Consider the following 54767-nt stretch of genomic DNA (forward strand, 5'->3'; position numbering starts at 1 on the left):
ACCAAATGCAGAGTTTACAATCTACAACGAACAAGGGAAAGAAGTAGTAAAAGGGAAAACGGATGAAAAAGGTGTAGCGAAATTTAAACTACCGTACGGAAAGTACACGTATAAAGAAACAATAGCACCGAATGGATATGTAATAAGTGAAGAGACGTTTGCATTTGAAATAAAAGAGAATGGAGAAATTATTAAACATATCGTTCAAGATAAAAAAGTAGAAGGTGAACTAGAAATAACAAAAGTAGATGTAGCGGATGGGAATACGAAGTTACCAAATGCAGAGTTTACAATTTATAATGAACAGGGAAAAGAAGTAGTAAAAGGAAAAACAAATGAGCAAGGTATAGCGAAATTTAAACTACCATACGGAAAGTACACGTATAAAGAAACAATAGCACCGAATGGATATGTAATAAATGAAGAGACATTCGCATTTGAAATAAAAGAGAATGGCAAAATTATTAAACATATCGTTCAAGATAAGAAAGTAGAAGGTGATTTAGAAATAACGAAAGTAGATGTAGCGGATGGGAATACGAAACTGCCAAATGCAGAGTTTACAATCTACAACGAACAAGGGAAAGAAGTAGTAAAAGGGAAAACGGATGAAAAAGGTGTAGGGAAATTTAAACTACCATACGGTAAGTACACGTATAAAGAAACAATAGCACCAAATGGATATGTAATAAATGAAGAGACATTCGCATTTGAAATAAAAGAGGATGGACAAATTATTAAACATATTGTGAAAAATAAGAAAGAAGAAAAGGCATCACTTCCTTCTAAGCCAAATAAGCCAACACCGAGTGGAGAAGTGAAACCTTCCGCTGATGTGAAGCCGATGCAACAACATAATACTCATAATGAAGTGCGTTTACCAGCTACTGGCGGCGTCGGCAATGAATTTACCGCTTTATTCGTTTTAGGAATTGGTTTTATTATTGCGGGTGCTTATGTGTTAAGGATGAAAAATAGAAAAGAAATGTAGAAAAAAACGCCTTGTAATAGAGGCGTTTTTTAGTATCTCAACTTCATCAACAAACTCTTAATTTCCTCATCTTCCATAAAGAGATCATGGTGTTTCTGGGTAATCTTCGCAAGTGCAACGTCATGATAGAAAAATTCTGTAAAGAACTTTACGAAAGGTTGTGACATTGTTTTCATTGCTTGCCATGACTCTTGCTCTACACCAGCAAATAAAATTTCACGGTCGTCAACGATGAGTAGTAAGTAGCGCTCTAGCGCATTAGGCTCTTCAGCTGGGATTAGAAAATGCATGTTTTCTAAGTTTGTTTCTACGTTTCCAACTATAAGGGACTCGGTTTTGACCCCTTGTTTTGCCTTTTCTTCTAATAACGGAAGATATTCTAAAAGAGTATCATTCCAAGCTGAAATGCGAATTGATTCTTTTGCACTTTCGATGAGGTCTTTACTTTGAACTCGAATAGAAGATTGCATTTTTAAGCTCCACACACGGTCATCTGTAAATGATTTTTTCGATATAGTTGTCTCTAATTCTTTAATATTGGATTGAAATTCTGTCGTTAATTTTTCAATTGCCAGCTTGAGTGGTAATGCTGTATACATCTTTTTCTTCTCTGAAACGGAATCCATTACCATTCCTTTATCGATTAGGCGTGCAAGCACTTCATATATTTTTGCTTTTGGGACACCAGAATGCTTCACGATCGTTGTAGCATCTAATGGTTCGTTGCTTGATACGACAACTTCGTAAGCTTGGCTTTCATATTGTGAGAAACCGAATTTTTGTAACATAGTTCCCTCCGAACGAATGAGATTATATTTTAAGGATAATGAACTATTTGTTTTTGCACAAGTGGTAGTCAGTTGTCTAATCAGATTGAAATGAGAATTAGTTTCAATTTTTTAATTTTATCCATTATACTTAATATAGTGATTAATACGATTATAATACAACGAGAAGGGAATGCTTGGGGGAAGATGTTAAGAAGTTTACGTTTAAAAATTGCGGTAGTATTTTCGGTACTTATTTCTATGATGTTCGTAATATTAGGTACAGCTATGTATCAATTACAGAAAGAGAAGGAAGTGCGCTCCTTAGACCAGTATTCTCAAAATACGATGGATCTTGTGACAGAGCAACTTACGACATTTGTTCAAAGAACGGATGAAGATATGGGATATTATGCGAACAGTGAGATGGTTCGTAATATACTTCAAGACGGAGTTACTCCAGAAGAAGAAGCCTTTTTGACGAAAGAGTTTTCGGAGTACAAAAAGAATCATCCTGGCATTTTAGACTTATATATTGGTACGAAAGATAAAAAAACATTAAGTGCCAATCTTGCTGAAGGTGGACAAGTGCCAGAAGGATATGATCCAACGACAAGACAATGGTATAAAGACTCAGAAGCTGATGTGAAAAAGGTTCATTGGGGACAACCTATGTATGAAATTGCAACAGGTAAGTTAAGTGTGGGAGTTTCTAAAGCAATTACAGCTCAAGATGGATCTGTATTAGGTGTTGTTGCGATGGATGTATCGCTCGGAACAATTCAGAAGTTACTTCATAATATTCAATACAATAATGGCGGAGAAATGTTTATTATAAATGATAAAAATATGGCTCTCGTTTATCCAGAGAAAATAGGGAAAGATGTTTCGAAAGAGCCACTTGTGAAGAGTTTAAATAAAGAGGTAACAAAATATGCTGTCACTACATTAAAAGGTGAAGATGTAGTTGTTTATAGTCAGTCATTTGATTTGATGAAATGGAAAATAGGAATTTTTTATCCGAAAGAAACGATTGATGGGCTATTAAATAGTACGAGAAATACAGTCATTATAATGGCTTGTATTAGCTTATTAGTTGGAATCATAGCTTCATACTTGTTCTCAAGAAGATTAGCAAGACCGTTGCAACTATTAACGAATCACGTTCAAAAAGTAGCAGAAGGTGATTTAACGTTGCAAATGAAAGTGACAAGTAAGGATGAAGTTGGAGAGTTGACGAACCATTTTAATCATATGGTTGAGCAAATGAATGAAATGGTAAGTAAAATTAAAAATAGTGTATCAACAGTGCAACAATCAACGAATAATCTACATTATTTAACGAATGAAACTGTAGAAGCTAGTAGAGAAGTATCAGGTGCAATGGATGATGTGAGCGGAGGAGCGTCCACTCTTGCTAATAGTGTAGATGAAGTTTCAGAGCAACTCGAGAATATGGCGCAGTCAGTGGAACAAATGAATAATTCAGTCGGTGACATAAAAGACGTGGCTGGCAAAGCTGAAGAGGCATCTAAGCAAGGATTAAATACGATGCGTAATTTAGTTCGTACAAGGGGCCAATCATCTTCGATTGTTGTTCATACAGAAGAGGCATCCGGAAAGTTAGAGCAAAGAGTTGGATCGATTCAAAATGTTGTAGAGCTTATAAAAGGTATTTCGGATCAAACGAATTTACTTGCTTTAAATGCTTCGATTGAGGCGGCGCGTGCAGGGGAACAAGGTAAAGGCTTTGCTGTTGTTGCCGAAGAAGTTCGAAAGTTAGCGGAACAATCGAAAGAGGCGACAGGAGAAATCGCAACGATGATTGGCGATGTACAAGTAGAGGTAAAACGAGTTGTAGAGGTTGTAAGTAAATTAAAAGATATTGCAGATATACAAAATAAAGTTACGACAGAGGCAGAAACGGAATTCCGCACAATTATGTCAGTTGTAAATACAATTAGTACTTCAGTCGAACAAATTGTAGAAGAGGTACATAACATCGGTTACGAGCAAGGAGAAATTACAACGGTAATGCATACAATTGCTAGTACAAGTCAAGAAAGCGCAGCTGTTTCGGAAGAAGTAAATGCTGCAACTGAATCTCAAGTGAGTCATCTAGAAAAGGTAGCTCATACGATGGAAAATTTGACGGAGCATATGAGAGACTTAGAAAGATTGGTTGAGCAGTTTAAAATAGAGGAATAACAAATTAGTAAAATGATGAGTATTTCGGTAAAATAGACAATGGATATATAAGAAGCAATTATAGGAGGAAGACTACTATGGCAATTGTTGACGTATCGATTATTCCAGTAGGAACTGGTAATCCAAGTGTTAGTGAATATGTAGCAGAAGTACAAAAGGTGCTAGAGAAAAATGCAGATCGCGTGAAGTATCAATTAACACCAATGAATACAGTAATTGAAGGAGATCTTCCTGTCATTCTAGAAGTAATTCAACAAATGCATGAAGTTCCATATACGAAAGGTGCACAGCGCGTTGCAACAACAATTCGTATCGATGATCGTCGTGATAAAGTAAGCACGATGGAAAAGAAATTAAACTCTGTTCGATCAAAATTATAAGGAAAAGCAGCGATTTTCGCTGCTTTTTTCATATAGGAGGTAGATAAGATGAGTGAAAAGTTTAATGAACAATTTGACGGGTTACTAGAAAAATACACGGAACTATTACTTGGAGAGAGCAATGAAGAGAGAAAAGAACAGGTGCAGAAGTGGGCACTGTATTCTTACATAGCGAAGACGATGCCGGCTTTAGTGAAGCATTGGAATGAGACATATCCTGATGCGAAAGAAGAGATGGTACAGTTAATTACAGATATTAAAAAGTTGAATGAAGAGAAGAGAAATGAGCAATAAAAAACTTGAGGTAAATATAATCTCAAGTTTTCTGTATTAATATCCTTATATAATTTACATGGAATATAAAGGGTTTTATAAGCATGTCGAATATTTTCGACATGCTTATTTTGTGCCTAGTAAATTCGTTTTTTCTAAATGTCGAAAAATATTCCCTGCATATTTATAAGCGAGAATATAGGTTTTTAAATGTTTTTATAGTATTTTATAAATTATCTAAATAATTATTTGTATCCAATAATTTTAAACAATGATATAATTTTGAAGAGGGGTAAAAAACAGATAAATTACAGTCATAGGGGTGAATTACATGGAACAATTAATGCGAAATTCGTTTCTTTTCTTGTCAAAAAATAAAGCGCTAACAAAACTGGCTAAAAAGTACGGTTTACGCTTTGGTGCAGGTCGCTTTGTCGCAGGGGAGACAATTGAATTAGCGACAGCAGCTATTAAACAATTGAACAAGCAAGGACTTTGTGTAACAATCGATTATTTAGGGGAATTCGTTGATAATGAAGCGGAAGCAAATGAAATGGCTAACCAATCGATTGAAGCAATCCGTGCAATTGGAAGAGAAGGTCTTGATTCGCAGCTTTCTTTAAAAATGACTTCTATGGGATTAGATATCTCTGATGAAATCGTAATGAACAACATGCGCCGTATTTTAGAAGCTGCAAAAGAAAATGGTGTGTTTGTTACCATTGATATGGAAGACTATACACGCTGCGGAAAGACAATTGATATCTTTAAACAGTTAAAATCTGAGTACGATAATATTGGTACAGTTATTCAAGCTTACTTATATCGTACAGAAAAAGATATGGAAGAATTAAATGCTTATAGTCCTAATTTACGTCTTGTAAAAGGAGCTTATAAAGAACCTGAAGAGGTAGCGTTCCCGGAGAAGAAAGATGTAGATGATAACTATAAAAAAATTATTAAAATGCACTTATTAAATGGAAATTATACTGCGATTGCTTCACATGATGAAGCGATTATTGAATATACAAAAAAACTTGCTGAAGAACACAACATTCCAAGAGACCAATTTGAATTCCAGATGTTATATGGTATTCGTAATGAGCGTCAACTTGAGCTAGTAAAAGAAGGTTACAAAATGCGTGTTTATGTGCCTTATGGAAATGACTGGTATGGCTACTTCATGCGTCGTCTAGCAGAGCGTCCAGCAAACGTTGCGTTCGTGTTAAAAGGTATGGTTAAAAAATAACCAAGGAGAAAATACTCCTTGGTTATTTTAATTGCTGAAATGCGTAATGTGCCATTTTCTTTGTATCAGGATATAGCTGCGTGCGAGTAGAAGATAATACAACATTAATGACGCGTTTACCGTCTTTTTCATCCACTGTTACGACCGTATATTTTCCGAGTGCGGATAGACCGCTTTTACTTCCAATTGCATATGGATCGTCATATAGTTCTTCTCGTCCATAGTTTGCGATGTTTGGAGATCGTTCTGAAGTATGTAGAGTTGTACGTGTTGAATTCATATATTCTAAAACAACTGGGTACTTTAATGCTTCTTTCGTAATCATAGCAATGTCATATGGCGATACTTTATTTCCAAGTGCATCAGCACCACTTGCGTTTTTGAAAGTCGCATGCTTTGTACCAAGTTCTTTCGCTCTAGCATTCATCATTTTTACAAATTCATTTTTTGATCCTGCGATATGTTCTGCAATGGATTCAGCTATCGGGTCTGCACTAATGATAAGCATAAGCTTTAATGCCTCATCCCGCTTTAACTTTTCCCCGGCACGAAGTTTAATTTTCTTACTTTGACTTTCTGTTTTAATTGCGTTCTCTGTAACTGTAATTTCTTCATTTTCTTTTACATTCTCTAGTAAGAGTAAGGTAGTCATCATTTTCCCTATACTAGCCGGATAAGAGCGTTCGTCTTCCCGTTTCCCATACAAAATTTCACCTGTGTCTGCATCGATTGTAATGCCATATTGCCCAGTAATGTTAGGTTGATCCGCTCTTACAGCTTGTTGCCTTTGTGCATAAGAGAAGAAAATCATCCCTGTAAATAGTGTAGCAATCATTACAATCATAACTATTGTTCGTTTCATCATCGTTCCCTCTTTTGTTTTCCATATGTACAAATAAATTGGGCAGAAAAAGCAGCCATTACCCATTATGCCACGTTTTCTGCCCAAAAATATACCGTTATTTTTCGCCCATATTATGCTTCTTATATTGTTGGTTATTACCTTGACGGCCCTTTTCCACACCGTGATTATGAGGACCTGCATTTCCGGTTACGCTTGCTGCGCTAATTCCAGCCTTTGAAGGGTTCTTCTTAAGTTTTGCCATATATATTCCTCCAGTTTCGTCAGATTATAAAAAGGAAAAGTGCATTTTAATGAAGAAAATACACATGTATAGCATAGCCAAATGAAAGAAAAATATTTATTTCAGAAAATTTTATCAATAAATATATTGCGAAAATTCAAACTGTATCATATATTTATTAGTAGAGGCTCACTCATTGATTGCGACTTATGTCGAAAAATTGAATGAGCATTCATTCAAGAATAGGGGGAGAAATGGATGTTCCAAATTAAAAAGGCTGCTGTTCTAGGTTCAGGCGTAATGGGTTCAGGAATTGCGGCACACTTAGCTAATATTGGTATTCCGACATTATTGCTTGATATTGTACCACCTGCGCTAACAAAAGAAGAGGAAGCGAAGGGACTTACATTAGAACATAAAAGTGTAAGAAATCGTTTTAGTAATACGGCTGTGCAAAAACTATTAAAGCAAAAACCAGCTCCTCTGACAGTGAAAGGAAATTTAGCACTGATTGAAGCAGGTAACTTAGAAGATGATCTTGAGCGTCTAGCTGATGTAGATTGGATTATTGAAGTAGTAGTTGAAAACTTAGATATTAAAAAGAAACTATTTGAAAAAGTAGATGCTGTTCGTAAACCGGGTTCTATTGTAAGCTCGAATACGTCAGGCATTTCAGTAGAAAAAATGGCAGAAGGTCGTTCAGACGACTTCCAGAAGCACTTCTTAGGCACACACTTTTTTAACCCACCACGATATTTAAAACTTCTAGAGGTAATACCGACGAAAGAAACAGATCCACAAGTATTAAGCTTCATGAAACTATTTGGCGAAGACGTTCTTGGAAAAGGCGTTGTTATCGCAAAAGACACACCAAACTTTATTGGAAACCGCATCGGTACGTACGGTTTATTAGTAACTCTTCAAGAGATGATAAAACGCGGCTATAGCATTGGGGAAGTTGATTCTGTAACAGGCCCACTTATTGGTCGTCCGAAGAGCGCAACGTTCCGTACATTAGATGTTGTTGGGTTAGATACATTCGTACACGTTGCAAATAACGTATATGAAAACGTACAAGAAGAAGAGCGTGATGTATTTAAAGTACCAGCATTTATGCATGACATGCTTGATAAAAAATGGCTTGGAAGCAAAACAGGTCAAGGATTCTTCTTAAAACAAGGAAAAGAAATTTTAGAATTAAATCCTGAAACGATGGAGTACGAAGCTCGCAAAAAATTAAAAGCTACATCTATCGAGTTAAGTAAACAAGAAAAAGGTTTATCGAATAAATTGAAAGCGCTTGTATACGCGAAAGACCGCGCAGGAGAGTTGTTATGGAACATCATCACACCAACTCTTTTATACTCTGCAAAACTTCATAAAGAAATTGCTGACGATATCGTTGCAATTGACCAAGCGATGAAGTGGGGCTTCGGCTGGGAGCAAGGGCCATTTGAAGTTTGGGATGCAATCGGCGTTGAAAAGTCCGTTCAAAAGATGGAAGAAGACGGCGTAGTTGTTCCGACTTGGGTGAAAGAAATGATAGAGAAAGGTTTCACTACTTTCTACAAACATGATAACGGAGATAGCTACTATTACGATAATGGCGAATATAAGCTAATCGAACGTAATAAAAAGGCAATTTCTCTTAAACAATTAAAAGCGAAAAATGGCGTATTAAAGAAAAATAGCGGAGCGAGCTTAATCGATTTAGGCGACGGTATCCTTTGCTTAGAATTCCATTCGAAGAGCAATGCAATCGGTATGGATATTACGCAAATGATTAACTACGCTGTTGATGAAGTAGAAAAGAATTATAAAGGTCTTGTTATCGGTAACCAATCGAAGAACTTCTGCGTTGGTGCGAACTTAGCAATGATCTTAATGGAAGCACAAGATGACAACTACTTTGAAATTGAGTTGGTTGTGAAAAACTTCCAAGATGCAATGACGAAAATTAAATATTCTTCTAAGCCAGTTGTAGCAGCACCATATGGTATGACGCTTGGCGGAGGTACAGAAGTTTGTTTACCAGCAGCTAGCATTCAAGCTTCTAGCGAAACGTATATGGGCTTAGTAGAAGTTGGTGTTGGCTTAATCCCTGGCGGAGGCGGTAATAAAGAGCTATACATTAAACACTTAAATAAAATGCCAAATGGTGTAGAGTTTGATCTGCAAAAAGTTGCGAATAAAGTATTCGAATCTGTAGCGATGGCGAAAGTTTCTACATCGGCACAAGAAGCTGTATCGAACAACTTCTTAGGCGATAAAGACGGTATTAGTGTGAATGGTGATCACTTACTATATGATGCGAAACAAAAAGCACTTGCTTTATATGAAGCTGGCTATAAAGCACCAATCCGTAAAAAGATACCAGTTGTTGGTGAAACAGGATATGCAACTCTTGTACTTGGTGCAGAAGCAATGCATTTATCAGGTTACATTTCTGAACATGATCTTCACATTGCGAAGAAACTTGCATATGTCATTGCGGGCGGAAAAGTACCGTACGGAACAGAAGTTGATGAGCAGTATTTATTAGATGTAGAACGTGAAGCATTTATTAGCTTAGTAAGTGAGATGAAATCACAAGCAAGAATGCAGCACATGCTTGTAAAAGGAAAGCCATTACGTAACTAATAACGAGGGGAGATATCGTTCATGAGAGAAGCTGTCATTGTTGCGGGAGCAAGAACACCAATTGGAAAAGCAAAGAGGGGTTCATTAAAAACAGTTCGTCCTGACGATCTAGGGGCGTTAGTAGTAAAGGAAACGTTAAAGCGTGCGAATTATGAAGGACCAATCGACGATTTAATTTTCGGTTGTGCAATGCCAGAAGCAGAGCAAGGGTTAAATATGGCTCGTAATATCGGCGGACTAGCAGGACTTTCTTACGATGTTCCAGCTATTACAATTAACCGTTACTGTTCTTCAGGTTTACAAAGTATCGCTTACGGAGCAGAGCGCATTATGCTTGGTCACTCGGAAGCTGTATTATCAGGCGGAGCGGAATCAATGAGTTTAGTTCCGATGATGGGACACGTTGTTCGTCCGAATAGTCGCCTTGTAGAAGCAGCTCCAGAATATTATATGGGTATGGGACATACAGCAGAGCAAGTTGCTGTGAAATATGGAATTTCTCGTGAAGAACAAGATGCATTTGCAGTAAGAAGTCATCAACGTGCTGCGAAAGCATTAGCTGTAGGGAACTTTGCTGATGAAACAGTATCTGTAGATGTAACGTTACGTACTGTTGGATCAAACAATAAACTGCAAGAAGAAACAATCATTTTCGCGCAAGACGAAGGTGTAAGAGCAGAAACGTCGCTAGACATTTTAGGTAAATTACGTCCAGCATTTAACGTTCGTGGTTCTGTAACAGCTGGTAACTCTTCACAAATGAGTGACGGTGCAGCAGCTGTACTATTAATGGATCGTGAAAAAGCAGTGAGTGATGGCATGAAACCACTTGCGAAATTCCGTTCATTTGCAGTAGCTGGCGTACCACCAGAAGTAATGGGAATTGGTCCAATCGCTGCAATTCCAAAGGCGTTAAAATTAGCTGGTTTAGAGCTATCTGATATCGGCCTATTCGAACTAAATGAAGCATTCGCTTCTCAATCAATCCAAGTTATTCGTGAGCTTGGTTTAGATGAAGAAAAAGTAAACGTAAACGGCGGTGCAATCGCACTTGGACATCCACTTGGCTGTACAGGAGCAAAACTAACACTATCTCTTATTCACGAAATGAAACGCCGCAACCAACAATTCGGTATCGTAACAATGTGTATCGGCGGCGGAATGGGAGCAGCAGGAGTGTTTGAATTACTATAAAAAGTGGAAGTGGCTTGCTCAGAACGAGAGGACACTAAAGCAAAGAATGGAAGCAACAAAGGTTTATAAAAAATAAAATTGAGAGCCAGCTTCTTTCAAAAAGGAAGAAGCGGCTTATGAAAATATGAAGGAGGAAATTTTCATGGAAAAAACAGTAGGAAATGCGGTTAAAGGCGGTAGCTTTTTAGTTGATGAGATTACGATTGATCAAGTGTTTACGCCAGAGGATTTTTCATCTGAGCATAAAATGATTGCAAAAACGACAGAGGACTTTATTGTGAATGAAGTTCTTCCAGAGCTTGAATATTTAGAGCAACACGAGTTTGATCGTTCTGTTCGTCTTTTAAAAGAAGCTGGGGAACTTGGTTTATTAGGCGCTGACGTACCAGAAGAGTACGGTGGAATTGGTCTTGATAAAGTAAGCTCAGCGTTAATCGCAGAGAAATTCTCTCGCGCTGGTGGCTTTGCAATTACTCACGGTGCTCACGTAGGTATCGGGTCATTACCAATCGTATTATTTGGTAACGAAGAGCAAAAGAAAAAGTATTTACCACTACTTGCAACTGGTGAAAAATTAGCGGCATACGCATTAACTGAGCCAGGTTCAGGATCTGACGCATTAGGCGCAAAAACAACTGCACGTTTAAATGCAGAAGGTACACATTACGTATTAAACGGTGAAAAACAATGGATTACAAACTCTGCATTTGCTGATGTATTTATCGTATACGCAAAAATTGATGGAGAGCACTTCTCAGCATTTATCGTAGAGAAAGAGTATGCTGGCGTATCTACAAGCCCAGAAGAAAAGAAAATGGGTATTAAATGTTCATCAACTCGTACTTTAATTTTAGAAGATGCATTAGTACCGAAAGAAAACTTACTTGGTGAAATCGGTAAAGGTCATATTATCGCGTTCAACATTTTAAATATCGGCCGTTATAAATTAGGTGTTGGTACAGTTGGATCTGCGAAACGTGCAGTAGAAATTTCAGCACAATATGCAAACCAACGTCAACAGTTCAAACAACCAATCGCTCGCTTCCCATTAATTCAAGAGAAACTTGCGAACATGGCAGCGAAAACATATGCAGCTGAAAGCTCTGTATACCGTACAGTAGGTTTATTCGAAAGCCGCATGAGCACATTATCTGAAGAGGAAGTAAAGGACGGTAAAGCAGTAGCAGCTTCTATCGCTGAATATGCAATCGAGTGCTCTTTAAACAAAGTATTCGGTTCTGAAGTACTAGATTATACAGTAGATGAAGGTGTTCAAATTCACGGTGGTTACGGATTTATGGCAGAGTACGAGATTGAAAGAATGTACCGCGATTCTCGTATTAACCGTATTTTCGAAGGAACGAACGAAATTAACCGCCTAATCGTACCAGGTACGTTCTTACGTAAAGCGATGAAAGGTGAATTACCACTTCTTCAAAAAGCACAAAAATTACAAGAAGAGTTAATGATGATGATGCCAGAAGAAGTAGGCGATGAGCCATTAGCACTTCAAAAATATTTAGTAACTAACGCGAAGAAAATCGGCTTAATGGTAGCTGGATTAGCTGCTCAAAAATACGGTAAAGCATTAGATAAAGAGCAAGAAATTCTTGTGAATATCGCTGACATCGTAAGCAACCTATACGCAATGGAGTCAGCTGTTCTTCGTACAGAAAAAGCAATTAAAACAACTGGTCTTGAAAAGAATAAACAAAAAGTGTTATACACTGAAGTATTCTGTCAAGAAGCATTCAACGAAATCGAAGCAGATGCGAAAGAAACACTTATCGCAGTTGAAAACGGCGACATGCTGCGCATGATGTTATCATCATTACGTAAATTAACTCGCCACACACCACTTAATGTAATTCCGAAGAAACGTGAAATCGCTGCGAAAATTTTAGAAGATGAGCGTTACACAGTTTAATATCTTTAAAGAACAGTAGTCGTTTATACGGCTACTGTTCTTTTTTTTTTTGAAAAAAAGAAATTTTTAGTGACATAAAACTAATGCCATTAGTATAATAAAACTAACGGTATTAGTTTTAGTGAAAAGGGAGCTGGAAATATGAGAGTGATACATGAAAAAACGGTATATCAATTGTCATTTTTGCCAAGAGTGTTTCCTGTGAATTGTTACTTTGTCGAGGAAGAAGATGGTTTAACTTTAATTGATGCGGCTTTGCCATATAGCGCAAAAGGGATTTTACAGGCGGCTGAGAAAATAGGAAAACCAATTACTAAGATTGTATTAACACATGCGCATGATGATCACATCGGTGCATTAGACGCATTAAAGGAAGTACTTCCGCATGTTCCAGTCTATATTTCTAAACGGGACGCAAAGCTTTTAGAAGGAGATACGACGTTACAAAAGGATGAACCGAATATACCGATAAAAGGCGGTGTACCTAAAAAGGTAAAAACGGTACCTGATGTTTTATTGGAAGATGGCGACCGAGTTGGATCGCTTCTTGCGATTATGACGCCGGGACATACGCCAGGCTCCATGTCGCTTCTTGATGTACGAAATAAAGCTCTTATTGTCGGGGATGCCTTCCAAACAAGAGGAGGTATGGCTGTTTCGGGACAAATGAAATTTTGGTTTCCGTTTCCTGCGATGGCAACGTGGAGCAAAGAAATATCATTACAAAGTGCAGAGAAGCTAAGCGAATATGAACCTTCCTTGCTTGCGGCAGGACATGGAAAAATGATAAAGGATCCAGGGGCTGTCATAGAGCTTGCTATTAAGGAAGCGAAGCGGAATATAGAAAGTAGGAAAGAGGGTTAATTTATGTCACCGAGAATCGGACTTACATTACCGAAAATTGTAGAAACAGCGGCAGAAATTGCAGATACAAATGGAATACAAGAAGTAACGTTAGCTTCATTAGCGCAAAGGTTAGGGATACGTTCACCTTCGCTATACAATCATGTAAAAGGGTTACAAGATGTACGGAAAAATCTCGGTATTTACGGAATAAAACAGCTGCATAACAAACTGGAAGAAGCGGCTGAGGATAAACATATGGATGAAGCAATTCATGCATTAGGAGAAGCATATGTAGCATTTGTCCGAAAACATCCTGGGCTGTATGAAGCAACCTTTTTACGAGATGAAGAAGTAAGAAAAGCAGGTGACGAAATTGTAAAGCTTTGTCTTCAGGTTTTACAACAGTACGGATTAGAAGGAGAGAATGCACTTCATGCGACACGCGGATTCAGAAGTATTTGTCATGGATTTGCGTCGATTGAACAGCAGGGTGGATTTGGTTTGCCAATAGATTTAGATACAAGTTTACATGTATTATTGGAAACGTTTATTAAAGGATTACATGTAATGAGAAATTAAATAAGAAGCGAGGCAACTAAAAACCTTAGAAGCGATTCTAAGGTTTTTTAGTGCATATGATTCCAAAAGAATGGTAGTTTTTTTCTCATTAAATGATATTATTTTGCAGGTTTGAAAAATGTGTATATGGCTACGGAAAGGAAAACGAAAATAAATGCAATAGGATCTTGATATGGACTAGGCTCAGAGCCCTTCTGGATTTCTGTAAGGAAGTCATGTGTTTTCATGTTTATTGCTCCTTTAACTAATAAATTTTATATGATGCGAGGGTTATGGTGGATAGGAAGTGTTTTTTGAAATTTCATATAATAATTATTGCATAGCAATCCTATTCCTAAAACTATAAAATATAAAGTTTTCATAATATGTAAAATTGCATATTATTCTTTTTGGAAATTTTGTTATATTATCTTTATATTTCAATTAAAGGGTTTTATTAAGATAAATGAGAATAACTGGAGGGATACTGTGAGTAAAACAGTGTTAGAAGCGTATAGTGTGGAAAGAAAAATAGAGAATATAACATATAAAAATCTATTTGTAACGATAGCAATGATTATAGGGATTTCACTCCTAGGAGGATTATTCCTTGGTTTAGCCTTTGAGATTTATGGAGAAGAAGTATTAAGTACTAATTTAGAAGGATATTATTTACTCTTATTTGATGCAGCTGTTGTTGCCATCGTTTTATTAGCTTATAAACCAGTTCTTCATTTTATTAAATATATTTGGGATTTATCCGTTTTGAAGAATGGGAAGACATATTTATATCTATTAATTGGTTTTATTGTCATTGCGTTATCACAATATTTAATGTTACATGTGTTTAGTTTTGAAAGTGCAGCAGAACAAAAGAAACAATTAGGGAGTTTAGGGCTTCAAAATAGCATACAAAGTATTATATATGTGTTAAGTGTTGCTATCATTACACCGATTAAAGAAGAAATTCTATTTCGAGGTATTTTATATCGATTTTTAGAAAAGAAATATAATTTTTTAGTTGGTATCATTATTTCTTCCTTCATTTTTGGAATTCTTCATGGAGGTCTTCTAATTACGGCAACGATTATGGGAATGGTATTTGCAATGTTATACAAAAAGACGCAATCTATTATACCTAGTATTATTTTACACATTGTATGGAACTTACTTGTGAGTATAAGTATGATCGTATCTCTATAAAAATGAATACATAACTAGTATAAAAGATGAATGGCTTAGCTATTCATCTTTTATTTTGTATGCACGTGAAAAAGTTAATTTATGTATACAATCAAAAAATAGCTAAATACTAACAGTGAACGAATAAAGAAAGGTAGGAGTATTCTATGCAAAATTTAACAGAGCTTGAAGTAGAAAACTTACGTCATTTAATTGGTGGACACGCAACAATTATTAACAAGTTGGAGCAGTATGCACAGACGTGTACGGATCCACAACTGAAACAAATGCTACAAAAAGATGCACAAGATGCACGAAATACGAAACAGCAATTAATGACTTTCCTAGGATAGGAGGAAGAGAAAGATGAATGAAAAAGATATGGTAAATGATTATTTAGCAGGATTAAATGCAAGTTTAACAAGCTATGCAAATTATATTGCTCAGTCTGATAATGAACAGTTACACCAAACGTTAATTCAAATTCGTAATCAAGATGAAATGCGCCAACGTAATATGTATGAGTACGCAAAGCAAAAGAGTTATTACAAACCGGCAGCACCTGCTAACCCAATGATTGTACAGCAATTAAAAGGTCAATTAAGTGCGGAATAATGGGATGAAAAAACGAGCGAATGAAGTCGCTCGTTTTTTGTTTTGTCCCGCTATTTACTGGGCGGTAAAACCCCACTGATTAATGCTTCACTTTATATATGTCAATAAATACATAATAAATATTTTTCCAGTTGTAACAAATATGACGAAAATGGAATATAACAATTCACAAAAAGGACAAAAACTTTGTTCAATATTTCACAAAGTATCCATGGTTTCTATCGTGGGAATCTCTATAATTAGGGGTGTAAAGAACAAAAGAAATAGATTATATGATCAATTAGGAGAGATTGCTATGAAAAGACATACAAGAAAAATTGCAATTATCGGTACTGGATTAGTTGGATCAAGTTGTGCATATTCCATTGTCAATCAAGGCATTTGCGAAGAGCTATTATTAATTGATATAAATCATGAACGTGCAGTTGGGGAAGCAATGGATTTATCACATTGTATTAACTTTACAAATACAAGAACAAAAGTATATGCAGGAAGCTATGAAGACTGCAAAGATATGGACATTGTTATTATTACAGCAGGGCCAGCACCAAAACCAGGGCAAAGTCGCTTAGATACTTTAGGAGCGAGTGCGAAGATTATGGAAAGTGTTGTTAGTGGTGTAATGGAAAGTGGATTTGATGGTATTTTCTTACTTGCATCGAACCCAGTTGATATTATTACATATGAGGTGTGGAAATTATCTGGATTACCTAGAAATCGCGTAATCGGTACTGGTACATCACTAGATTCTTCTCGCTTAAGAACAATTTTATCTGAAATGTTACATGTAGATCCTCGTAGTATTCATGGGTATTCATTAGGAGAACATGGTGATTCTCAAATGGTTGCTTGGTCTCACGTAACTGTTGGTGGAAAGCCAATTCTGCAAATTTTAGAAGAGAAAAAAGACAAATTTGGTGAAATAGATTTAGATGAGATTGTTGAGAAGACTGCAAAAGCTGGCTGGGAAATTTATAAACGTAAAGGAACTACTTATTACGGAATCGGAAATTCTCTAGCATATATTGCAAGCTCAATCTTTAATGATGATCACCGTGTCATTGCTGTATCAGCCATTTTAGATGGTGAGTACGGTGAATATGATATTTGTACAGGAGTACCAGCTATTATTACTAGAGACGGTATAAGAGAAATTGTAGAACTCAATTTAACAGAGGATGAAGAATCTCGATTCGCAAAATCAAACGATATTTTACGTGATTATATGAAAACAATTGGTTACTAACTTATAGGAGAAGGTGAAACAAATGAAGGAATATATAATGTCTCGTGTATTTAAAGCATCTGCTGGAATCGCACAAGGTATTTTCGTATCCCTTGGAATTGGTTTACTAATCGAAAATATAGGAAGAATTGTTGATATTCCATTGCTGATTACAATCGGAGTTGTTGCAAAATCACTTATGGCACCAGCCATTGGTGCCGGAATTGCCTTTATGCTCGGTGCAAATGGTCTTGTAATCTTCTCGGCTATGGTAGCTGGAGCGATTGGTGCCGGATCCATTTCAATTACTGAAGCAGGTCTAATTATTAAAACAGGTGAGCCAATCGGTGCATTATTAACAGCGACTTTAGCTGTATATATTGGTAAACGTTTAAGTGGAAAAACTGCGTTAGATATGATGCTCGTTCCATTTGCGGCAATATTAGGTTCTGGTTTAGTTGGTATTTGGTTGTCTCATAATATTACTCCTGTGTTAAATACAGTTGGAGCATTCATTAAAGATAGCTCAGCTGGTAGCCCGTTCATCGCTTCTATCGTCATTGCAGTCGTTTGGGGACTATTACTTATCTCTCCCGCTTCATCAGCTGCGTTAGCGATCGCACTTAGCTTAGACGGTGTTGCAGGTGGTGCTGCTCTTGCAGGCTGCGTTGCTCAGTTTATCGGATTCTCTGTAATCTCAGCGAAAGAAAATAATTTAGGCGGCATATTAGCTCAAGCGCTTTGTACTCCGAAAGTGCAGTTGCCAAATATCACTAAAAATCCAATGATTCTCGTCCCAACTGTCGTCGCCAGTGCTATAGTTGGTCCAGTATCCGCATTAATTTTTCAACTAGAAGCAGGAAAAGAAATTGCAGGTCTTGGATTAAGTTCTCTTATCGCACCAATTAATTTAATTTCTAGCGAAGGATGGGAAGTTGTCCCGGCGATGGTCATCACTTATATCATCATTCCAGTAGCTGTTTCTTATATACTTTACATTGCTCTTAAAAAAGCAGGTCGTATTCACTCTGGTGATATGACTGTACCGCAATCTTAAATTGAAAATCTCCTTTTATATAGAGAAAAGCAGACTGGAAGCCACAGTCTGCTTTTTACATTTTGTAATTTTGTTTTACTGGAACACGTACAGTTTCTTTTGCTAATAAAAGCTGAACGCCGAAGTAAAGTATGCTTGCAAGCGTCATTCCAGAAATGGCGTCTACAAATGCGTGTTGCTTCGTAAATAGCGTTGATAAAATAATAAGCGTACCGAAGAAGGTAAGAATATAATATTCAAAAGCATGTTGTTCTCTACGTTTAAAGGCAGCTAGCATAATCACAAAGGTAGTAAGAACGTGAATGCTAGGGAAACAGTTTACCGGTTGGTCGATACTATAAATATAGCGGACTAGTTCGGAAAATACGTCGGATCCAACGACTGTTGGACGTGGTACAGTTGTTTGCCAAAAATAATAAATAGAAAAACAAGCAAGTTTTCCAAGAATTATACTACTTAAAGTGACATAATATTGTTTTCGATCCGCAAAGCAATAATAAATAAGTGCGCCGTATAAGTAAGGAAACCAAAGTAAATAAGGAATAATAAATGCTTTCACAAATGGAATCCAATCATCTACTACAGTTGTGACATCTACTGCGTGAACAGCCGATTTATTTAATACATCGTAAAGGGGACTTACGAGTACGAGTAGAAGTATATAACTTAACGGAAGAAAAGATGAAAGTTTAAATTTCTTCATGATAATCTCCTATGTTTAGTAATGTAAGTAAATTCAATTGATTATAATATAGAAACGTCATTTGAGCTATCGATTTTACTTACATTTTCTTGAATTCACCTTACGTTTTTGTCACTTGACTGAAAAGAAGGGGAGGGTGCTATATGAAGCGTTTATCGTATTTCTTATTTTTTATATTGATATGCCTAGTGAGTGCTGGGTGTGCAAAGGATAAAGAAGGAGAGAAATTAGAATATAACGGAAGAGCACTCGTAATTGGAGTTATTGGAGAAAAGCCGAAAGATACGTTTAGGAATATAAAGTTTGAGGAAATAAAGTTAGAGGAACTGGAAAAGAAGTCTAAGGAAGTGGATGGTTTTTTAATAATGAAAGATCACTTTCAAGAAGCCTCAACAGAGCAGTATAAAAATGTATTTTCATCGCTAAAGAAACCAGTATTTTTTATCGGTTTGCAAGATAAATCATATTCAACGTTTATTACAAAGGGGATAGAGTATAACAGTGCACGAAAAGATGTAAATGCTATGTATACGCAAGGCTTTGCAAATATCGGAAGTGGTGAGGGACAACAATGGGCAGTCGGTTTGTCTAATGGCGGAAATACAGAAGAAAGTATTCATAATATGTATATTGTCGTATTTCAAACCATCGCAGATTATTTGAATAGATGATGAAGGAGCCTGTATAAGAGGCTTCTTATTTTTTATGCAGAAGCACAGATAAAAATATGATTGAGAAGTTCAAGCAAGCTTTACAACGTATGCGAGATGTAATGATACCGATTTATAATTTTATATCAGCTATTGCGGATTTTATTATAAAGTTTTAATGAAGTGCATCCAGTATTAGTTCGTTTTATCAAGGGGTGATAATGTTAGTTCCACATCTCCCTTTGCGATTGGTATTGGTTTGTGGGCAGGTATGCAAGCAGTTTTAGCTTTATTATGGCCAATAATCGTTCCTGTTGAGATTGAACTTGCGGTTATGAGTGGCTACGGTATGGTTAGTGGCGTCTGCTTGAGCAGGAATTGCAGTAGGATATTCATATGCATATAAACATGTTTATTTATATACTCGTTTACTCTTTCTATATCTCACTACATCATAACGACTATGCCATAGTTATGTAATAGGTTTCTGTTAAAAATTAGTATTAAATATCTTAATTGAAGTGCACTGCATTTCTACCCATTCATTTGCTATATCTTGCTCGATTCCTTCTACATTAATTAGTATTATACTATCGTAGATATTTAGTGTTGCTAAGCTATCCTCACTGTTATAATCTAGCTTAGCAATTACTTTGAAGCCTTTACTATTCTGAATTATTGCATTTGCATTTTTATCTGAAAAGGTTATATTTGTATTCCATATAAATTCATTATCTATATGTATTTCTACATTATAGTTTTCGTGTTTTTCTGGCTTATCGCCATCCCACTCAGCGATAAATTGATTGCTATCTACTTGAACTAAAACTTTATATCCATCTAATAATTTGTCTGATATATCCACTATTTTAATATTCATTGCTTATTACTCCTTTTTATTTTTTATATGATACTCTAACAAGGGGATTGTCAACATTCATCATGTTATTTACTGGGTCATAGGTCCATTTTTCTTTATGAAAGAAAAAATGTAAATAAGAGGATATTTATTGTGAGGATAAGGGGGAATGATGTTGAAAACTATTAAAAACACATTATTATTTGTTCTATGTTTGGTGGTTCTTAGTGGTTGTTTTACAAGAGAGGGAACGATTGTTGGTGGTAAGGTTCATGGTTCTTCAGATAGCGTATCTGGTAGTATATCTGGGGACTATAGGAAATTTACTGGATATGCAACTCAAGATAGGAAAGTTAAAAAAGGGGAGAATTGGATCTTTTCTTTTACTGATAAAACTAAACAAGGAACCATAAAGGCTTATGTTTTAGATTCAAATGATAATACAATATTGGAAGTTACTAGTGGAAACAATAAAAATAATATTAAAGTGTCTAAAGATGATACATATAAAGTTAAAATTATAACAGAAGAACATGGTGGAGAATTTGAAATATCATGGAAAAAAGAAAAGTAGTTAAGTTAATGAGTATCGGGCTATTATTATGTTCTTAGGATTCGGATATCTTCCAAAGAGATGGGGAAAAAGGAAAGTTTCAGAAAAGTTTCTGCAAGCAAAATTTGCTGATGAAGGAAAAAGGATTTTGATTATTACTTATGCTATAGATTTATATGTAATATCTATTCCTTTAAAAGTAAAGAAATTTAATTCACTTTAATTTCTATTGAATATAGAAGTGATTATGCTATGAAAGTCATGTGTATACATGGCTTTTTCTTTGCAGTAATTTCTTACCTGTTGGTTCTATCACGTCCGCTGTAGCGTTATGCGGCGGGCTATTCATTATGGTAGGTAGCCAGGAACAGGGATTTCCCCTTATTTCAAGGGCTGGGATTGTCTATATAGTGGTTCAAATGATTTCGTTGTTTATGCGATTACTTGTTGGGATTGCTAAAGCTATTTTCTCCTACACTAGTAGGGGGTTTTTATTAACAGTAATTCCTAAATATTCATGAAATATGCAAATGTGCATATTGTATTTATTTGGATATTTTGCATGTTAAAATTAAATATAGGGATTTTTGTATATAAAGAACTGAAAACAGAAATATCCAATGAATTTTGAGAGGTGTTACATGTTTAAAAACAAGAAATTAATTCGGTTTGGTCTAACATTACTTGTATGTTTATGGGGAATTGATTTTACAATTGGTTATTTTCAAGTATATCTTGAATCAGCAGCAGGTATTAAATGGGTAATATCAGAAACTTGGAGAACTGTTTTATTGGATGCTCCTGAAGGTATATTGGTTATTTTAGGCGCGATTGCTTTATATGATTTCACAAAAGAAACATCGCCAAAAGACGCATCAATTTAAATGCGTCTTTTTTATTTCATGCAATTAGCAATTTCGTGGAAGGTAGTCTTGCTATTAATAATAGGACATTATGTCATACAATGAAGATAATATTAGAAAATTATGAGGATGATTACGTTGGGGAAATTTTTAATTAGTTATGCTGCAAGCCTGCTTACTTTTATTATCATATGGTTCTTGATACCGTATATTTCTGATCCTAGTTATTCTTACGAGAATGATTTACCTAACATATTAGGATTCATGGTAATTCTCATTATATTTGGTAGCATATTAGATCTTATAGCTTGCCTAATTGGAGAAATGTTATACAGGAACATAAAACAATGTAGGAAGTTTCGATTTGGAATTCCTGTATTTATTGGACTAGCTCTTATCTATATATTTATACTCTCTCTTTTTACTATTACTAGTGCATATTCTTCTAGTTTAGTTGCACCTATTATTATGGGTTCCTTAGCTTTTTATTTAGTGCGTAGAAAAATATAATTAACTTCACCTAACGATAATTATGTAAATGAGCTAGTGGCGGTTCCGCAAAGATTTTGAATAAACTACGAAAAAGTAGAAAAGTATACATTTCTACTTTAATAAAGGATACGTTTACCTTTAGATTCATGATAAAAAAAGAATTACCTCTGTCTCTAATCAAGGGTACTTCTTTTTATATTTCAGTCAGTAATTTGAATTTCATATTCTCAGGAGCAGTTACTTTGGCTTTATTGATGATAGGTTTAATAACTTTCTTGCGGGCTCACTACTACGGTCAAAATCGTTAGTTCCTTTTATCTGTAAGCTTTTGTCATTTAGATTGTTTCCAGGTTTTGTGACTATAGGCTGAAATGGTTAAATAAACGTTTGTTTAAGATGTATGTTCGGTAGGAAGAAATCGATGCAGCTCAAGGGTGAACAAAGGGAAATAGGAAATTAATCAAACGTTTGTTTAAGATGTATGTTCGGTAAGAAAGGATCAATGCAGTTCAAAGGTTAACAACGAAAAATAAGAAATTAATCAAACGCTTGTTTAATATATACGTTCGGTACAGAATGAGAGAAAAATCTAAAAAAATTATATATTTATTTTTTTCTTAACAAATGGCGGGAAAATAAGGAAAATTCGCAGGATTATTAAAATTTATCACGAAATAAGTAAAAGTTTAGCGAATAATCGTTTGAAATAATAAAACGTTTTCTATATGATAAAGGTAAAGGTTAGTAAAAAAGTAGGTGAATTTATGACAGTAACATTTTATTCATATCCAAAGTGTGGCACATGTCAAAAAGCAAAGAAATGGTTTGAGGCAAACGATGTAGCATATGAGATGATTCATATTGTTGAAAATCCACCGTCAAAAGAAGATTTACGTAATTTACATGAAAAAAGTGAATTACCATTAAAAAAATTCTTTAATACAAGTGGAATGCGTTACCGCGAACTTGGTCTGAAAGATAAGTTAAAGGATGCAAGTGAAGACGAAATGTACGAACTTTTAGCATCTGATGGCATGTTGATTAAACGTCCAATCGTAACAAATGGAACGAATGTAACACTTGGTTTTAACGAAGAGCAGTTTGAAAGTGTGTGGAAAAAGTACCAATAAGGTATTTTTACATAATTAATACATTCACTGGAGGTACAGTCATGAGCATTCCAAATAATTTACGTTACTCTGAAGAACACGAATGGGTAAAAACTGAAGGTAATGAAGTTGTTATCGGTATTACTCACTTTGCACAAGGTGAGCTAGGCGATATCGTATTCGTTGAACTTCCTGAAGTAGGTGCAACAATCGAAGCTGACGAGCCATTCGGAAGCGTAGAATCTGTTAAAACAGTTTCTGAGTTATACGCACCTGTAAGTGGTAAAGTTGTAGCAGTAAACGAAGAATTAAGTGACCAACCAGAACTTGTTAACGAATCTCCATACGAGGGTGCATGGATGGTTAAAGTTGAACTTTCTGATGCAAGCCAAGTTGAGAAGTTATTAACTGCAGAAAAATATGCAGAAATGACAAACCAAGACTAATTATAGTCGACTAAAGGACAGCCTTTGTGCTGTCCTTTTTTATTTTGTGTAAAATAATGAACGTAGAATCATATACTAATTATCGTGTAGGAGAGTGTTTTTTGAAAAAACGATTTCGTTTAATTTTTTATTGTTCAGCTCCAGCGGCTAGATTGTTCGGTGGCTTCGCTTCTTCCTACAAGGCAAAAAGCGCCTTTACGTCAGAAGCTCCATCCCCCTCACAATCTGAACGAGCCGCTTGCGCTTTTCTTTGTGATCCAGCTCCAGCGGCTAGATTGCTCGGTGGCTTCGCTGCTTCCTGCAAGGCAAAAAGCGCCTTTACGTCAGAAGCTCCAATGCCCTCTTGTTCTAAGCAAGCCGCTTCTGCTTTTCTTTTGCAAAAATAAACAGGAAACAACATGAAAATAACGAATATACTATATACTAAGTTAAAGGTTGTATAGTATATGGTGATCGGGTGATGACATATGATTTATGTAGAAAAAGTCATTATTGTAGAAGGTAAATCAGATAGAAGAAAGATTGAATCTATTATTCGTGAACCGGTGGAAATTGTTTGTACAAATGGTACAATTGGTTTATCGAAAATGGATGAGCTCATTGATCAGTTTTTTGATAAGGAAGTGTATGTACTAGTGGATGCTGATGATGCTGGAGAAAAGTTAAGGAAGCAATTTCGAAAAGAATTTCCGCAAGCAGAGCATATTTACATTGATCGCTCGTACCGAGAAGTGGCAACTGCGCCATCTTCACACTTAGCAAATGTATTATGGGGAGCTGACATTGACGTTTATACAGAATATTTACGGTAAGGAATGATAGAAGTGATTGATTGGACAGGAGCCGAAGCTACAGCCCTAATAGAGAACGAAGAAAAAACAGTGTTATATGTATATACTCCAATGTGTGGAACATGCCAATTAGCAAAAAAGATGTTAACAGTTGTTGAGATGACAATTGAAGACTTGAAAATTGGAATGTTAGATTTAAATTATGCTCCGCATTTAGCGAAAGAGTATGGAATCGAAAGTGTACCGTGTTTACTTGTTTTTGAAAATGGGACACTCATGAAGAAGATATATGCATTTCATTCGGTTGAATATTTATATACGGAATTAAAGTAGGCGGCAAAGTTTTTGCCGCCTCGACATATTTCTCGGGAAATATGTCGAGATGCAGGGTGGTTACAGTATTTGTCGAGCGAAAGTAACAGGATTGCTCTTTAGTGAGAGGGAATGGTATGTGTAATAGAAAGTGATATGAAGGATGTGATTTAGGGTGAAATTATATTCTTTGCTGCAATCATTTGTAAATTACGCTAATGGTCAATATCATTTAGAGCCGCTTTTAAGACAAGGAGAAAAAACTGTTAATTTCCGCTTTGGAGATGAAAGTTGTTCGTTACAAATTTCAAGAGATTATATAGAGCTGCTACATGAGGAAAGAGGAACGGAGCAAATCGTTTGTGTAGATGAGGAAGATGTAAAACAATTGGTGAACGGAAATGTACGATTGCAAACATTAATGAACGATGGACGTGTACAATATTCAGGAACGTATCGAACGATGCTATTAGTCGAATCGATGTTTCATATATGTAAACCGATGTCAGTGGGTGCTTAAAAGTCTGAAGTTTCTTTTTTTACGAAAATTTCTGTTGACATGGCGTATGGATATTGATACAATTCAATTCATAAAATATAGACAATTTCATAAATTACAAATCAGACGAAAATGTAATCTGATTTCTCTTATCAAGAGAGGTGGAGGGACTGTGCCCTGTGAAGCCCGGCAACCGTCAACTTATGTTGAAATGGTGCCAATTCCTGCAAAGCAAATGCTTTGAGAGATGAGAGAGAGGGATAATGTTGTTATATACGCATATAAACCTTTCTGCTTCTCTAAAGCGGAAAGGTTTTTTTATTGTTTGAATGTGGAGGACATTCAAATAATAAAAGTAGTGATAACGGTGGACTACACGCATTAAACATAAAAAATTGCGGAGTCGACCAAAAATCTAGCTTCAGCGGCTAGAACAGTCGGTCGTTTCATCCCTTCCTATGAGGCAAAAAGCGCCTCTACGTCAGGGATTCGGGCGTCCTCTTGTTCTAAACGAGCCGCTTACGCTTTTTAAACAAAAAAAGGGGTGAACATCATGATCTTGTTAGAAAATGTAAAGAAAATATATAAAGCAAAAAGCGGTGATGTCACTGCTGTAGATAATGCCAATTTAAAAATAGACAAAGGTGAAATATTTGGTGTTATCGGATATAGTGGCGCTGGGAAAAGTTCTTTAATCAGATTATTCAATCAGTTAGAGAAACCAACTTCTGGCCAAATTACAATTGCAAATCGTGTGATTTCAGCAATTACAGGGAGTGAACTTCGTAAGGCAAGGCAAGAAATTGGAATGATTTTTCAGCACTTCAATTTACTTTGGTCACGAACTGTACGCGAAAATATCGAGTTCCCACTTGAAATTGCAGGTGTCGATAAGGCGAAGAGAAGAAAACGCGTCGACGAGTTAATTCATCTTGTTGGATTAGAAGGAAGAGGGGACGCGTATCCATCTCAGTTAAGCGGAGGACAAAAGCAACGTGTTGGGATTGCAAGAGCGTTAGCTAACAACCCGCAAGTGCTTTTATGTGATGAAGCAACGTCAGCTCTTGATCCAGAAACGACAGATCAAATTTTAGATTTATTATTAGATATTAATAAGCGTCTCGGTTTAACAATTGTACTCATTACACACGAGATGCACGTGATTCGAAAGATTTGTAATCGAGTGGCGGTAATGGAGAAAGGGAAGATTGTAGAAACGGGTCCAGTACTTGATGTATTCCGCAATCCGCAGAAAGACATTACAAAGCGATTTGTACAGCAGTTAACGGATTCTGAAGATACAAATGAAACGATTGAAAGTTTAATTGAAAAGTATCCAGATGGTAAAGTAGTTCGTTTGCAGTTTATCGGTGAAGCTGTAGAAAGACCAGTACTTCAAAGATTAATGCAACGCAGTGATATAGAAGTTAGCATTTTGCAAGGAAACATCGCCCAAACAAATAACGGCTCTTACGGTAGTTTAGTTGTTCATTTAAATGGTGAGGAAACAGCGATTCAGCAAGCAATAGAGGGAATACATCAAGATCAAGTAGAGCTGGAGGTGATTGCACATGGATAAGTTAATCGCAAATGTTGATTGGAATCAAATGTTAGAAGCAACTGGTGAAACGTTATATATGACGGCAATCGCAGCTCTTGCCACATTTGTATTAGGACTAATTTTAGGATTGTTACTCTTTATGACAGCGAAAGATAATTTATGGGAAAACAAAGCGGTTAACACGGGGATTGGAGCGTTCGTAAACATTTTCCGCTCGATACCGTTCATCATTTTAATCATTTTATTAATCCCATTCACAAAGATTCTGCTTGGAACAATTCTTGGAGCGAGTGCAGCACTTCCAGCTTTAATTATTGGAGCGGCACCATTTTACGCGAGAATGGTTGAAATTGCGCTTCGTGAAATTGATAAAGGTGTAATTGAAGCTTCGAAAGCAATGGGAGCAAAAACAAGCACAATTATTTTGAAAGTGTTAATTCCAGAATCGTTACCAGCATTAGTATCTGGTATTACTGTTACGACAATTGCTTTAGTAGGCTATACAGCGATGGCGGGAGTTGTTGGTGCTGGTGGCCTTGGAACACTTGCTTATTTAGAAGGATTCCAGCGAGGAAATAACGATGTAACAATCGTTGCGACAATTTGTGTATTACTAGTTGTATTTTTCATTCAGTGGATTGGTGATAGTTTAACGACTCGAATAGATAAACGATAATAAAAAACGGGAGGATGTTTCAAATGAAAAAATTATTACTTACAGCACTTATTTCAACTTCAATTTTTGGGTTAGCTGCTTGTGGCGGGAAAGATAAAGATGAAACAAAACTAGTTGTGGGGGCTTCTAACGTACCGCACGCTGAAATTTTAGAAAAGGCTAAACCTTTATTAGAGAAAAAAGGAATTGAATTAGAAATTAAAAAATTCCAAGACTACGTATTACCAAATAAATCGTTAGCGGATAAGGATTTAGATGCAAACTACTTCCAGCACATTCCATATTTAGAAAAAGAAATTAAAGATAAAAAATATGATTTTGAAATAGCAGGGAAAATTCATTTAGAGCCAATTGGTGTATACTCTCAAAAATATAAGAGCTTAAAAGAACTTCCGGACGGGGCGACAATTATTATGAGTAATTCCGTTACTGACCATGGACGTGGTTTAGCAATTTTACAAAAAGAAGGCATTTTAAAAATTAAAGACGGAGTAGATCCAGTTAGTGCAACTCCAAAAGATATTGCAGATAATCCGAAAAACTTAAAGTTTAAAACGGATATTGAGCCTGGTTTATTACCACAAGTGTATAACAATAAAGAAGGCGACGCTGTTTTAATTAACTCGAACTATGCAATTGATGCGAAATTAAATCCAGAAAAAGATGCAATTGCAATTGAAGGCGATGATTCTCCGTACGCAAACGTATTAGTGGTTCGCAAAGGTGATAAAGATAAAAAAGCGATTAAAGAGCTTGTAGAAGTATTGCATTCTAAAGAAATTGAAGACTTTATTAATAAAGAATATAAAGGAGCGGTTGTTCCTGTAAAAGAATAATTGCTGAAAAGGGCTGGTGTATGCCGGCCCTTTTTTATAACTACATAACTATAGGGGAGAAGGGGACATCATATGAAAAAGATTCTACTGTCAGTTGTTACAGCACTGTCTGTATTTACATTAGCTGCTTGCGGAGGGAAAGAAGAGAATAAGCTTGTTGTGGGAGCTTCTAACGTGCCGCACGCTGTTATTTTAGAAAAGGCACAGCCGATACTAGAGAAAAAGGGCATTAAATTAGAGATTAAAAAGTTCCAGGATTATGTTTTGCCGAATAAAGCGTTAGCGGATAAGGAAATTGATGCGAACTACTTCCAACACATTCCTTACTTAGATAAAGAAATTCAAGAAAAGGGATATAAAATTGTAAACGCAGGAAAAATCCATTTAGAGCCAATGGGCATTTATTCTAAGAAATATAAAAGTTTAAAAGAATTGCCAGATGGCGGAACAGTTATTATGAGTAATAACGTAGCGGAGCGTGGCCGTATGCTCGCATTGTTACAAAAAGGCGGCGTTATTAAATTAAAAGACGGTGTAGATGTTGTTAAAGCGACAGTAAAAGATGTTGTAGAAAATCCGAAAAACTTAAAGTTTAAAACAGATGTAGAGCCTGGATTGTCACCAAAGCTGTATGAAAATAATGAAGGTGATGCTTTATTCATTAATTCAAACTATGCAATTGATGCGAAATTAAATCCAGCAAAGGATGCAATTGCGATTGAAGGATCAGACTCTCCGTATGCAAATATTATTGCAGTTCGTAAAGGTAACGAGAAGAAAAAAGAAATTAAAGAATTAGTAGAAGTATTGCATTCAAAAGAAATTCAAGACTTTATTAATAAAGAATATAAAGGTGCTGTACTTCCGGTAAGTGAATAAACACAAGGAAAGGACTGGGAAATTTACAGTCCTTTTTTCTTTATATAAATAAGAAGAAAGGTGTATTATATAAGGATGCAAGGGAAATACTTATATACATTTGTGAAAAAATTGTTACTTTTTTTCGTCGTTTGCGATATCATTTTATTTGATATAAGATTAGAATGAGAATAAAATGAGAATATGAACGTTTTAGGAATTTTTAAAATGTATATATAGGATTAATGGAGGTATTGAGATGGCTGGTTCTACATTAACGGTTAAAGACTTACACGTATCAATTGATGGCAAAGAAATTTTAAAAGGTGTAAACCTTGAAGTAAAAGGTGGAGAAATCCACGCAATTATGGGACCTAACGGAACAGGTAAATCAACTTTATCTTCTGCGATTATGGGTCACCCAAAGTATGAAGTAACAGAAGGTAGCATCATCATCGACGGTGAAGATGTATTAGAAATGGAAGTAGACGAGCGCGCACAAGCAGGTCTATTTCTAGCAATGCAATATCCAAGTGAAATTAGCGGAGTAACAAACGCTGACTTCTTACGTTCTGCAATTAATGCACGTCGTGAAGAGGGCGATGAAATTTCTCTTATGAAATTTATCCGTACATTAGATAAAAACATGGAATTCCTAGAAATGGATCCAGAAATGGCACAACGTTACTTAAACGAAGGTTTCTCTGGTGGAGAGAAAAAGCGTAACGAAATCCTTCAATTAATGATGATTGAGCCAAAAATCGCAATCTTAGATGAAATCGACTCAGGTCTTGATATCGATGCATTAAAAGTTGTATCTAAAGGTATTAACCAAATGCGCGGCGAAGAGTTCGGTTGCCTAATGATTACGCATTACCAACGTTTATTAAACTACATCACTCCAGACTTCGTTCACGTTATGATGAACGGTCGTATCGTTAAATCTGGTGGTCCTGAGCTTGCACAACGTCTAGAAGCTGAAGGTTATGACTGGATTAAAAAAGAATTAGGTATTGAAGACGAAACAACAGAGCAAGAAGCGTAAGAGAGGAGCATAAACATGACAATCGGTACATTACCTTTCGATCAAGAAACAATCCGTCAACGCGCAAGCGAAGTAAACGAAGCTGCTTGGTTGACTGAGTTCCGCTTACAAGCTCTTGCACAAGCAACTGAACTTCCAATGCCAACGCCTGATAAAACGAAAATTGAAAAATGGGACTTTATCGGAAAAGGCGACGCTGCTAAGCAAGAGCCTGTAAGTTCTTTAACAGAGCTTCCAGAAGCAGTGAAAAACTTAATCGATGAAAATAACAGCGTATTAGTACAACGTACTGGTACAACTGCATTCGTTTCTTTAGCAGACGAAGCAAAAGAAAAAGGTGTTATTTTTACAGACATCGTAACAGCTGCAACAGAGCATGCTGAACTATTACAAAAGTATTTAATGAAAGACGGCGTGAAGGTAGACGAGCATCGTTTAACTGCACTTCATGCTGCATTAATCAACGGCGGTGCATTTGTATATGTTCCGAAAAACGTTGTTCTTGAAACTCCACTTCAAGCTGTATTCTTAGTAGACGGCGAAGAAGCTAACGTATATAACCACGTATTATTCGTAGCTGATGCGAACAGTACTGCAACTTATGTAGAAAACTACGTTGCAAATGAAAATGCTAAAGGTATTGCAAATATCGTAGCAGAAGTAATCGTGGAACAAGGCGCACAAGTTAAATTTGGTGCGGTTGATCTATTAGCAAAAGACGTAACAACTTACGTTAACCGCCGCGGAATTGTTGGACGCGACGGCCGCATTGATTGGGCTCTAGGCCTTATGAATGACGGAAACACAATTTCAGAGAACGTTACGAATTTAATGGGCGACGGATCATATGCTGATACGAAAACAGTAACAATTGGTCGTGGTAACCAAACACAAAACTTTACAACTAAAGTTGTTCACTTCGGTAAACACTCTGAAGGTTGGATTTTAAAACACGGTGTACAAAAAGATAGTGCAACATCTATCTTTAACGGAATTGGTAAGATTGAACACGGTGCATCTAAATCAAATGCACAACAATCTTCTCGCGTTCTTATGTTAGATGAAAAAGCTCGCGGTGATGCAAACCCAATTCTTTTAATCGACGAAGATGATGTAATGGCAGGTCACGCAGCTTCAGTAGGCCGCGTAGATCCGTACCAATTATACTACTTGATGAGCCGTGGTATTCCAAAACGCGAAGCAGAACGTTTAGTCATCCATGGATTCTTAGCACCTGTAGTAAATGAGCTTCCAATTGAAGGAGTAAAAGCACAGCTTGTTGAGGTAATTGAAAGGAAAGTTCGCTAATGAATATTCATGAAATACGCAAACAGTTTCCAATTCTTGATCAAAAAGTGAACGGCAAACAACTTGTATATTTCGATAGTGCAGCAACTTCTCAAAAACCAATTCAAGTCATTGAAACGTTAGAACGTTACTATAAAGAGTATAATTCTAACGTGCATCGTGGTGTTCATACGCTCGGTACGAAAGCTACCGACGCGTATGAAGGTGCACGCGAGAAAGTTCGCAAGTTTATTAACGCGAAATCAATGGAAGAGATTATTTTCACGCGCGGAACGACAACTGCATTAAATACAGTAGCGGCTAGCTATGGTCTTGAAAATGTAAAAGAAGGCGATGAAATCGTTATTTCTTACATGGAGCACCATAGTAACATCATTCCGTGGCAGCAAGTTGCGAAGAAAACTGGTGCAACTTTAAAATACCTTCCGCTTCAACCAGACGGTACAATTTCTTTAGAAGATGTTCGTCAAACAGTTACACCGAATACAAAAATCGTTTCTATTATGCAAGTATCAAACGTACTTGGAACGATTAACCCGGTAAAAGAAATCGGAGCAATCGCACACGAAAACGGTGCAATCATGATCGTTGATGGAGCACAAAGTGCACCTCATATGAAAGTGGATGTACAAGATTTAAACTGTGATTTCTACGCATTATCTGCTCATAAGATGTGCGGACCTACAGGTATCGGCGTATTATATGGTAAAAAAGAATTGCTGAACAATATGGAGCCAATTGAATTTGGCGGTGAAATGATTGATTTCGTAGATTTACAAGAATCTACTTGGAAAGAGCTTCCGTGGAAGTTTGAAGCAGGTACACCGATTATCGGTAATGCAATCGGACTTGGTGCGGCAATTGATTTCCTAGAAGAAATCGGTCTTCATAATATTGAAAAGCATGAACATGAATTAGCGCAATATGCTTTAGAAAGACTATCAGAAGTAGATGGCGTTACAATTTACGGTCCAAAGCATCGCGCTGGTCTTGTTACATTTAATATTGAAGACGTACATCCTCATGATGTAGCAACTGTATTAGATGTAGAAGGCATTGCGGTTCGCGCAGGACACCACTGTGCACAACCGCTTATGAAGTGGCTGAAAGCTTCTTCTACAGCACGTGCGAGCTTCTATTTATATAATACAAAAGAAGAAATTGATACATTTGTTGAATCACTAATCAAGACAAAGGAGTATTTCACAAATGTCATTTAATAATTTAGATACGTTATACCGTCAAGTTATTATGGATCATTATAAGAATCCTCGTAACAATGGCGTGTTAGAAGATAGTGTTACTGTTAACTTGAACAATCCAACTTGCGGCGATCGTATTCAACTTACGATGAAAGTAGAAGAAGGTATTGTACAAGAGGCGAAGTTTGAAGGAGAAGGGTGTTCTATCTCAATGTCTTCAGCTTCGATGATGACACAAGCAGTAAAAGGTAAGAAAATTGAAGAGGCACTTCAGCTTTCTAAAATTTTCTCTGACATGATGCTAGGAAAAGAGTACGATGACAGCATTGATTTAGGAGATATTGAAGCATTACAAGGCGTATGCAAGTTCCCTGCACGTATTAAATGTGCAACATTAGCGTGGAAAGCGTTAGAAAAGGGCTTAAACGAAGATAAGTAATGTTAAAGGTTCCTAAAAACGAGGTTATCTAAGGAGGGACACACCAACATGGCGAAGCAACTGCCAGATATCGGCGATTATAAATATGGTTTCAAAGACAAAGACGTTTCGATTTTCCGTGCTGGACGCGGTTTAACAAAAGAAATCGTTGAAGAGATTTCACGTATGAAAGAAGAACCACAGTGGATGTTAGACTTCCGTTTAAAATCACTGGATAAGTTCTATGAAATGCCAATGCCACAATGGGGCGGCGACTTAAACGACTTAGATTTCGATGAAATTACGTACTACGTAAAACCATCTGAGAAATCTGAGAAGTCTTGGGATGAAGTACCTGAGGAAATTAAAGCGACATTTGATAAATTAGGTATTCCTGAAGCGGAGCAAAAATATTTAGCTGGTGTATCTGCACAGTACGAATCTGAAGTTGTATATCACAACATGAAAGAAGACCTAGAAGCTCTAGGAATCGTCTTCAAAGATACAGATAGCGCATTAAAAGAGAACGAAGATATTTTCCGTGAGCATTTCGGAAAAGTAATCCCACCAACAGACAACAAATTCTCTGCATTAAACTCTGCAGTTTGGTCTGGTGGATCATTCATCTACGTTCCAAAAGGTATTAAAGTGGATACACCACTTCAAGCGTACTTCCGTATTAACTCTGAAAATATGGGACAATTCGAGCGTACGCTTATCATCGTAGACGAAGGCGCACACGTACACTACGTAGAAGGTTGTACAGCACCTGTTTACACGACTAACTCACTTCACAGTGCGGTAGTAGAAATCATCATTAAGAAAGATGCATATTGCCGTTATACAACAATCCAAAACTGGGCGAACAACGTATACAACCTAGTTACAAAACGTGCGGTTTGTGAAGAAAACGCAACGATGGAATGGATTGACGGTAATATCGGATCTAAATTAACGATGAAATACCCAGCAGTTATCTTAAAAGGCGAAGGCGCTCGTGGTTTAACATTATCTATCGCGATTGCTGGTAAAGGCCAACATCAAGATGCTGGTGCGAAAATGATTCACTTAGCACCAAACACGTCTTCAACAATCGTTTCTAAATCGATTGCGAAGCATGGTGGTAAAGTAACTTACCGTGGTATCGTACAATTCGGACCAAAAGCGAAAAACTCTCGCTCTAACATCGAGTGTGACACGTTAATCATGGATAACCAATCTACATCTGATACAATTCCTTACAACGAAATCAAAAACGATTACGTTTCACTTGAACACGAAGCGAAAGTATCGAAAGTATCAGAAGAACAATTATTCTACCTAATGAGCCGCGGTATTTCTGAGCAAGAAGCTACAGAAATGATCGTAATGGGCTTCATCGAGCCATTCACTCGCGAACTTCCAATGGAATACGCAGTTGAAATGAACCGCCTAATCAAGTTTGAGATGGAAGGTTCTATCGGTTAATATTTAAAGTGGAAGCGGCTCGTTCAGAATGTGAGGGGGATGGAGCTTCTGACGTAGAGGCGCTTTTTGCCTCATAGGAAGAAGTGAAGCCACCGAACATTCTAGCCGCTGGAACTGGATAATATATGTATGAAGAAAGCGCCCTGCTATGCAGGGCGCTTTTTTATGTTGTGCTTGATTGGGTTCAGTTTAGGTCAGTTCAGGGCAGGCTGGGCTATCCAGTCGGTGTTTAATTAAATATATCGACTTATCAACAAATTACGACAGGAAGAACAGGCTGTATACCCCGAACCTATATCGTATCCACCTTATCCACAGATTTAATACGCTCCCAAATATGTTTCATCCCAATGAAAGAACCATACCCAATTAAAGCACCTAACATATTCAATATGATGTCATCAATATCGAAAACACCAGTAAAAGTAAGGAGTTGTAATGATTCAATTAATAAAATAAACTTAATGAAAATTTTTGATGCCATTTTTACATTGTTTATTTGTTTAAATAATAACGGCAGAAGGAATCCAAATGGGATAAATATGATGACGTTCCCTAATGTATTCATAAGTATGATTTCTATATTATAAGGATCTAGTAAATGAGTAGGATCGAATCCACTTAAATAGCGGATTGTACTTTTGAGTGGAATTAAGTTTATTAACCCACCGTGTATAGAATGCCAGTCACCTGTTTCAAAGAAGTACTTCAGATTACCAAAGTAAAAAGCTGGCCTCCCGAGCAACAGTTTAAATAATAAAACAAATGAATACGGTAAAAATAATCCCCAACCAATCCACTGTACATATTTTTGCGTAGAAGATTGCATCGCTTTTTCAATTTCAGTTCCTAAAGTAGAGGCTTCTCCGAAGTTTTGAATGGCTAATGTAGTAGCTTCTTCTTCAGATTTTCCTTGATCGAGAAATTCTTGTTTTAAACTTGTAAGATGATCATAAATTTCGAAGTATAGTTCGTCTCTATCAGATTGCGCTAGGTTTGTTTTTTGAACAATACTCGTTATGTATTCTTCAATCGTCATTAATTTAAAGCTCCTTTCTGACAAGTTTTAATAAGAGCTGTAACTGAATCCCACGCTGTTAGTTTTTCTTCTAAAATTTTCTTTCCGCTCGTAGTAATGCGATAAAACTTTCGTTTCATACCAGTTTCAGATTCACCCCAGTAGGAATTGATTAAATCCTTTTGTTCCATACGTTTGAGTGCTGGATAGAGTGTACCTTGGCTCATCGTGTATAGATCGTTGCTGTTTTCTTTTAGCTTTTGAATAATTTCATATCCGTACGTATCGTGTTGTTTAATGATGGAGAGAAGTAAAATATCAATACTTCCTTTTAATATCTCTTTATCCATTTTATGGTTCACCACCTTATGAGGAAATTGTAACACGACATATGTCGTATTACAAGGTATATATGTAGAATAATCCTCCATATAGGAGTTGGTAAAACACTCTTCGCCAAGCCGCCCAACAAACTTACTGACAAATGTCGCCCCTCTGACTAATCCACAGATTTGAAAAAATAAAATTTCTCATATTAAAAGGGCAACCTTTGGCTTTTTCTTATAATGCGAGTACAATGTAAAATAGCAAGAAAAGACGAAAAGTATTTACAGGATTATTGCGTACGTGTAGCGTAAATGGCAGTAAGGAACTGAGAGGAGGTTTTTTCTCTGAATATAAATAAAGAAACAATCATCCACCTTTATCATACAAACGATATACATAGTCATTTTGAAAATTGGCCGCAAATTTCTCGGTTTGTACAAGGGGAGAAAAAGCGAAGACAGGAAGCGGGAGAGACCGTTTTGACGGTTGATATCGGCGATCATGTGGATCGTTTTCATAGTATTTCGGAAGCGACGAATGGACTTGGCAATACGAAGCTTTTGAATGAGGCGTTATATGATTATGTAACAATCGGAAATAATGAAGGAATTACGTTAGCGAAGGAGCATTTGAATCGTCTATATGATGATGCTGGATTTGAGGTGCTCGTTGCGAATTTATTTGAAAAAGAAGGTGTACGTCCGGAGTGGGCAAAGCCTTATAAATTACATACAACGACAGATGGAATTACGATTGCCTTTATCGGACTAACAGTAGCGTACCCAGAGTTTTATCATATGCTCGATTGGCATATTGAAGATCCGCTTATCCATTTAGAGTCTATTTTAGAAGAAGTGCGAGATGAGGCTCATATTACCGTTGTCCTTTCTCATCTTGGAAAAAGCATGGATGAGTATATGGCAGAGCATTATGATATAGATGTTATTTTAGGTGCACATACGCACCATTTATTTGAGCGTGGCATTCTTATGAATAATACTTTACTTTGTTGTTGTGAAAAGTGGGGACGTTACGTTGGGCACGTTCAGCTTACTGTGGATAAAGAGACGAAGAAGCTGTTGAAAAAGGACGGTAGAGCGATTAAGACAGAACGTTTAGGTGCTTATAGCAAACCGTTATCCACAATTGAATTGCTACAGGAAGAAAGTAAACATATTATGGCAGAGCCTGTCGTTCATTTAAAGGAATCATTACCGGTCAATTGGTTTCATGAGACGGTATTTTCGCACATGTTAGCAAGTGCGCTGAAAACGTGGTGCGATGCAGAAATTGGAATGGTGAACGCTGGTGTGCTATTAGAGGGATTAAATGAAGGTGTTGTGACGCGCGGAGATATTCACAGAATTTGTCCACATCCAATTAATCCATGTTTATTAAAAGTGCCGGGGAAAACGTTAAGAGAAGTTATTTTGAAAGCACGTCGCCCGAATATGGAGAACCTTGAGGTAAAAGGATTCGGATTTCGTGGAAAAGTGATGGGGAAAATGATTTACGCTGGTGTCGAAGTCATTCCAGATATGATTCCTGGGAATAAAATTTTACTGGAAGACGTATTGATTAACGGGGAATCGCTGGAATTAGATCGTATATATACGGTAGGAACGATTGATATGTTTACATTCGGATACTTATACCCAGAGCTATCCACACTTTCTGACAAACAATATTATATGCCAGAGTTACTCAGAGATGTGTTAACAGACGTGTTGATAACTCATACATCTTCCGTCAAACTATAGGCTAGTTAACTTGTAACACTCATTTTTCTCTTGTCATACAGATAAGAAAGAGAGGAGTGTGAACTATGGTTAATGTAGAGCCAATTATAATCGATAATTATACGTTTATTGCGGTTAGCGTCAAACTTCCAAAGACAAATTTGCTAGCTGTAATGAGCGATAAAGGATATATTATGTGCGGTGCATTAGATGTAGGTCTTTTAAATGAGAAGTTAGGTGATCGAGGAATTATTGCTGGCCGTGCGGTTGGTGTAAGAACGATTGAACAACTTCTTGAAGCGCCGCTAGAATCAGTAACGATTGAGGCCGAAGCATTAGGTATTACGGCAGGCACAATCGGAAAAGAAGCATTATTAAAAATGAGATAAGCATATATCGTCCCTCCTTCTTGCATAGAAATGATATAAGAAGGAGGTTTTTTTATGAGTATATTTCGTTCGAAAAATTCGCGGTTTCGAAGGGGACCAATTTCCTTTCGGCACATACTGCTTATGTCGTTTATTCTTTTTGTCATATTACTCGTGCAAGGATTATGGATTGTGAATAAAAGCATTCAGCCGACATTACTTAAATATGGGGAAGTAGAGACACATAAAATGGCGACAGCGGTTATGACGAAGGCGGTAAAAGATAGAATTAATGAAGGGTTTGATGTCGATTCATTAATGAAAGTACAAAATGATAAAAACGGAAAAGTATCCACAATTAATTTAAATACGAAGCAAGTAAATGAAATCGTAACGTCAACGACCACATACATAGAAAAATATTTACAGCAAGTAGAACAAGGTGATTTGAAGGGGCTAGGTATTTCTGAAAAAAATGGAGCAACGATGGCAGTTCCTTTTGGTCGTGTAACGGATAATGCGCTTCTTGGAAATATAGGTCCCGATATTCCAATTGATTTCACGACGATTGGTCATGTGAATACGGATATTAAACAAAAAATTGAACCGCACGGGATCAATACGACAGCGATTCAAATTATTATGGAGATGGAAGTTACGTTGCAAGTAATTATTCCATTTCATACGAAAGAAATAAAGGTAAAACAAGACGTTCCGATTGCAACGCGCATTGTTCAAGGGGAAGTACCTACTTATTATGGAAGCGGGAGTGTTGTTGTACCTGATAAAAAGAAAACGGATAGTTAGCCGAATTAAAAAAATAACCGTAGCATATTGCTACGGTTATCGCTTTGTATTCGTGCGTTCTTTTCGCTCCCAAAGACTTAAATGCATGTATGGATCGAAAGCCCATTCTGTATAACCATTGTCTTTATACATGCCGAAATGTAGGTGGGGCGGGAATTTTCCAGCTGTGCCGGGAGGGCCGTAACCGGTGCTACCGACAAATCCGATTACTTTTCCAGGCTCGACAATTTGTCCAAGCTGTATTTCTTTTGAGAATCCACCTAAATGAGCGTAATAATGGTAATTATTATGAAGGTCACGAATGCCGATGCGCCATCCGCCAAGACGATTCCAACCTTTTGTTTCAATAATGCCATAGCAAGTGGATCTTACTGGTACGCCATAGCCAGCAAAAATATCGGTTCCTTCATGAACTCTTCTTCCCCCGAAACTTCTTCCAGCACCGAAAGTACTACGGTAGCTATGGTCACTACGAATCGGAAGAGGAAAAGCATTTCCTTCTAAATTAATACGCCCATAATGTTTATAAATTCCGGCGTATTCGGTAATTAAATCAACTGTTTTCGCACGTCTATAATATTCCCAAAGCATAATGTGAATACGGTCTTCGGACGTTCCTTGTTTCTTTAAAATCGTTGCTGCTGTATGCAGAAGATCACGATCGTTATTTGCGTTTGCAAATCCATCTTTGTCACCATCTAAACCCAATCCGCCAAATAAAGAAATTGTATGAGGGAGAGTGTCGTTACCATTAACGGGTCCAGCCCATATTTCTGGTTTGAAATAAAGGGAAATGATGGCATCTGGTTTTTTCGGAATGTCTTTTCTTACGCTCCGTATATTTCTTTCGTATTGATCCATTGCAGCTAAGTAATACCACGGAATGCCTGAAGATTGCTCTGTTTCTTTATATAGTGCCATGCGCTTTTCGTATATGCTTTGCTGATTATCTTCACCGTAAGCGATGTTTTGGTGGAGAAGAAAGCAAATCGAAAGCAAAAGAGAAATTTTTCGAAGCATGAAATAGACTCCTTTCACAACATCACTCTTTTTAGTGTGGGATATACGGAGTATTTCATTATAGGGAACGATTGGAAAAAATCTTAGAATCTTCATTTGAGCAAATCGCTTTCATACGTTAGAATAGATATGTTACATTGAAAGAAGCGAACACGGTAAACTATTTCATATTGTGCGGAGTTGATAACCATGACAAAACAAACAGAATATAAGCGCAAGCCCGAATGGTTGAAAATTAAGTTAAACACGAATGAAAACTATACAGGCTTGAAGAAAATGATGCGTTCTAAGAATCTTCATACAGTTTGTGAAGAAGCAAAATGTCCGAATATTCATGAATGCTGGGCTGTAAGGAAAACAGCAACATTTATGATTTTAGGTGCGGTTTGTACACGTGCTTGTCGTTTTTGTGCGGTTAAAACAGGCTTACCAACTGAGCTTGATTTACAAGAGCCAGAACGCGTAGCAGATTCTGTAGTACAAATGGGCTTAAAGCACGTTGTTATAACAGCGGTTGCACGTGATGATTTAAAAGACGGGGGAGCAGCTGTTTTTGCTGAAACAGTACGCGCTGTTCGTCGCAAAAATCCATTTACGTCAATCGAAGTATTACCATCTGACATGGGTGGAGTAGAAGAAAACTTAAAAATGTTAATGGATGCAAAACCAGATATTTTAAACCATAACATTGAAACAGTACGTCGATTATCTAACCGAGTTCGCGCTAGAGCAAAATATGACCGTTCATTAGAGTTTTTACGTCGAGCGAAAGAAATGCAGCCTGATATTCCAACTAAATCGAGCATTATGGTGGGCTTAGGTGAAACGAGAGAAGATTTAATTGAAGCAATGGATGACTTACGTGCAAACAATGTGGATATTTTAACTCTTGGACAATACCTACAACCATCTAAGAAGCATTTACCAGTTCTTAAATATTACCCACCAGCAGAATTTGCAGAGCTTAAAGAAATTGCACTTAGCAAAGGCTTTAGCCACTGTGAAGCTGGCCCACTTGTGCGTTCTTCTTACCATGCGGACGAGCAAGTACGTTCTGCAAAAGAAAAAGTAGCAGAAGCAAAATAATGAAAAAAGAGAGCTAATCATTGGCTCTCTTTTTGTTTATATTCTAAAACAGTATTTGGGCATGTTAATAAGATTTTCTTTAATTCCTCTGTGGATAATTCAATTGTAAATTCAGGTACACCAGGTGTAATTAAAATTTTATCGTAAGCATAAATAGCGCTATCCACAATAATCGTTACATGTTGTGAATAACCGAAAGGAGCTACACATCCTGGAGTACAGCCTGTTTCTTCTCTTAGCTCATCAGGAGAACAGAGAGATAAGCTTTCTCCTGTTATTTCTTTCATCTCTCCTCGGTTGAGCCTTGTGCCCTCTAACGTGAAAAATACGTAATAATCTCCAGACTTTGATTTTAAAAATAAGCTTTTACTTGGAGTGCCGTGTAAGCCAAGCCTTTCACGTACGATACGATCTGTTTCATAATCGAGTACTGGTTCGTGTTCAAACTTTTCGTAAGAAGCATTTGTTTTATGTAGTAAAGCAAGTACATCTTCGTACATATGGAGTGATACCCCTTTCTATTGTTAGTACAGTTTCTTCTCGTGGCGTCAACTGAATGTGTTGGAAAGAGATATTACTTGGACGGTGCTCCCCATAATCGTTTTAGGATGCATTGTGTATCGAGTGTAATTTCGTAAATATCAGGATTCGTTAAAGCTCTCCATTCATTAAAGCCAATCGTATGATCAAAGTGCTTTAAAATGAGCGTAAGTAAGTTGCCGTGTGTAACGAGTAGTGTTGTAGTATGGTTTAACTTTAAAACGTCTTGGATAAGTGATATAGCTCGATCCGTCGCTTGTTTTGTTGACTCTCCGCCTGAAAAGGCAATATCTATATTTGTAAAAGTAGATTCTAGTTTTTGCAACCAATCATCCATTGGAACGTCGCTTAATATGCGTTCAGCTAATCGTTCATCTTCTTGGATAGACAAGTTAGCTTGAAGCGCATAGGGCCGAATAGAATCGATAGCTCGCACAAATGGGCTTGAAATAATATGATCTATTTGTGGTTGGTTTTCTAAGATGAATGTAGCAAGAGTGTTTGCTTGATTTTTTCCTGCAATCGTTAATTCGGCATCACGTTCTTGTCCAGTTGCTGAACAATGTCGTATTACAATCAATTTCTTCATAATTCATCCCCATCTTTCAAGTTGACGCTATATACTTCGACAAATGTGGAAAAAATTCCTTTTTATTGGAAACGGCATATTGATCTAAATATGTGGAAAAGTAATGTGGATAAATGAATAATTGAGGTGTAATGATGAAAAAAATGATATGTATTATATTCGGTCTTTGTTTTTTTATACACTTGTCCACAACATATGCAGAATCCAATCAAAAATTAAATTATCCAAGCAATCGAAATAAATCGTTTGTGAGTGAGGATGTGTTTTACGAACAGTTAGATAAGAAAATCTATAAAGAATACAACAATGCAACATATAGCGTTCGGAAAAAGATTTTATTTAAAGAAGTGCCCGATGAAGAATTTTCTTTCAGGCAAAAAACAGCCGTGGGTTGCCGGGGTGAAGTGGTGCTTCAAGATTTTTTTATTCACCCTGATCGCCAAGTTTATTTTTTTGCTTCCTTTTCTCAAAATGAAGTAGAAGAGGTTTATAAGTACATTGTTATAGATGCAGAAACAAGGAGGGAGTTGCAAGGGGGAAAAAGCTATCATCATTATGATAATCCATATAAAAAATAACCCACCAACTGGTGGGTTATTTTTACGCCGGTACATTCATTAATTTCTCTTTCATTTTACGAATAAGAATAACAGCACCAATTGTGAAGAGAAGGGTAATTCCTTCTGCAACAAAGATGTTAATTGTTTTTGTTTGATAAAGTGCCGCGAAAAAGTCTACAAATGCGTGGAATAATATAGCGTAAACAAGGAAGATATATTTCTTCTGTTTTACTGCGTATAAGACAAGCATTGTAAAGGCAATTTGCAATACAAGAGCCATAATTCTTTCCAAGCTGCCAAGGAAGTATAAATAAGCAGGTTGTTCTATTAACATATCCTTTACAAGATTTAATTGTGGTAGTTTTTCTGCCATTTGAGCGAAGCTACCATTGTTAATAGCATTAGCGAATATAAGTGTCTGTAATGCAGAGAATCCGCCAACTAAAATGGATTCAATCCCGCCGTGACCAATTCCATAAGCGAAGCCATCTTTATATTCTAGATATTTTTTTAGTAGGAAGAAGAAGGCAACGAAGCGTCCTAATTCTTCAAAAATACCAGCAGTTAGTCCGCCATAAATTGCAAAGACAAACGGATTTTCTAAAAATGGAGCGATTGCTGGATTACCACGCATAAATAGGTGGAACGGTGTTTCGAGAATTTGGGTAAATCCAATAAAGATAAGAACACCAACGCCGACCACTTTCCAATTAATATTATATTTTTTACGGAAATAAACAAACGCAATAATAGGTACCAGAATCGAAATCACAAGTTGAATTGTGATACTGGCAATTACCGTACTTGAAACCATACTTTCACCGCTTTCTAATATATGTACATATCTATTATGCATGAAATATAGTGGAGATGAAACTTTTAACAAAAAATGAATTTACTTATTGACTCTAACGTTGCGTCATACTTTATCGTATGTATTAAGGGGGAGATACACATGACAATGAAGGTAAAAGAAGTAGCTAATTTAGTTGGAATTAGTGTGCGCACACTGCATCATTACGATGAAATTGGGTTATTAACCCCAGACGAGACGACAGAGTCTGGATATCGTCTGTATTCCAATGAAAATTTAGAGACATTGCAGCAAATTTTATTTTTTAAAGAGCTAGGCTTCCCTTTGAAGAAAATTAAAGAAATTATCATGAGTCCGTCATTTGATCGCGAAGAAGCGCTACAGCTTCATAAGAAAATGCTTCTTGAAAAGCGTGCAAGGTTAGATAAAGTGATTGCGACGATTGATAAAACAATTCAGCATACAAAAGGAGAGATTGAAATGACGAATAAAGAGAAATTTGAAGGATTCGATTTCAGCCATAACCCATATGAAGAAGAAGCACGTGAAAGATGGGGAGACGCAGCTGTAGATAAAGCGAACGAATATGCAAAAGGTATGTCAAAAGACAACCAAGAAGAGTTTAATACTATTTATAGAAATTTAGCGGCATTGAGACACGGTGCACCAGATTCTAAAGAGGCGCAGGCATCTATCAAAGTATGGTACGATTACTTGCAAAACTTTGGAGAATATTCACTAGATGCTTTTAAAGGACTCGGTCAAATGTACGTCGCTGATGAGCGCTTCACGAAAAATATCGATAAGTTTGGTGAAGGTTTAGCACAGTTTATGTGTGATGCGATGGCGGTTTATGCGGATCGTAAGAAATAGTCAAAAATAAAGAAGGTGGAGGTTTTCTCCATCTTCTTTATTTTTTAATCATATCATTCAAAGTCTGATCCCCCGTATTGTTTAAATGAGGATTTTTGCTCATTTCTCGCTTTAGCATGTCGAGGCTCTGTGTATATTCTGTATCATTTAAGCTACCTGATTGAAGGCCTTGAATTTGAGAAATCAACTTTTGGTCTGTTGATACATATGCTTTATAATAGCGAGGGACGATGGACAAAGCAGCTTTATATACTTGATCCGCTACGAGTTTTGGATCCGTTGTGTTTGCACGGTATACAACAAATACTTCATCATCGGTAACGAGCGTAGCAGCGTTTGTAACGTCAGGAAGTTTGACTGTCATGCTTGTAATCATTTCAGCGACTTTCTCACGGTTAATGGCTCCTACTTGTTTGTTAGATACTTCATGTTTTTGTTTAGATGAATAACCGACTCTCGTTAATCTTGTGTTTGTATTTTCCGTATGATACATGTCGTTTTTATTGGAAACAAGAACACGACTTCCTTCTTCACGTTCCATTTCGGCTTTATTAGATGATTGACAGCCTGCAAATAAGGAAAGAGTGAGGAGAGAGAGTATAATTTGTTTTTTCACGATGTATCACCTCCTTCTCCATAGCATGCACTAATTTTCAATTTTTTGTATTTGAAATTGTTGGTTGGTATGCTTTGTGATACGATAAAAAGAAGAATGCTTAGAGAGGAAGTTAATGATGGAGCAAAAGCAAGAGCAAGAGATGCATGCTACGGTGAGCATTAATAATGTGCAGTACGAAGTAATTAAAAACTTTCGTGACGGTTTTAGTGAAGAAGCATTTAAAGAGCGTTATGCAGAAATTTTAAATAAATATGATTATATCGTTGGGGACTGGGGTTATGAGCAACTTAGATTGCGCGGTTTCTTTGATGATAGTAATCAACGTTCGACATATGATACGAAAATTAGTACGTTAACGGAGTATTTATACGAGTACTGTAACTTTGGTTGTGCACACTTCGTATTACGAAAAGTGAAGAAATAAAAAAATCCTCTTACGATTGTAAGAGGATTTTTTGCATATTTTCGCTTATAAACAAATCGAGATATGATCACCTTCAGAAAGTATTGCATTTGGTTTCATTTGTTGTCCGTTCAATTGAATATCCCCATTTTTAATTTTATCCACAATGCGTGTACGGCTCCAGTCAGAAATATATGTGGATAAAGCTTTATCGATTCGGTGGGAACCGAAAACGATATCTAATACGATTGTAATTTCAGCTACGCCACTTTCTTTATGATGTGTAATGGAAATGGTAGTAGTTGTTTCTGTTTGATCTTGCGTATTCATGTCGACTGTTTCCACATGATCAGTAAATGATTTATAAATACGAAGTTTTTGGTTCCACGTATGATCTTTCGGACATTTATAAATGGCAAAACGATATATATTTTTTCCGTTGGCGTTATGCCTACGAATATTCGTGTCAGTAAATAGGGTAGTGCGTCTGCAATTTTTACAATACTTTTCGATTGTGTTTTGTTCATTTTCATATAAACTCCAAGAAAGTTGTACTTTCTGCATTTTTCTTCACCTCTTATAGTAGTGGCAAAGAAACGTAATACAGCTATTTGGATGTCTTGTAGTATGAAGACATGAGAAATAGACAAAAATAAAAGGAGGTTCCCCAAAGAGGAACCTCCGTAAACATCATACTACAGATGCGTTACGTTCCTTTGTAATGGGAATGGGCAGATTACTCCCTTGAAAAAGCATGGTGCTTTTTTGAGAGTAATGCTATCCAATTGCTGGTCCATTACAAAGTAGTTGTTGGCATACGTAGATAACGTCCTTTCTATCCAAATAGATTTATTCTTAATAATAACACAGAAGATTGAAAATTCAAAACTCTTGAAGTGAAAAACACCAGCTAAAATAGCTGGTGTATACGATAAATTATATAAGTTCAAATAAAAATGAGCGTAATTCTTCTGCAATTTCTTCAGTCATAGAAAATGCATGCTCTAAGTAGCCTGGTTCGTTTAAATCGTCAGGACCGATGATTGCAAATCTATTGCGCTGTATATCAAGGACAATTGTTTTACCGTAATGACGATCGGAGTATAAAAGCGCTAAATCATGACGCTCATTTTCTCCCATAAAGCTAACGAAACGAGTTCTTGTAGCGACTGTATCGTCGTACAGAAAGAAACGTTCTTCCATACACATGGCTCCTTTATTAAATATCTAAGTTTAAGTGTGGTTTATGATCTAAATGGTGATGCGTTTTAATGAATCGTACCGTTCTTGTTTTGTAACGCATAACGATAGAATATGTTTCAGCTAAATCTCCGCCAAGGAATTTAACACCGTCTAATAACTCACCAGCAGATACACCAGTTGCTGAGAAGATTGCATCATCCCCAGATACTAAGTCATCTAACATAAGAAGTTGACGAGGATCTTCTAATCCCATTTCACGACAACGAGCTTCTTCTTCTTCGTTCATTGGAACTAAGCGAGCTTGCATTTCACCTTCAAGGCATTTTAATGCTGCTGCAGAAATAACACCTTCTGGAGCTCCGCCAATACCAACGAATAAATCAATACCCGTTCCAGGTAGTGCTGTTGCGATTGACGCACCAACATCACCATCACCAAATAATTTTACGCGTGCACCTTTTGCACGAACACGGTCAATAATACCTTGATGACGTTCACGTTCTTGCACGATAACTGTTAGATCACGAATCTTTTTATTGTTAGCTTCTGCTACAATTTCAATTGTTTTTTCAATTGGATCATCTAAGCTAATTTTACCAGCTGCTTTTGGACCAACCGCGATTTTTTCCATGTACATATCAGGAGCATGAAGAAGGTTTCCTTTATCTGCGATTGCGATAACTGCCATTGCATTTGCAAGACCTTTTGCAACGATGTTTGTACCTTCTAATGGGTCAACGGCGATGTCTACTTCTGGACCGTTACCTGTTCCTAGTTCTTCACCAATATACAACATCGGTGCTTCATCAAGTTCTCCTTCACCGATTACAACTGTACCTGCCATGTTTACCGAATCAAACATATCACGCATTGCTGTAGTTGCTGCATCATCTGCTTCGTTTTTCTTTCCGCGGCCCATCCACTGTGCGGATGCTAATGCTGCTGCTTCTGTTACACGGACAATTTCTAGTGCGAGTTCACGTTCCAAGATTCCATTCCTCCAATTTCAAAAATCATACAAATATAACTATAACAAATAACGGAGAAAAGGTGAATTCGAAAAATTGTCGATTTTTTCAGAAGAAAGCGTTACAATTAAAATGTAAATGCTTTAATTTCCAGGTAGGTGACATTCATGTATTTTGTAGACAGAAAGAAAATAGAACAAATGCTAGTATGTTTAGAACGAGCAACAAGTACATTTCAAGAGAAAAAGATATATGAAACCGAGTTTGAATTTTACGCATTAGAACGTATAGCTCATCTAATTATTGATTGTGTATTAGATGTAGGGAATGCGATGATTGATGGATTTATTATGCGCGATCCAGGAAGTTATGAAGATATTATCGATATTTTGATGGACGAGCGAGTGATAAGTGCAGAAGAAGGACAAGGAATGAAAGAAATTATCCTTCTTCGAAAAATGCTTACGCAAGATTATATTCAAATGAATCATGATGAATTATATAAGACGATTCAAAAACATATTGCAGTGGTAGAGAAATACCCAGCAAATATTCGCAGTTATTTAGAGAAAGAATTAGGACCTGTATCTGCATTTGTACCAGAATAATTATGCTTATAAGATCCCCGGAACTGCCTTTTGGGGATCTTATATTGTATGTGAGAAAGTAAAGGGAAAAGGGAAAAGGGAGAAGGGAGAAGGGTTAAGCATGGGGGAAGCACGTACGACGAAAGATGAAATTGTACAATTGTTGAAAGTTAAGGGAGAGCACACAGTAGCGGAACTAGCTGACGTTTTAGAGATTACAGAAATGGCGATCCGAAGACATTTAAGTAATCTTGAGAAAGATGGTTTCATTTATTCTAAGATGGTAAGACAACATGTCGGAAGACCAACTTATTTATATGGATTAAGTGAAAAGGGAGAAGATACATTCCCGAAGGAGTATAAGCAATTTGCGATTGATATGCTAGAAGATTTAGCTCGAATGGGTGATGAAAAAATACTTCGTTACGTTTTAACAGAGAGAACGAAGCGAATGGAAGAACAGTTGCAAAAGCGAGTGAGTAATCAAAAGAATTTAGCATATAAAGTGCAAGAGATAGCAGCTATGCAAGAGAAAAATGGTTATATGGTTCAAATAAAGAGAGATGGAGAGAACTCTTTCGTAATTGAAAAACAAAACTGTCCGTTAAAAGAAATTGCAGAGAGATTCCCGCAAGTATGTGAAGATGAAAAAGAGATGTACAATCGTTTATTTGCAGGAGCAGATGTAAAGACGTTAGCAAACATGTGTGAGGGCGATTGTAGTTGTTCTTACCAAGTAAAAGAGAAAAAATGAACGTTATGGGGCGCTTTAAGGTAAAGCGTTTTTTTCTTTTTGAAAAGCGGGTAATATAAGAGTGGTATGATAGGTGAGAACGTTAGCATAGAAGGAGAGACATAATGATGTATAAAGGTTACTTAATTGACTTAGACGGTACGATGTATCGCGGAGAAGAACAAATTGAAGAAGCGAGCGACTTCGTAAAAGCATTAGGAGAGCGCGGCATTCCTTATTTATTCGTTACGAATAACTCAACGCGTAAACCAGAACAAGTGGCAGAAAAACTTGTTCGTTTCGATATTCCAGCGAAAGCAGAGCAAGTATTCACAACGAGTATGGCGACAGCGAACTTCATTTATGAACGTAAACAAGACGCAACTGTATATATGATTGGTGAAGAAGGCTTACATGATGCACTTGTGGAAAAAGGATTTGAACTTGTGGATGAAAATCCTGATTTCGTTGTTGTTGGTTTAGATCGTGACATCACATATGAAAAATTAGCAAAAGCTTGTCTGGCTGTACGTAACGGCGCAACGTTTATTTCTACAAATGGAGACATTGCCATTCCGACTGAGCGCGGATTATTACCAGGTAACGGTTCATTAACATCAGTTGTAGCCGTATCAACAGGCGTAGATCCAATCTTTATTGGAAAACCAGAATCAATCATTATGGAACAAGCTCTAAAAGTGCTTGGTATAGAAAAAAATGAAGCATTAATGGTTGGGGATAACTATGATACAGACATTTTAGCGGGAATAAATGCTGGCATGCATACGCTTCTTGTCCACACTGGAGTCACAACTGTGGAGAAGTTAACAGAATATGAAGTACAACCAACGCAAGTTGTGCATAACTTGACGGAGTGGATTGAGAAGATGTAATGAAGAAAGGCTGTTCCAAATTTGGGAACAGCCTTTTTCTGGTTATTTGCGAGCAACCCGATTTGTGTGGGCTAATAATCAGTTGTGAATCGCGTCGATTTTTGTCGGTAAGTCGATATATCTAGAAAATCGCTGATATAATCTGATTTGCGCTGATATATTTAAAAAATCGCCGATATAATCTGAGTTACGCCGATATATTTAAAAAATCGCTGATATAATTTTATTTAAAACGCACGATTTACTACTTCTTTTACCTCTTCAAGATATTCCTTACGCACACTGTCATCCACAGACGGAACACTCGTATAGAATGTATGCTCAATTGTTTCAATGCCTGTAAATTCAAAAATACCAACATCCGCTGTTTTCTTCATTGCGTCAAACATACCGCCTGCTGTGTATGCTTCTTTCGAATTTCCCATTGTAGATAATAATAAGCCCTTTTTACCGCTTAATAACTTTTCAATACCGTTTTCACCGTAAGCATAAGCGAAGCCGTGACTAAATACACGGTCAACGTATCCTTTTAAAATAGCAGGAAGACCCGCCCACCAAACTGGGTAAATAAATGTAATGCTATCAGCCCAAGAGATATGCTCTTGTTCTTCTTTAATATCTTCTGGTGTGTTTCCTTGAGAAAATGAGATGAAATCGGAAGCGCCTAATACTGGATCGAAGTTTAATTCGTATAGATCGCGAACGCGTACTTCATGACCTTTTCCTTCTAACTCATGTTTTACAGTTTCTAAAATCGCATGGTTGAAGCTTTCTGTATTTGGGTGTGCATAAACGATTACATGTTTCATTGTTCTGCCTCCTATTTGTGGATATGTGAATAGTTTTTTATTTATGTAACAATTATGGTTACTTCTTTTGCGGAAGTCAAATGATACATATGTATAAAAAGACGGCAAAAATCGTCTTTCTATACCCCACTCATACAAAGAACAAAGAAAACAAATAAAATGATGACAATACCAATGCCGAAATTAAATACGAGAGTACTATCCATATTATGTAACCTCCTTATTTGAAAGTAAAAAGCACTCTAGCCAAGAGTGCTTTTTTTATTTTGAGTCTACTTCAAAACTTTGAGAAAAGGGTTCATGCATGTAAGAGTTACATTATTTTATGTGTGTATATTTTGAAATGAGTAAGTCCTTGTGAGGTATAAAAAAAAGACACTCTTTTGAGTGTCTTTCATGATTACAAAATGTGCCAATTGCTTGAGTTTGATAAGGCGCTAATATCCGTTTTAACGCCTTTTCTTTGATCAAGAAGTGTAGCAACAGCGATTCAAATAAATTGTACCATTTGTTTCATAGGTGTGCGTATGTAATTATGCATATTCCAATTAGAGGGAAATGAGGCGCGAAAAATGAATGAGTATATATAGAATATTTGATTAGGGGAGAGAAGGATGAATATACACAAGTTAACGGTAGCAGAAGCAAATGAGATAAATACGTGGAAGTACGAAGAACCTTATAATTTATATAGTTTTTCAGGAGAGGAAGAAGTAATAGAAGAATTATTAGATGGGACATATTATGGCTGTTGTGACGATAAGGGAGAGTTTATCGGCTATTTTTGTTTTGGGGAAAATGCACAAGTACCAGGTGGAAGAGATGCTCATTTATATGGTGGAGAAGATGTAATTGATATCGGACTTGGCATGAAGCCATCGTTAACAGGGAAAGGGCTGGGAAAAATGTTTTTTCAAGCTGGGATAGCGTTTGCTGCGAAAGAATATAAGCCAAAAACGTTCCGACTTAGTGTAGCGACATTTAATACAAGAGCGATTACGCTATATAAAAACATAGGTTTTCAGCAAGGTCCTATTTTTTTGAGTCGCGGAAGAGAATTTATGCTCATGGAATATGAAAGACCGTCAGTATGAAACTGACGGTCTTTCATGTTTTATTATTCCGAATGCTCAGCTCTGTGTGCTAAACGGCTTGAAGCAGCGGCAGCGATCCCGCCAACGATATCATCAAGGAATGTGTGCACCTTTCCAGATGATTTATCATTTAAGAATTCTAAAATACCAGGTTTTAATTTATCGATATATCCAAAGTTCGTGAAACCGATAGAGCCGTACACATTAACGATAGAAAGTGCGATCACTTCATCAATTCCGTATAAGCCTTCATCACGTTTTACGATATCTTGTAACGGCTCACTTAACATTCCTTTTTCAGCAAGGACATCGAGTTCGATACCAGTAATCAGTGCGTTTTGTACTTCACGTTTTGATAATACACGCTCAACGTTATAACGGCATTCTGACATCTCTAAATTTGGATGATATTTTTTTTGAAGAAAATGAACAAGCTCAGCAATATCGTCAATTGTTACACCACGTTCTTGTAATAGTTGTAATGCTCTTTCTTGTAGTTGATTTGATTCTTTCATGTTTATCACCTTTTTTTCTTTTTAGTATTTGTATACGTTTCGTTGCTTTATCATGTGCATAGGAATGAAAGGCGAGCACAAGCTCATATATATAAAGAAAAACCATAGGTGGCGACTGCGATGATTCATCATATTTATGAGCATTATCATATGCATGTTAAAGAATTAATCCCCCTTGGCCCCTATAAAAGCTTTTGGATTCGCAACAAAATTTATGTACTTGTTCCAATTGGAGAAATGGAGGAAGAAGTACTTGTAGAGATGAAAAAGCTCAGTGATTATATGAACCAGCAAGGGGATATAACTGTAGCGACTTTCGTTCCGACTATACACGGGTACTATGTAAGTGAGATAGAAGAACAAAATTACTGCTTATTAAAAGGTATGCGTGCGTTAGAACGACATGCTACATCATTAGGAAGTGAGCTTTCTATATTCCATAAACGAGGTGCATTCTTTCCAGAAGAAATCGAGCAATTAAGCCGCATAGGCGAATGGAAAGCGTTATGGGAAAAAAGGCTCGATCAATTAGAAAAGTTTTGGCAATCACAAGTGATGAACCACCCTACAGACGTATTCGATCAATTGTTTATTGAATCCTTCCCGTATTACTTAGGAGTTGCAGAAAATGCAATTCAGTATGTTGTCGATACAGAGATGGATGATACGCCGCAACTGACTGATGCAGCAACAATTTGCCAAGAACGATTCACACCTTTATTATGGCATCAAACGAAGCGTCTCAAACTTCCTTTCGATTGGGTGTATGATCACCCAACTCGAGATATGGCAGAATTAATTCGCTATATGATGATAGAAAAAAAGAAAGACTGGGAGCAAACAATCGTTCAATTTGTTACAGATTATGAACGGAATTATTCGCTATCCTCATTTGGTTGGCGCCTATTATTTGCAAGGCTCCTGTTTCCGCTTCACTACTTTGAAACAGTCGAACGATATTACCAAACAGGAAATGAAGAACAAAAAAGCATATATAGAGATCGCTTAGAAGCCATTTTACACGATGTGAACCGCTCTGAGCAATTTATGAAGCACTTTTATGGCTCACTTCGTTTACCAGTCGATAAGTTAGGGATTAGGAAATTAGATTGGCTATCTTAAAATATAAAAAAGAGACCGATTAAGGTCTCTTTTTTATATATCACAATTGTATGTAATACATTATGCCCCTACCTGTTGATCTGCACATATATTTAAAATGAATTGATGTCTTTCGATTTTTTCATTTACTTTACTCAATAATTCTTGCTGAATTTCTTTAAATAAAAATTGATAACTTGCATTCCATGTTGGTATAACGGATGAAAGGTCTAATAAATACTCTTTTTTCTTTTCTAGTTCTTGAATTGTTAAGAAAGTGTTCCCCATTTTTGGCATGTGTCGTCCCCCTATGTTTTTTACTTTTATATGTGTGAACGATTCTATAGTATTAATTATCTCACTTTTTGAGAAGGATTTCCAATTTTGTTTTATGATGTTAAAGGAGAAGTGTTTTTTGAATAAAAAAAGAGACCCAAATGGGTCTCTTTCTAGGAAGCGATTTTGAACGAGCCGCTTCCGCTTTTAGATTAATATCTAGCTCCAGCGGCTAAAATGTTCGGTGGCTTCGCTTCTTCCGCCGAGGCAAAAAGCGCCTCTATGTCAAAAGCTCCATCCTCCTTACATTCTGAACGAGCCGCTTCCGCTTTTAGATTAATATCCAGCTCCAGCGGCTAGAACAGTCGGCCATTTCGCGCCTTCCTGTGAGGCAAAAAGCGCCTCTTCGTCAGGAGCTCCAATGACCTCCTGTTTTGAACGAGCCGCTTCCGCTTTTAATTAAAATACTTGTTCTACTTCAATAACGCCTGGTACTTCTTCTAGTAATGCGCGTTCGATACCAGCTTTTAGTGTGATTGTAGAACTTGGGCAGCTTCCGCAAGCACCCATAAGGCGTAATTTTACAATACCTTCTTCAATGTCTACTAATTCAACGTCTCCGCCATCGCGAAGTAAGAATGGACGTAATTTATCTAATACTTCTAGTACTTGTTCTTCCATATGTGGGTTTTCCATTTTTATCGACTCCTTTCATCAGTTTTATTATAATCAAGATAGAGGGGAAAATCTATTTTTTCTGTTCTTGTTTTAATGTCGAAATTTTTTATCATGTTTACAACGTGTTTTTTCAGTATAGGGGTATGGAATAAGTTTGTAAAATGATGTGCTTATGTACTAAGACATCTGAATATACTGTTGAAACAAGAAGTGGGGGAGAAGAAATGGTTAATGTGCAAGTGTATGGGACGAAAGTAATTTGTGCGAGCTGCGTTGGAATGCCATCTTCAACAGAAACATTT

At 36.7% G+C, this 54767-nt stretch carries 66 protein-coding genes, 1 pseudogene and 1 riboswitch (1 of these 68 running past the window's edge); of the genes and pseudogenes, 47 read left to right on the forward strand and 20 right to left on the reverse strand.

The window, feature by feature from the left end; translation table 11 throughout:
- A partial coding sequence (locus AC1Q8N_RS20865) for a SpaA isopeptide-forming pilin-related protein (RefSeq protein ID WP_493521365.1) occupies positions 1-991 on the forward strand: 991 nt, incomplete at its 5' end.
- A 29-nt stretch (positions 992-1020) separates the two neighbouring features.
- On the opposite strand, the gene AC1Q8N_RS20870 is transcribed toward AC1Q8N_RS20865, so the two are convergent.
- A complete protein-coding gene (locus AC1Q8N_RS20870; RefSeq protein ID WP_098078346.1) occupies positions 1021-1779 on the reverse strand; it encodes a TrmB family transcriptional regulator in 759 nt (252 codons plus the stop codon).
- Positions 1780-1965: 186 nt separating this feature from the next.
- Here AC1Q8N_RS20870 and AC1Q8N_RS20875 point away from each other — a divergent pair, with 186 nt between their 5' ends.
- The 4 genes from AC1Q8N_RS20875 to AC1Q8N_RS20890 all read left to right on the forward strand — a co-directional run bounded on the left by AC1Q8N_RS20875 (position 1966) and on the right by AC1Q8N_RS20890 (position 5868).
- On the forward strand, positions 1966-3966 hold the full coding sequence (locus AC1Q8N_RS20875; protein WP_098642722.1) for a methyl-accepting chemotaxis protein: 2001 nt from the start codon (positions 1966-1968) through the stop codon (positions 3964-3966).
- A 77-nt stretch (positions 3967-4043) separates the two neighbouring features.
- Positions 4044-4346 (forward strand): MTH1187 family thiamine-binding protein, encoded by a 303-nt coding sequence (locus AC1Q8N_RS20880; protein WP_001018862.1) that lies wholly within the window; start codon positions 4044-4046, stop codon positions 4344-4346.
- A 48-nt stretch (positions 4347-4394) separates the two neighbouring features.
- Positions 4395-4640 (forward strand): YusU family protein, encoded by a 246-nt coding sequence (locus AC1Q8N_RS20885; protein WP_001290592.1) that lies wholly within the window; start codon positions 4395-4397, stop codon positions 4638-4640.
- Between the two features lie 310 nt (positions 4641-4950).
- Positions 4951-5868: a proline dehydrogenase family protein gene (locus AC1Q8N_RS20890; protein WP_046955846.1), complete on the forward strand. Its 918-nt coding sequence runs from the start codon at positions 4951-4953 to the stop codon at positions 5866-5868.
- Between the two features lie 22 nt (positions 5869-5890).
- On the opposite strand, the gene AC1Q8N_RS20895 is transcribed toward AC1Q8N_RS20890, so the two are convergent.
- Together AC1Q8N_RS20895 and AC1Q8N_RS20900 are read right to left on the reverse strand one after the other, a co-directional pair.
- The gene (locus tag AC1Q8N_RS20895) at positions 5891-6730 is read right to left on the reverse strand and encodes a D-alanyl-D-alanine carboxypeptidase family protein (protein ID WP_000831460.1); all 840 of its coding nucleotides are present in this window, start codon (positions 6728-6730) and stop codon (positions 5891-5893) included.
- 97 nt (positions 6731-6827) lie between these two features.
- Positions 6828-6974 (reverse strand): YuzL family protein, encoded by a 147-nt coding sequence (locus AC1Q8N_RS20900; RefSeq protein ID WP_001096344.1) that lies wholly within the window; start codon positions 6972-6974, stop codon positions 6828-6830.
- A gap of 237 nt (positions 6975-7211) precedes the next feature.
- On the opposite strand from AC1Q8N_RS20900, the gene AC1Q8N_RS20905 reads away from it, so the two are divergent.
- From AC1Q8N_RS20905 to AC1Q8N_RS20950, 10 genes are all read left to right on the forward strand, one after another.
- On the forward strand, positions 7212-9593 hold the full coding sequence (locus AC1Q8N_RS20905; RefSeq protein ID WP_098078344.1) for a 3-hydroxyacyl-CoA dehydrogenase/enoyl-CoA hydratase family protein: 2382 nt from the start codon (positions 7212-7214) through the stop codon (positions 9591-9593).
- A 21-nt stretch (positions 9594-9614) separates the two neighbouring features.
- Positions 9615-10787 (forward strand): acetyl-CoA C-acetyltransferase, encoded by a 1173-nt coding sequence (locus AC1Q8N_RS20910; RefSeq protein WP_098078341.1) that lies wholly within the window; start codon positions 9615-9617, stop codon positions 10785-10787.
- Positions 10788-10929: 142 nt separating this feature from the next.
- Complete coding sequence (locus tag AC1Q8N_RS20915) at positions 10930-12714, forward strand: acyl-CoA dehydrogenase FadE (protein WP_000416287.1); 1785 nt, start codon at positions 10930-10932, stop codon at positions 12712-12714.
- A gap of 141 nt (positions 12715-12855) precedes the next feature.
- A complete protein-coding gene (locus tag AC1Q8N_RS20920; RefSeq protein WP_098078338.1) occupies positions 12856-13578 on the forward strand; it encodes an MBL fold metallo-hydrolase in 723 nt (240 codons plus the stop codon).
- Positions 13579-13581: 3 nt separating this feature from the next.
- On the forward strand, positions 13582-14139 hold the full coding sequence (locus AC1Q8N_RS20925) for a TetR/AcrR family transcriptional regulator (protein WP_098078336.1): 558 nt from the start codon (positions 13582-13584) through the stop codon (positions 14137-14139).
- A gap of 468 nt (positions 14140-14607) precedes the next feature.
- Positions 14608-15321, forward strand: a complete 714-nt coding sequence (locus AC1Q8N_RS20930) for a CPBP family intramembrane glutamic endopeptidase (RefSeq protein WP_048542341.1) — start codon at positions 14608-14610, stop codon at positions 15319-15321.
- Positions 15322-15467: 146 nt separating this feature from the next.
- On the forward strand, positions 15468-15653 hold the full coding sequence (locus AC1Q8N_RS20935; protein ID WP_001180555.1) for a hypothetical protein: 186 nt from the start codon (positions 15468-15470) through the stop codon (positions 15651-15653).
- Between the two features lie 13 nt (positions 15654-15666).
- Positions 15667-15915, forward strand: coding sequence for a spore coat protein (locus AC1Q8N_RS20940; RefSeq protein WP_001002985.1), 249 nt, complete (start codon positions 15667-15669; stop codon positions 15913-15915).
- A 295-nt stretch (positions 15916-16210) separates the two neighbouring features.
- Positions 16211-17161 carry an L-lactate dehydrogenase gene (locus AC1Q8N_RS20945; RefSeq protein WP_438285580.1) on the forward strand — a complete coding sequence of 317 codons (951 nt, stop codon included), beginning with the start codon at positions 16211-16213 and terminating at the stop codon, positions 17159-17161.
- A 22-nt stretch (positions 17162-17183) separates the two neighbouring features.
- On the forward strand, positions 17184-18197 hold the full coding sequence (locus AC1Q8N_RS20950; RefSeq protein WP_000666176.1) for a PTS sugar transporter subunit IIC: 1014 nt from the start codon (positions 17184-17186) through the stop codon (positions 18195-18197).
- Positions 18198-18252: 55 nt separating this feature from the next.
- Here the strand turns inward: AC1Q8N_RS20950 and AC1Q8N_RS20955 are convergent, their stop codons facing one another.
- A complete protein-coding gene (locus tag AC1Q8N_RS20955) occupies positions 18253-18900 on the reverse strand; it encodes a phosphatase PAP2 family protein (protein ID WP_098078327.1) in 648 nt (215 codons plus the stop codon).
- Positions 18901-19043: 143 nt separating this feature from the next.
- Between AC1Q8N_RS20955 and AC1Q8N_RS20960 the strand changes: the two genes are divergently transcribed.
- A complete protein-coding gene (locus AC1Q8N_RS20960; protein WP_098078325.1) occupies positions 19044-19571 on the forward strand; it encodes a hypothetical protein in 528 nt (175 codons plus the stop codon).
- A 469-nt stretch (positions 19572-20040) separates the two neighbouring features.
- Here AC1Q8N_RS20960 and AC1Q8N_RS20965 read toward each other — a convergent pair whose 3' ends face one another.
- Positions 20041-20430, reverse strand: a complete 390-nt coding sequence (locus AC1Q8N_RS20965; protein ID WP_098078322.1) for a hypothetical protein — start codon at positions 20428-20430, stop codon at positions 20041-20043.
- Positions 20431-20581: 151 nt separating this feature from the next.
- Between AC1Q8N_RS20965 and AC1Q8N_RS20970 the strand changes: the two genes are divergently transcribed.
- From AC1Q8N_RS20970 to gcvH, 6 genes and pseudogenes are all read left to right on the forward strand, one after another.
- Positions 20582-20983 (forward strand): hypothetical protein, encoded by a 402-nt coding sequence (locus AC1Q8N_RS20970; protein WP_000920744.1) that lies wholly within the window; start codon positions 20582-20584, stop codon positions 20981-20983.
- 290 nt (positions 20984-21273) lie between these two features.
- A pseudogene (locus AC1Q8N_RS20975) lies at positions 21274-21483 on the forward strand (hypothetical protein); the annotation flags it as partial.
- A 99-nt stretch (positions 21484-21582) separates the two neighbouring features.
- The gene (locus AC1Q8N_RS20980) at positions 21583-21846 is read left to right on the forward strand and encodes a DUF3937 family protein (RefSeq protein ID WP_080345555.1); all 264 of its coding nucleotides are present in this window, start codon (positions 21583-21585) and stop codon (positions 21844-21846) included.
- Between the two features lie 102 nt (positions 21847-21948).
- Positions 21949-22335, forward strand: coding sequence for a hypothetical protein (locus AC1Q8N_RS20985; RefSeq protein ID WP_170955594.1), 387 nt, complete (start codon positions 21949-21951; stop codon positions 22333-22335).
- Between the two features lie 746 nt (positions 22336-23081).
- The gene (locus AC1Q8N_RS20990) at positions 23082-23447 is read left to right on the forward strand and encodes an arsenate reductase family protein (protein WP_000218969.1); all 366 of its coding nucleotides are present in this window, start codon (positions 23082-23084) and stop codon (positions 23445-23447) included.
- A gap of 41 nt (positions 23448-23488) precedes the next feature.
- Positions 23489-23872, forward strand: a complete 384-nt coding sequence (gene gcvH, locus AC1Q8N_RS20995; RefSeq protein ID WP_000026896.1) for a glycine cleavage system protein GcvH — start codon at positions 23489-23491, stop codon at positions 23870-23872.
- A gap of 175 nt (positions 23873-24047) precedes the next feature.
- On the opposite strand, the gene AC1Q8N_RS21000 is transcribed toward gcvH, so the two are convergent.
- A complete protein-coding gene (locus tag AC1Q8N_RS21000) occupies positions 24048-24272 on the reverse strand; it encodes a hypothetical protein (protein WP_048542326.1) in 225 nt (74 codons plus the stop codon).
- A gap of 67 nt (positions 24273-24339) precedes the next feature.
- On the opposite strand from AC1Q8N_RS21000, the gene AC1Q8N_RS21005 reads away from it, so the two are divergent.
- The 12 genes from AC1Q8N_RS21005 to sufB all read left to right on the forward strand — a co-directional run bounded on the left by AC1Q8N_RS21005 (position 24340) and on the right by sufB (position 34845).
- Positions 24340-24684, forward strand: a complete 345-nt coding sequence (locus tag AC1Q8N_RS21005) for a toprim domain-containing protein (protein ID WP_000640866.1) — start codon at positions 24340-24342, stop codon at positions 24682-24684.
- A gap of 3 nt (positions 24685-24687) precedes the next feature.
- Complete coding sequence (locus AC1Q8N_RS21010; protein ID WP_002008881.1) at positions 24688-24996, forward strand: thioredoxin family protein; 309 nt, start codon at positions 24688-24690, stop codon at positions 24994-24996.
- A 154-nt stretch (positions 24997-25150) separates the two neighbouring features.
- The gene (locus tag AC1Q8N_RS21015; protein WP_048542324.1) at positions 25151-25495 is read left to right on the forward strand and encodes a hypothetical protein; all 345 of its coding nucleotides are present in this window, start codon (positions 25151-25153) and stop codon (positions 25493-25495) included.
- A gap of 125 nt (positions 25496-25620) precedes the next feature.
- Positions 25621-25728, forward strand: a riboswitch (SAM riboswitch).
- Between the two features lie 299 nt (positions 25729-26027).
- Positions 26028-27053: a methionine ABC transporter ATP-binding protein gene (locus AC1Q8N_RS21020; protein ID WP_000601756.1), complete on the forward strand. Its 1026-nt coding sequence runs from the start codon at positions 26028-26030 to the stop codon at positions 27051-27053.
- Positions 27046-27711 (forward strand): methionine ABC transporter permease, encoded by a 666-nt coding sequence (locus AC1Q8N_RS21025; protein ID WP_000359328.1) that lies wholly within the window; start codon positions 27046-27048, stop codon positions 27709-27711. The genes AC1Q8N_RS21020 and AC1Q8N_RS21025 overlap by 8 nt, the downstream gene beginning before the upstream one ends.
- Before the next feature lie 23 nt (positions 27712-27734).
- Positions 27735-28547, forward strand: a complete 813-nt coding sequence (gene metQ / locus AC1Q8N_RS21030) for a methionine ABC transporter substrate-binding lipoprotein MetQ (RefSeq protein WP_048542322.1) — start codon at positions 27735-27737, stop codon at positions 28545-28547.
- A 72-nt stretch (positions 28548-28619) separates the two neighbouring features.
- A complete protein-coding gene (gene metQ, locus AC1Q8N_RS21035) occupies positions 28620-29426 on the forward strand; it encodes a methionine ABC transporter substrate-binding lipoprotein MetQ (RefSeq protein ID WP_098078320.1) in 807 nt (268 codons plus the stop codon).
- A gap of 238 nt (positions 29427-29664) precedes the next feature.
- Positions 29665-30450 (forward strand): Fe-S cluster assembly ATPase SufC, encoded by a 786-nt coding sequence (gene sufC / locus AC1Q8N_RS21040; RefSeq protein WP_000929163.1) that lies wholly within the window; start codon positions 29665-29667, stop codon positions 30448-30450.
- A 15-nt stretch (positions 30451-30465) separates the two neighbouring features.
- Positions 30466-31758, forward strand: a complete 1293-nt coding sequence (sufD, locus tag AC1Q8N_RS21045) for a Fe-S cluster assembly protein SufD (protein WP_000152176.1) — start codon at positions 30466-30468, stop codon at positions 31756-31758.
- A complete protein-coding gene (sufS, locus tag AC1Q8N_RS21050) occupies positions 31758-32978 on the forward strand; it encodes a cysteine desulfurase SufS (protein WP_001020765.1) in 1221 nt (406 codons plus the stop codon). The genes sufD and sufS overlap by 1 nt, the downstream gene beginning before the upstream one ends.
- Positions 32968-33399, forward strand: a complete 432-nt coding sequence (gene sufU, locus AC1Q8N_RS21055; protein WP_000009525.1) for a Fe-S cluster assembly sulfur transfer protein SufU — start codon at positions 32968-32970, stop codon at positions 33397-33399. Before sufS ends, sufU begins: the two co-directional genes overlap by 11 nt.
- Positions 33400-33447: 48 nt before the next feature.
- The gene (sufB, locus tag AC1Q8N_RS21060) at positions 33448-34845 is read left to right on the forward strand and encodes a Fe-S cluster assembly protein SufB (RefSeq protein ID WP_001118829.1); all 1398 of its coding nucleotides are present in this window, start codon (positions 33448-33450) and stop codon (positions 34843-34845) included.
- Between the two features lie 292 nt (positions 34846-35137).
- Here sufB and AC1Q8N_RS21065 read toward each other — a convergent pair whose 3' ends face one another.
- Positions 35138-35884: a VanZ family protein gene (locus tag AC1Q8N_RS21065; RefSeq protein ID WP_098078317.1), complete on the reverse strand. Its 747-nt coding sequence runs from the start codon at positions 35882-35884 to the stop codon at positions 35138-35140.
- Entirely contained in the window at positions 35884-36213 is a 330-nt protein-coding gene (locus tag AC1Q8N_RS21070; protein WP_048542314.1) for a PadR family transcriptional regulator, read from the reverse strand. The genes AC1Q8N_RS21065 and AC1Q8N_RS21070 overlap by 1 nt, the downstream gene beginning before the upstream one ends.
- A 345-nt stretch (positions 36214-36558) precedes the next feature.
- Here AC1Q8N_RS21070 and AC1Q8N_RS21075 point away from each other — a divergent pair, with 345 nt between their 5' ends.
- From AC1Q8N_RS21075 to yunB, 3 genes are all read left to right on the forward strand, one after another.
- Positions 36559-37950 carry a bifunctional metallophosphatase/5'-nucleotidase gene (locus AC1Q8N_RS21075; RefSeq protein WP_098079709.1) on the forward strand — a complete coding sequence of 464 codons (1392 nt, stop codon included), beginning with the start codon at positions 36559-36561 and terminating at the stop codon, positions 37948-37950.
- Between the two features lie 65 nt (positions 37951-38015).
- Positions 38016-38318, forward strand: coding sequence for a YunC family protein (locus AC1Q8N_RS21080; RefSeq protein WP_000248463.1), 303 nt, complete (start codon positions 38016-38018; stop codon positions 38316-38318).
- Between the two features lie 54 nt (positions 38319-38372).
- The gene (gene yunB, locus AC1Q8N_RS21085; protein WP_046954393.1) at positions 38373-39104 is read left to right on the forward strand and encodes a sporulation protein YunB; all 732 of its coding nucleotides are present in this window, start codon (positions 38373-38375) and stop codon (positions 39102-39104) included.
- 36 nt (positions 39105-39140) lie between these two features.
- Here the strand turns inward: yunB and AC1Q8N_RS21090 are convergent, their stop codons facing one another.
- On the reverse strand, positions 39141-40124 hold the full coding sequence (locus AC1Q8N_RS21090; RefSeq protein ID WP_048542310.1) for a M23 family metallopeptidase: 984 nt from the start codon (positions 40122-40124) through the stop codon (positions 39141-39143).
- 189 nt (positions 40125-40313) lie between these two features.
- On the opposite strand from AC1Q8N_RS21090, the gene lipA reads away from it, so the two are divergent.
- Positions 40314-41210, forward strand: a complete 897-nt coding sequence (gene lipA, locus AC1Q8N_RS21095; RefSeq protein ID WP_000166376.1) for a lipoyl synthase — start codon at positions 40314-40316, stop codon at positions 41208-41210.
- Between the two features lie 17 nt (positions 41211-41227).
- Here the strand turns inward: lipA and AC1Q8N_RS21100 are convergent, their stop codons facing one another.
- Entirely contained in the window at positions 41228-41710 is a 483-nt protein-coding gene (locus AC1Q8N_RS21100) for a YbaK/EbsC family protein (RefSeq protein WP_098078309.1), read from the reverse strand.
- Between the two features lie 74 nt (positions 41711-41784).
- Positions 41785-42339, reverse strand: coding sequence for a histidine phosphatase family protein (locus tag AC1Q8N_RS21105; protein ID WP_098078307.1), 555 nt, complete (start codon positions 42337-42339; stop codon positions 41785-41787).
- Positions 42340-42473: 134 nt separating this feature from the next.
- On the opposite strand from AC1Q8N_RS21105, the gene AC1Q8N_RS21110 reads away from it, so the two are divergent.
- Positions 42474-42917 (forward strand): hypothetical protein, encoded by a 444-nt coding sequence (locus AC1Q8N_RS21110; RefSeq protein WP_141520004.1) that lies wholly within the window; start codon positions 42474-42476, stop codon positions 42915-42917.
- Positions 42918-42939: 22 nt separating this feature from the next.
- Here AC1Q8N_RS21110 and AC1Q8N_RS21115 read toward each other — a convergent pair whose 3' ends face one another.
- The gene (locus tag AC1Q8N_RS21115; protein WP_141520006.1) at positions 42940-43755 is read right to left on the reverse strand and encodes a YhfC family intramembrane metalloprotease; all 816 of its coding nucleotides are present in this window, start codon (positions 43753-43755) and stop codon (positions 42940-42942) included.
- A 99-nt stretch (positions 43756-43854) separates the two neighbouring features.
- Here AC1Q8N_RS21115 and AC1Q8N_RS21120 point away from each other — a divergent pair, with 99 nt between their 5' ends.
- Positions 43855-44586, forward strand: a complete 732-nt coding sequence (locus tag AC1Q8N_RS21120; protein WP_098642727.1) for a MerR family transcriptional regulator — start codon at positions 43855-43857, stop codon at positions 44584-44586.
- 37 nt (positions 44587-44623) lie between these two features.
- Here AC1Q8N_RS21120 and AC1Q8N_RS21125 read toward each other — a convergent pair whose 3' ends face one another.
- Positions 44624-45202 (reverse strand): YhcN/YlaJ family sporulation lipoprotein, encoded by a 579-nt coding sequence (locus tag AC1Q8N_RS21125; protein WP_046954398.1) that lies wholly within the window; start codon positions 45200-45202, stop codon positions 44624-44626.
- 115 nt (positions 45203-45317) lie between these two features.
- Here AC1Q8N_RS21125 and AC1Q8N_RS21130 point away from each other — a divergent pair, with 115 nt between their 5' ends.
- Complete coding sequence (locus AC1Q8N_RS21130; RefSeq protein ID WP_002008894.1) at positions 45318-45629, forward strand: YutD family protein; 312 nt, start codon at positions 45318-45320, stop codon at positions 45627-45629.
- Positions 45630-45674: 45 nt separating this feature from the next.
- Here AC1Q8N_RS21130 and AC1Q8N_RS21135 read toward each other — a convergent pair whose 3' ends face one another.
- The 3 genes from AC1Q8N_RS21135 to glpX form a co-directional block, all read right to left on the reverse strand.
- Positions 45675-46172: a cytoplasmic protein gene (locus AC1Q8N_RS21135; protein WP_098078299.1), complete on the reverse strand. Its 498-nt coding sequence runs from the start codon at positions 46170-46172 to the stop codon at positions 45675-45677.
- A 372-nt stretch (positions 46173-46544) separates the two neighbouring features.
- The gene (locus AC1Q8N_RS21140; protein ID WP_000392614.1) at positions 46545-46811 is read right to left on the reverse strand and encodes a DUF3055 domain-containing protein; all 267 of its coding nucleotides are present in this window, start codon (positions 46809-46811) and stop codon (positions 46545-46547) included.
- Between the two features lie 16 nt (positions 46812-46827).
- Positions 46828-47799: a class II fructose-bisphosphatase gene (gene glpX, locus AC1Q8N_RS21145; protein WP_493521366.1), complete on the reverse strand. Its 972-nt coding sequence runs from the start codon at positions 47797-47799 to the stop codon at positions 46828-46830.
- 147 nt (positions 47800-47946) lie between these two features.
- On the opposite strand from glpX, the gene AC1Q8N_RS21150 reads away from it, so the two are divergent.
- The 3 genes from AC1Q8N_RS21150 (at position 47947) to AC1Q8N_RS21160 (ending at position 49992) form a co-directional block, all read left to right on the forward strand.
- On the forward strand, positions 47947-48387 hold the full coding sequence (locus AC1Q8N_RS21150) for a DUF86 domain-containing protein (protein WP_000274003.1): 441 nt from the start codon (positions 47947-47949) through the stop codon (positions 48385-48387).
- Between the two features lie 100 nt (positions 48388-48487).
- Entirely contained in the window at positions 48488-49120 is a 633-nt protein-coding gene (locus AC1Q8N_RS21155; RefSeq protein WP_000503338.1) for a helix-turn-helix transcriptional regulator, read from the forward strand.
- A gap of 107 nt (positions 49121-49227) precedes the next feature.
- Positions 49228-49992 carry a TIGR01457 family HAD-type hydrolase gene (locus AC1Q8N_RS21160; RefSeq protein WP_000276467.1) on the forward strand — a complete coding sequence of 255 codons (765 nt, stop codon included), beginning with the start codon at positions 49228-49230 and terminating at the stop codon, positions 49990-49992.
- A gap of 227 nt (positions 49993-50219) precedes the next feature.
- Here AC1Q8N_RS21160 and AC1Q8N_RS21165 read toward each other — a convergent pair whose 3' ends face one another.
- Complete coding sequence (locus tag AC1Q8N_RS21165; RefSeq protein WP_098078296.1) at positions 50220-50801, reverse strand: NAD(P)H-dependent oxidoreductase; 582 nt, start codon at positions 50799-50801, stop codon at positions 50220-50222.
- A gap of 614 nt (positions 50802-51415) precedes the next feature.
- On the opposite strand from AC1Q8N_RS21165, the gene AC1Q8N_RS21170 reads away from it, so the two are divergent.
- Complete coding sequence (locus AC1Q8N_RS21170) at positions 51416-51895, forward strand: GNAT family N-acetyltransferase (RefSeq protein ID WP_098078293.1); 480 nt, start codon at positions 51416-51418, stop codon at positions 51893-51895.
- A 23-nt stretch (positions 51896-51918) separates the two neighbouring features.
- On the opposite strand, the gene AC1Q8N_RS21175 is transcribed toward AC1Q8N_RS21170, so the two are convergent.
- Positions 51919-52410 (reverse strand): phosphatidylglycerophosphatase A family protein, encoded by a 492-nt coding sequence (locus AC1Q8N_RS21175; RefSeq protein WP_000665100.1) that lies wholly within the window; start codon positions 52408-52410, stop codon positions 51919-51921.
- Between the two features lie 120 nt (positions 52411-52530).
- Here AC1Q8N_RS21175 and yutH point away from each other — a divergent pair, with 120 nt between their 5' ends.
- On the forward strand, positions 52531-53532 hold the full coding sequence (yutH, locus tag AC1Q8N_RS21180) for a spore coat putative kinase YutH (protein ID WP_048528362.1): 1002 nt from the start codon (positions 52531-52533) through the stop codon (positions 53530-53532).
- 60 nt (positions 53533-53592) lie between these two features.
- Here the strand turns inward: yutH and AC1Q8N_RS21185 are convergent, their stop codons facing one another.
- Together AC1Q8N_RS21185 and AC1Q8N_RS21190 are read right to left on the reverse strand one after the other, a co-directional pair.
- Entirely contained in the window at positions 53593-53808 is a 216-nt protein-coding gene (locus AC1Q8N_RS21185) for a hypothetical protein (RefSeq protein WP_001125489.1), read from the reverse strand.
- A 438-nt stretch (positions 53809-54246) separates the two neighbouring features.
- Positions 54247-54483 (reverse strand): NifU family protein, encoded by a 237-nt coding sequence (locus AC1Q8N_RS21190; protein WP_000431158.1) that lies wholly within the window; start codon positions 54481-54483, stop codon positions 54247-54249.
- Between the two features lie 206 nt (positions 54484-54689).
- Here AC1Q8N_RS21190 and AC1Q8N_RS21195 point away from each other — a divergent pair, with 206 nt between their 5' ends.
- Positions 54690-54767: the start of a YuzD family protein gene (locus AC1Q8N_RS21195; RefSeq protein ID WP_000248590.1), read on the forward strand. Its footprint extends 231 nt past the window's final position; only the first 78 of its 309 coding nucleotides appear in the window; it begins with the start codon at positions 54690-54692; its stop codon lies beyond the right edge, outside the window.

It is taken from the genome of Bacillus sp. GW823-FHT06B01, from assembly GCF_058952315.1.

What these genes read in the sequence shown, in the direction of transcription:
- AC1Q8N_RS20870 (WP_098078346.1), bottom strand. Translation starts at nt 1,779, where the DNA reads ATGTTACAAAAATTCGGTTTCTCACAATATGAAAGCCAAGCTTACGAA.
- AC1Q8N_RS20875 (WP_098642722.1), top strand. Translation starts at nt 1,966, where the DNA reads ATGTTAAGAAGTTTACGTTTAAAAATTGCGGTAGTATTTTCGGTACTT.
- AC1Q8N_RS20880 (WP_001018862.1), top strand. Translation starts at nt 4,044, where the DNA reads ATGGCAATTGTTGACGTATCGATTATTCCAGTAGGAACTGGTAATCCA.
- AC1Q8N_RS20885 (WP_001290592.1), top strand. Translation starts at nt 4,395, where the DNA reads ATGAGTGAAAAGTTTAATGAACAATTTGACGGGTTACTAGAAAAATAC.
- AC1Q8N_RS20890 (WP_046955846.1), top strand. Translation starts at nt 4,951, where the DNA reads ATGGAACAATTAATGCGAAATTCGTTTCTTTTCTTGTCAAAAAATAAA.
- AC1Q8N_RS20895 (WP_000831460.1), bottom strand. Translation starts at nt 6,730, where the DNA reads ATGAAACGAACAATAGTTATGATTGTAATGATTGCTACACTATTTACA.
- AC1Q8N_RS20900 (WP_001096344.1), bottom strand. Translation starts at nt 6,974, where the DNA reads ATGGCAAAACTTAAGAAGAACCCTTCAAAGGCTGGAATTAGCGCAGCA.
- AC1Q8N_RS20905 (WP_098078344.1), top strand. Translation starts at nt 7,212, where the DNA reads ATGTTCCAAATTAAAAAGGCTGCTGTTCTAGGTTCAGGCGTAATGGGT.
- AC1Q8N_RS20910 (WP_098078341.1), top strand. Translation starts at nt 9,615, where the DNA reads ATGAGAGAAGCTGTCATTGTTGCGGGAGCAAGAACACCAATTGGAAAA.
- AC1Q8N_RS20915 (WP_000416287.1), top strand. Translation starts at nt 10,930, where the DNA reads ATGGAAAAAACAGTAGGAAATGCGGTTAAAGGCGGTAGCTTTTTAGTT.
- AC1Q8N_RS20920 (WP_098078338.1), top strand. Translation starts at nt 12,856, where the DNA reads ATGAGAGTGATACATGAAAAAACGGTATATCAATTGTCATTTTTGCCA.
- AC1Q8N_RS20925 (WP_098078336.1), top strand. Translation starts at nt 13,582, where the DNA reads ATGTCACCGAGAATCGGACTTACATTACCGAAAATTGTAGAAACAGCG.
- AC1Q8N_RS20935 (WP_001180555.1), top strand. Translation starts at nt 15,468, where the DNA reads ATGCAAAATTTAACAGAGCTTGAAGTAGAAAACTTACGTCATTTAATT.
- AC1Q8N_RS20940 (WP_001002985.1), top strand. Translation starts at nt 15,667, where the DNA reads ATGAATGAAAAAGATATGGTAAATGATTATTTAGCAGGATTAAATGCA.
- AC1Q8N_RS20945 (WP_438285580.1), top strand. Translation starts at nt 16,211, where the DNA reads ATGAAAAGACATACAAGAAAAATTGCAATTATCGGTACTGGATTAGTT.
- AC1Q8N_RS20950 (WP_000666176.1), top strand. Translation starts at nt 17,184, where the DNA reads ATGAAGGAATATATAATGTCTCGTGTATTTAAAGCATCTGCTGGAATC.
- AC1Q8N_RS20955 (WP_098078327.1), bottom strand. Translation starts at nt 18,900, where the DNA reads ATGAAGAAATTTAAACTTTCATCTTTTCTTCCGTTAAGTTATATACTT.
- AC1Q8N_RS20960 (WP_098078325.1), top strand. Translation starts at nt 19,044, where the DNA reads ATGAAGCGTTTATCGTATTTCTTATTTTTTATATTGATATGCCTAGTG.
- AC1Q8N_RS20965 (WP_098078322.1), bottom strand. Translation starts at nt 20,430, where the DNA reads ATGAATATTAAAATAGTGGATATATCAGACAAATTATTAGATGGATAT.
- AC1Q8N_RS20970 (WP_000920744.1), top strand. Translation starts at nt 20,582, where the DNA reads ATGTTGAAAACTATTAAAAACACATTATTATTTGTTCTATGTTTGGTG.
- AC1Q8N_RS20980 (WP_080345555.1), top strand. Translation starts at nt 21,583, where the DNA reads ATGAATTTTGAGAGGTGTTACATGTTTAAAAACAAGAAATTAATTCGG.
- AC1Q8N_RS20985 (WP_170955594.1), top strand. Translation starts at nt 21,949, where the DNA reads ATGAGGATGATTACGTTGGGGAAATTTTTAATTAGTTATGCTGCAAGC.
- AC1Q8N_RS20990 (WP_000218969.1), top strand. Translation starts at nt 23,082, where the DNA reads ATGACAGTAACATTTTATTCATATCCAAAGTGTGGCACATGTCAAAAA.
- gcvH (WP_000026896.1), top strand. Translation starts at nt 23,489, where the DNA reads ATGAGCATTCCAAATAATTTACGTTACTCTGAAGAACACGAATGGGTA.
- AC1Q8N_RS21000 (WP_048542326.1), bottom strand. Translation starts at nt 24,272, where the DNA reads ATGTTGTTTCCTGTTTATTTTTGCAAAAGAAAAGCAGAAGCGGCTTGC.
- AC1Q8N_RS21005 (WP_000640866.1), top strand. Translation starts at nt 24,340, where the DNA reads ATGATTTATGTAGAAAAAGTCATTATTGTAGAAGGTAAATCAGATAGA.
- AC1Q8N_RS21010 (WP_002008881.1), top strand. Translation starts at nt 24,688, where the DNA reads ATGATAGAAGTGATTGATTGGACAGGAGCCGAAGCTACAGCCCTAATA.
- AC1Q8N_RS21020 (WP_000601756.1), top strand. Translation starts at nt 26,028, where the DNA reads ATGATCTTGTTAGAAAATGTAAAGAAAATATATAAAGCAAAAAGCGGT.
- AC1Q8N_RS21025 (WP_000359328.1), top strand. Translation starts at nt 27,046, where the DNA reads ATGGATAAGTTAATCGCAAATGTTGATTGGAATCAAATGTTAGAAGCA.
- metQ (WP_048542322.1), top strand. Translation starts at nt 27,735, where the DNA reads ATGAAAAAATTATTACTTACAGCACTTATTTCAACTTCAATTTTTGGG.
- metQ (WP_098078320.1), top strand. Translation starts at nt 28,620, where the DNA reads ATGAAAAAGATTCTACTGTCAGTTGTTACAGCACTGTCTGTATTTACA.
- sufC (WP_000929163.1), top strand. Translation starts at nt 29,665, where the DNA reads ATGGCTGGTTCTACATTAACGGTTAAAGACTTACACGTATCAATTGAT.
- sufD (WP_000152176.1), top strand. Translation starts at nt 30,466, where the DNA reads ATGACAATCGGTACATTACCTTTCGATCAAGAAACAATCCGTCAACGC.
- sufS (WP_001020765.1), top strand. Translation starts at nt 31,758, where the DNA reads ATGAATATTCATGAAATACGCAAACAGTTTCCAATTCTTGATCAAAAA.
- sufU (WP_000009525.1), top strand. Translation starts at nt 32,968, where the DNA reads ATGTCATTTAATAATTTAGATACGTTATACCGTCAAGTTATTATGGAT.
- sufB (WP_001118829.1), top strand. Translation starts at nt 33,448, where the DNA reads ATGGCGAAGCAACTGCCAGATATCGGCGATTATAAATATGGTTTCAAA.
- AC1Q8N_RS21065 (WP_098078317.1), bottom strand. Translation starts at nt 35,884, where the DNA reads ATGACGATTGAAGAATACATAACGAGTATTGTTCAAAAAACAAACCTA.
- AC1Q8N_RS21070 (WP_048542314.1), bottom strand. Translation starts at nt 36,213, where the DNA reads ATGGATAAAGAGATATTAAAAGGAAGTATTGATATTTTACTTCTCTCC.
- AC1Q8N_RS21080 (WP_000248463.1), top strand. Translation starts at nt 38,016, where the DNA reads ATGGTTAATGTAGAGCCAATTATAATCGATAATTATACGTTTATTGCG.
- yunB (WP_046954393.1), top strand. Translation starts at nt 38,373, where the DNA reads ATGAGTATATTTCGTTCGAAAAATTCGCGGTTTCGAAGGGGACCAATT.
- AC1Q8N_RS21090 (WP_048542310.1), bottom strand. Translation starts at nt 40,124, where the DNA reads ATGCTTCGAAAAATTTCTCTTTTGCTTTCGATTTGCTTTCTTCTCCAC.
- lipA (WP_000166376.1), top strand. Translation starts at nt 40,314, where the DNA reads ATGACAAAACAAACAGAATATAAGCGCAAGCCCGAATGGTTGAAAATT.
- AC1Q8N_RS21100 (WP_098078309.1), bottom strand. Translation starts at nt 41,710, where the DNA reads ATGTACGAAGATGTACTTGCTTTACTACATAAAACAAATGCTTCTTAC.
- AC1Q8N_RS21105 (WP_098078307.1), bottom strand. Translation starts at nt 42,339, where the DNA reads ATGAAGAAATTGATTGTAATACGACATTGTTCAGCAACTGGACAAGAA.
- AC1Q8N_RS21110 (WP_141520004.1), top strand. Translation starts at nt 42,474, where the DNA reads ATGAAAAAAATGATATGTATTATATTCGGTCTTTGTTTTTTTATACAC.
- AC1Q8N_RS21115 (WP_141520006.1), bottom strand. Translation starts at nt 43,755, where the DNA reads ATGCATAATAGATATGTACATATATTAGAAAGCGGTGAAAGTATGGTT.
- AC1Q8N_RS21120 (WP_098642727.1), top strand. Translation starts at nt 43,855, where the DNA reads ATGACAATGAAGGTAAAAGAAGTAGCTAATTTAGTTGGAATTAGTGTG.
- AC1Q8N_RS21130 (WP_002008894.1), top strand. Translation starts at nt 45,318, where the DNA reads ATGATGGAGCAAAAGCAAGAGCAAGAGATGCATGCTACGGTGAGCATT.
- AC1Q8N_RS21135 (WP_098078299.1), bottom strand. Translation starts at nt 46,172, where the DNA reads ATGCAGAAAGTACAACTTTCTTGGAGTTTATATGAAAATGAACAAAAC.
- AC1Q8N_RS21140 (WP_000392614.1), bottom strand. Translation starts at nt 46,811, where the DNA reads ATGGAAGAACGTTTCTTTCTGTACGACGATACAGTCGCTACAAGAACT.
- AC1Q8N_RS21150 (WP_000274003.1), top strand. Translation starts at nt 47,947, where the DNA reads ATGTATTTTGTAGACAGAAAGAAAATAGAACAAATGCTAGTATGTTTA.
- AC1Q8N_RS21155 (WP_000503338.1), top strand. Translation starts at nt 48,488, where the DNA reads ATGGGGGAAGCACGTACGACGAAAGATGAAATTGTACAATTGTTGAAA.
- AC1Q8N_RS21160 (WP_000276467.1), top strand. Translation starts at nt 49,228, where the DNA reads ATGTATAAAGGTTACTTAATTGACTTAGACGGTACGATGTATCGCGGA.
- AC1Q8N_RS21165 (WP_098078296.1), bottom strand. Translation starts at nt 50,801, where the DNA reads ATGAAACATGTAATCGTTTATGCACACCCAAATACAGAAAGCTTCAAC.
- AC1Q8N_RS21170 (WP_098078293.1), top strand. Translation starts at nt 51,416, where the DNA reads ATGAATATACACAAGTTAACGGTAGCAGAAGCAAATGAGATAAATACG.
- AC1Q8N_RS21175 (WP_000665100.1), bottom strand. Translation starts at nt 52,410, where the DNA reads ATGAAAGAATCAAATCAACTACAAGAAAGAGCATTACAACTATTACAA.
- yutH (WP_048528362.1), top strand. Translation starts at nt 52,531, where the DNA reads ATGATTCATCATATTTATGAGCATTATCATATGCATGTTAAAGAATTA.
- AC1Q8N_RS21185 (WP_001125489.1), bottom strand. Translation starts at nt 53,808, where the DNA reads ATGCCAAAAATGGGGAACACTTTCTTAACAATTCAAGAACTAGAAAAG.
- AC1Q8N_RS21190 (WP_000431158.1), bottom strand. Translation starts at nt 54,483, where the DNA reads ATGGAAAACCCACATATGGAAGAACAAGTACTAGAAGTATTAGATAAA.